Source organism: Rhodococcus sp. Q (assembly GCF_005503035.1).
GTDB lineage: Bacteria > Actinomycetota > Actinomycetes > Mycobacteriales > Mycobacteriaceae > Rhodococcus_G.
Genome location: NZ_SCOY01000008.1, coordinates 57,113 through 113,427 on the forward strand (window position 1 = coordinate 57,113; position 56,315 = coordinate 113,427).

The following is a 56,315-nucleotide window of genomic DNA, read 5'->3' on the forward strand; positions in this document are numbered from 1 at the left end:
AAACGGTCCGGCACGTCCGTGCTGTGGTCGACGAGAACGGCATCACCGCCGTTGGCGCGCACGCTCGCCGCCAGCGCGACGGAGTTCGACTCGAAGATCTGGCCCGGCGCCAGTGCGGTTCCCGCCGGCATCAGTTCGGCGCCCGTCGCGATCACCGCGAATCGGGGTCGGCGCAGCACCGGCACCTCGGCCAGGCCGACCGCCGCGAGCATCGCGAGATGCCTGGCCGTCAGTTCGGCGCCCGCTGCAAGCAGGAGGGTGCCCGAGGTGACGTCGCTGCCGCGGTCGCGGACGAACTCGCCCGGCCTGCGCGCCACCCGGATGTGCACCCGGTCGTTCCCGGCGTCGGTGTCCTCGACCGGGACCACGCAGTCCGCGCCGAGGGGCACGGGCGCGCCCGTCATGATCTTGATCGCCGTGCCCGCCTCGAGCCGGTCCGGTCCGGCGTCTCCTGCCGCGACGATCGCCGTGACGGGCAGCGACACCGGGACCTCGCGCAGCGAGGCGGAGGCGACCGCGTAGCCGTCCATCTGTGAGTTCCGGAAGACGGGGAGGTCGATCGGTGCGTGGACGTCGGCGGCGAGAACCCGTCCGAGCGCGTCGGGCACCAGAACCCCTTCACCCACCGGTGCCAGCGCGCGGGCGAGCAACTGCCGGACGATCTCGGCGTGCTCGTCGACGGATCTGCTGGTCATGGCCCTCCCGGTGGCGTGGTGACCCATCCTAGGCGGCCGACGGCCAGGGCCCGACACCGCGACCCGCGCGGTGGATAACCTCCGCGTTACACGGACTCGGCATACTGGTCACATGTGGGAGGTGGTGATCCGATGACGGCGACGGTTCGACCGGTGTCGATCGGCCTGCCCACCGTTCGCAGCCACGTCGACACCTCGGATCGTCCCGACACCCCGGACCTGGTGGACCGGTTCGGTCGCGTGGCCCGCGACCTGCGCGTCTCCATCACCGAGAAGTGCTCGCTTCGCTGCACCTACTGCATGCCCGCCGAGGGATTGCCCGTGATTCCGCAGTCCCGGCTGCTGACCACGGACGAGATCGTCCGACTGGTCACGATCGCGGTGCGCGACCTGGGGGTCCGCGAGGTGCGGTTCACCGGGGGCGAGCCGCTGATGCGCCGCGACCTCGAAGACATCATCGGCGGCTGCGCCCGGGCGGTCCCGGGGACGCCGCTGTCGATGACGACCAACGCCGTCGGCCTCGAACATCGTGCACAGCGCCTCGTCGACGCCGGTCTCACCCGCGTCAACATCTCCCTCGACACCGTCGACCGGAACCACTTCGCGGAACTGACGCTGCGGGACCGGTTGCCCTCGGTGCTCGCCGGGATCCGGGCCGCCGCCCGCGCCGGACTGACGCCACTCAAGGTCAACGCGGTCCTGATGCCCGAAACCCTCACCGGTGCAGCCGATCTGCTGCAGTGGTGCCTCGACGAGGGTGCGCGCCTGCGGTTCATCGAGGAGATGCCGCTCGACGCCGACCAAGCGTGGGACCGGTCCACGATGGTGGACGCACAGCGCCTGCTCGACGTCCTCGGTGAGCGCTTCGCGCTCACCGAAGCGGGTCGGGAGGATCCGTCCGCGCCCGCCGAGGAGTGGCTCGTCGACGGCGGCCCGGCGACCGTCGGGATCATCGCCTCCGTGACCCGCAACTTCTGCGACGACTGCGACCGGACTCGGCTCACCGCCGAGGGAACGGTCCGGTCGTGCCTGTTCAGCGACAGCGAGATCGACCTTCGGGGAGCGCTGCGGGCGGGCGCCCCCGACGAGGACATCGCGGCCCTGTGGCGCGGTGCGATGTGGACCAAGTGGGCCGGACACGGAATCGACGCGGACGGGTTCGCCCCGCCGCAACGCAGCATGGGAGCGATCGGTGGTTGAGGTACGGGACGCGACGACGGTGGTGACGGTGCGCTACTTCGCGGCCGCCGCGGACGCCGCGGGGTGCGGCGAGGAGCAGTGGACGATCGCCGTCGGCGCCAGTCTGGGGCAGCTCCGTGCGGCGCTGGTGGAACGGCACGGACAGGCGATGGAGCGGGTGCTCGATGTCGCGGCCTTCCTCCAGGGCGACGAACTGACCCGGAACCTCGATGAGGTGGCCCTGCCTCAGGTGGACGTGCTGCCGCCGTTCGCGGGCGGGTGATCAGTTCCGGTTCTCGGTCAGCCACTCCGCGAAAGTGACTGTGACGAATCGGTTTTCGGGCGTCAGATTACGTCCCTCGCGCAGGAACCGGCCGGGTTCGCCGGGGACGGGCAGTCCGACCACCACGGCCCTCGAGCCGGTGACGCGCTTCCAGGTGTACGCGAGGTCGCGCATCGACAGCAGTTCCGGCCCACCGATCTCGATCCGGTCGGCGGGGGACTCCGCCAGCGCCGTGTCCGCCAGCGCCCGGCCCACGTCGACCGGCGCGATCGACTGGAACCGGGCGCCGCGCACAGCGGGCAGAATCCCGATGCGGGCCGCGCCCGCGAACACGGACCGCACGAGGGAATGGAACTGGGTGCAGCGCACGATCGCGGTGTCGACACCGGACGTCGTGAAGATCCGTTCCTGCTCGACCAGGGCCCCGTAGTAGGCGAACTTCACCCGGTCGACGCCGACGATGGACAGCAACACCAGGCGTCGCACCCTGGCGTCGCGGGCGGCGGCGGTCAGGGTGCGGGCACCGTCGGTGAACACCGGGCGGGTGGCCTTGGTCTGGCCGTTGGCGGCGCTGACGACCACGTCCACCCCCGCGAGCGCCTCCGCGAGGCCGGCGCCGGTCAGCAGGTCGCCGGGGTAGTGCACCGCACCCGATGGCAGCGTGGCCGGGGCGTGCCTGCTCAGGACGCGTACCGCCGCGCCGCGGGAAGCCAGTTCAGCGGCCGCGGCCGACCCTGCCGTGCCGGTGCCGCCGACGACGAGAACGGTGGTCATGGGTCACCGCCACCAGTCGTCCAACGGGGTCACCGGCACCGCGCGCTTGTGCCGCGTGGCCAGGAAGGTCGCTTCGAGCTTCTCGGCGACGGCGGCGGTGACCTCGCGGCCCTCGAGGTAGTCGTCGATCTCGGTGTAGCGCAGGCCGAGAGCCTCCTCGTCGGGGAGCGCGGGGCGGCCGTCCTCGAGGTCGGCGGTCGGCACCTTGCGCCAGGTGCTCTCCGGCGCGCCGAGGTGCTGCAGGAGGGCGGCACCCTGCCGCTTCGACAGCCCGGTGAGCGGCGTGACGTCGACGCCGCCGTCGCCGAACTTCGTGAAGAACCCGGTGATCGCCTCGGCGGCGTGGTCGGTGCCGACGACGAGGAGTCCGAGCTGGCCGGCGATCGCGTACTGGACCACCATGCGTTCGCGTGCCTTCACGTTGCCGCGGACGAAGTCTCGCAGCTCGCCGTCGTGGCCCAGGATCTCGGCGAGCCCGGCAGCACTCTCGGCGGCGGCGGCGTCGGCGCTCGGCTTGACGTTGACGGTGACCGAGCGGTCCGGCGCGATGAACTTCAGCGACACCTGCGCGTCGTGTTCGTCGGCCTGCACCCCGTATGGCAACCGGACCGCGACGAACTCGACCTCGTGGCCGTCGCCGCGCAATTCCTCGGCGGCGAGCTGGCACAGCCGTCCCGCCAGGGTGCTGTCCTGTCCGCCGCTGATCCCGAGGACGAAACCCTTCGCCGGGGTGGAACGCAGGTACGCCTTGAGGAAGTCGACGCGCGCACGCACCTCGTCCGCCGGGTCGATGGTCGGCTTGGCGCCGAGTTCCTCGAGGATTCGTGCACGCAGTGTGGACATGCGCGTGACTCTAGCGAGATGCCCGTCGACGTGCGAAGGCTAGAGTCGGCCCGTGACTTCTGTGCCCGTACTCGTCGTCTCCGCCACCGCCGTCGAAGCCGCCCACGTTCCGGCCCGGTTCGGTGTGCTCCACACCGGCATCGGCAAGGTCGACGCCGCGATCGCCGTCACCGAGGCGCTCGCCGGGTATCCGGTCGGGGCGCGGCCCGTCGTCGTCAACGTCGGCACCGCGGGCGCGCTGCACGATCACCATTCCGGACTGTACGTGCCGTCGCGGGTCGTCAACCACGACCTCAGTGCCGAGGTACTGCGATCCCTGGGTTATCCAGCAGTGGAAGAGATCGCGCTACCCGACGGGGACGGATCGGTGCTCGCGACCGGCGACGTGTTCGTGACCGACCCGGCGCAGCGCGACGAACTGGCCCGCCGCGCCGACCTGGTCGACATGGAGGGCTTCGCCGTCGCGGCCGCCTGCGCTCGGATGGGTGCCGTGTGTCGGCTGGTCAAGCACGTCAGCGACAACGCGGACGAGTCCGCGATGGACTGGCCGGCGCAGGTCGACGCCAGCGCCCGCCAACTCGCGGCGTGGCTCGACGCGAACTACTGAGGTCCGGGCCTACTGCGCATGCAGTCCCAGGCCGCTCCCGTTGGTGTTCATCAGCTGGAGCCGGTCGGATTCGACTGTCGCGGTCGCGGTTCCGGTGAGGGTGGCCAGGACCGCCTGCTCCACCTCGACGGCATCCGGGGGGCATGCGCGCCTCGTCGTCGCGAGCGGGCCGAAGGTGATCGTCTCGCCGGACACCTCGGCCTTGCCCGTGAAGGAGTTGCATCCGGTCGAGCCGGAGAGAGTGCCGTCGTCGGCGATCTGGAGTGTCGCCGCGGCGTTGTCGATCGCGAGTGAGGACGTGACGGCGTCCGGCGTGATCGTCGTGTCGACCACCCACGTGGTGCCGGTCAGTGGCCGATCCGGTTGCGCGATCTTGCGGTCGAGGAGTGTCACGGTCGTCTCGTCCGTCCGCAGGGTCAGGGTGTTGCCGTCCAGCGACCAGGAGGGCTGTGCGGCGAAGAAGGACGCGAGCCACTGATCCGAATCCGCGTTGTCGCCCATGCACGCCATCATCGTGGTGGCGAGGGGGCCGGTGACGATGACGCCGTTCGAGAAGTCGGCGGTCCCCACTGCGCGGTTGCAGCCGGCGGTGGCCGCGATGCGATCGGGCTCTGAGAACTCGACGGTCAGTGGACCGCCGCCGGGGATCGGGGTGCCCTCGACGGTGGTGGAGACGAAGGTCCGGCCGAGCAGGTCCGACTGGGGCGATTCGGGTGTGGCCGATTCGGAATTCGAGCAGCCGGCGAGGGCAGCGACCGCCAGGATCGCGAGGGCGGCGGAGCGGAGGATGCGCATGACCGCAGATCGTAGTGATCGTCGGGGCCCGCGCGGTTCACCTCGACGTGATTCGCCGTACGAGTTCTTCCCAGTTGTCGGCGATCCGGCGGATCGGCATGTGGAGGTCGCGCACCTGGTGCAGCACGAGTGACGCCTCGAGGGGGGCGAGGAGACTCTGTGCGAGGAGGGGGAGATCGCCCGACGTTCCGGCCTCGCGCAGCAGGGTGAGGACGTGCACGAGGCTGACCTGACGGGCAGGTCCGCCGAATCGCAGTTCGGGCGACGTCTCCACGGCACGCAGGACGTCACCCTGCACCTCGACCATCTCCAGCCGTGCGCGGCCGTAGGCGACGAGTCGGTCGATCGGATCGGCGCCGGGTCCGAGCGGAGGCGGCCCGTGCAGAAAGGCCTGCTGGAGTTCCTGCTCGGTGTGGTCGAGCAGCGCGTGCATCAGCCCGGATCGGCTGCCGAAACGTCGGAAGACTGTGCCCTTGCCCACACCTGCGCGCGCCGCGACGGCGTCCATCGTCACCGCGTCGACCCCTCGTTCGGAGACGAGGAGTGCCGCTGCATCCAGCAACAACGCCCGGTTGCGGGCGGCGTCGCAGCGCTCGGCTCCGAGGTCGTCGGCCATCGGGACGGGGGTGGGGTGCACAGGGCGATGGTACCCGTCGCGGAACAAAGTGGACTGCGGTCCGGTTAGGGTCTGTGTAGTTCGACAACGGCACGTACTCCCGAAGGATCATCCAATGTCTCAGACCCGTGTTCTCGTTCTCGTTGGCAGCCTGCGTGCCGCCTCCGTCAACCGTCAGCTCGCCGAGACGGCCGTTCACGGCGCCCCCGAGGGCGCCGAGGTCGTGATCTACGAAGGCCTCGGTGACGTCCCCTTCTACAACGAAGACACCGACAACGGCGATGTCGCCCCTGCCGTCGCCGCGCTGCGCGCCGCCGCAGGTGAGGCCGACGCGCTGCTGCTCGTCACCCCCGAGTACAACGGCACCATTCCCGCCGTCCTCAAGAACGCCATCGACTGGATCTCGCGTCCTTACGGCGCCGGTGCGATCAAGTCCAAGCCGGTCGCCGTCGTCAGCGCGTCCCCGTCCGGCAACGCCGCCAAGTGGGCCCACGAGGACACCCGCAAGGCCGTGCGGATCGCGGGCGGCGAGGTCCTCGAGGACGTCTCCATCTCCATCGGCGGCACCATCGACAAGTTCGGTGACAAGCACCCGAAGGAGAACGCCGAGGTCGCGGCCCAGGTCGGTGCCGTCGTCGCCGGTCTCGTCGCCGCGGTCGGCGAGCTCGTCAACGCCTGATCCTCAGGCGTGCCCGGGCCCGGGTGGTGCACTGTGCACCACCCGGGCCTGCGTGTCAGTTGGACAGTCCCGTGACGAACGACGTGATGTTCTCGCGGACCCGCTCCACCCTCTCCTCGATGCTCAGGGTCTCGCGGTAGCGATTGCCCGCGGTGGGGCGCCGCTTGTTGCGTGCGTACAGAGAGCACGCCAGGTCCGTGCACATGTAGATGCCGATCGTGTTGCCGCGCCGACCGGACTCGCCCGCCTTCTGCGCGGTCATCAGGGAGACCCCGCCACCGGTGTGGGTGGTCTTGCAGATCGCGCACATCTGGGCCTTGCCGGTTCCGCCGATCTCGTAGCGGAACGCGACGCCTGCGAGCTCGTCACCGAGCGGCACGACGATGTAGCAGCGTCCACGCAGTGTCGGGTCGCCCCAGCCGAGGAAGTCGAGATCTTCCCAGGGGCGATCGCCCAGATCCCGCGGAATCGACAGTCGCTTGGCGTCGCCCTTCGAACAGTTGACGAACGACGCCCGGATGTCGGCCTCGGTGACGGGCACCATCACTGCAGTGGCTCCTTCGGCTGGGAAACGGCTACCACGTCCGACGGTACGGCGATCGTGGTCGGCCGGGCAACGGGTTTACCGTGGCGTCGTCGCTCAGGGGACCCGGCGGTGAAGTCGACGTCGGGCTTGTCGGTCGGCGCGAGTTCTGCGCCACGTCACCCTCGCTGGGCGAGGTGGTCCGCCGCGCGCCGAGCCCAGGATGGGTCCATGACTGACGTCGCGCACGCACCCGGAAACCCGACGGCGGCGCGGCTTGCCGCCCTCGCTGTGCCTGCGATCGCCGTCGGAGTCGGCTGCGCCGTGACCCTGATCGCGCTGAGTACGGTCGCCTCCCGTCTCCAGGACCTGCTGTGGACGGTGCTCCCGGAGTCGCTCGGCGTCGCCACGGAGTCGCGGTGGTGGACGTTCGGGATGCTCACCGCCGTCGGTGTGGCGGTCGGACTGGTCGTATGGAAGGTGCCGGGGCACGCCGGCCCGGATCCCGCGACGACCGGACTGGTCGGGGCGCCGCTTCCGCTGGCGGTTCTGCCGAGCCTGGCGGTTGCCATCGTCCTCGGGTTGGCAGGGGGTGTGAGCCTCGGCCCCGAGAACCCGATCATCGCGATCAACACCGCGCTGACCGTGTGGGTGGTTGCACGGGTGTGGCGGACCGTTCCCATCGAGGTGGCAGTCGCGTTGGCCGCGGCCGCGACCATCGGGGCGATGTTCGGGACGCCGGTCGCGGCGGCGCTGCTGTTCACCGAGATGGCGGCATCGACCACCGGTGGCCGGGTGTGGGACAAACTCTTCGCCCCACTCGTGGCGGCCGCCGCCGGCGCACTGACCATGGACGCGTTCGGCCAGCCGGTCTTCGCCGTGAACGTTCCGCCGTACGCGGAACCTGCCCTCGTCGACCTGGCGAGCGGGACGGTGATCGCGCTGGCCACAGCGTTGTTGTGCCTGGCCGCCGTCTACGCGTTTCCGATCGCACACGACCTCTTCCACCGGCTGCCGAATCCCTTGATCGCCATCACGGTCGGCGGCGCCCTGCTCGGTGTGCTCGGCGCGATCGGAGGAACGGTCACCCTGTTCAAGGGGCTCGACGAGATGAAGCAACTGACGGATGACGCAGCCGGGATGTCGACCGGGCACCTGCTACTCGTGACTGTCGTCAAGACCGCGGCACTGCTGATCGCGGCGAGTTGCGGCTTCCGCGGCGGCCGGATCTTCCCCGCCGTCTTCATCGGGGTCGGCGCGGGTCTCGTCGCCCACAGCGCGGTCAGCTCGATTCCGCTCGCCGTGGCGGTGTCCGCCGGTGTGCTCGGCTCGGTGCTCGTCGTTGCGCGGGACGGATGGCTGGCGCTGTTCATGGCCACGGCGACAGTCGGCGACATCCGGATCCTCCCGGTGCTGTGCATCGTGGTGCTGCCGTTGTGGCTGCTCGTCGCCAACCGTCGCGAGATGTTGATCGCCGTCCCCGCGGGCGATCAGCCGAGGAACGACACCACGTAGAAGGACTCACGCACCGCCATCGTGGTCGGCGAGCCAGGCACGAGCGCGGGCCATGGCGGTGTCGAGCGCACCGAACACCTCGTCGGTCGACTCGACGACGTTCTCGCGGCCGATCACCTCGGCCAGTCCGCTGTGCTCGAAGATGCGGGCCAACGCAGGGGTGACTCCCGCGATCACGAGGAGACTTCCGTTGTCGGCGAGCGCGGTCGCGTGCCGCGTCAGATCCCGGATCACCGTTGCCGACGGGACATCCGGCATCGTCCGGACGCTGAGGATCACGACAGCGCCGCGCGTGTCCCGGATCGACGGCCAGGCCTCGTCGATCCGGGGTACCTCGGCGAACAGTCCCACTCCGGCGTAGTGCAGGACCGTGATCTGATCGCTCGGGCACTCGGCGGGAACGTCGACGACTCGCCAGCGGGCGTCGTCGGCCGGTGTGAGGGCGACGAGCTTCGCGTAGCGCGCCGCCTGCGCGCAGTACAGCACCAACGACAGCACCGCGCCGAGGAGGATCGCGTTCTGCAGGGGCAGTTGGGTCGTCGCGAAGAAGGTGATCAGCATGGCGACGGCCGACCACGGTGCCGTCCGGAAGACCAGGCGGATGTCCGCCCAGCGGCCCGCGACGAGCTCGACGCCGATGACGAGGACCAGGCCGCCGATCACCGCCATGGGGATGATCTCGGCGACCGATCCGGCGACGAGGACAAGTGCGATCAGCCAGAGCCCGGCGAAGATTCCGGACCAGCGGGTTCGTGCACCCGCCGACACCGCGACGCCGGTTCGGGAGAGCGAGCCGCCGGTCGGGAGGGCGCCGAAGAATCCGCCTGCGATGTTCGCCGCGCCCTGGGCGACGAAGTCGCCGGACGCGTTCGGGCGGCTGCCGTCGGGATTGGGGACCGCGCTCGAGATTCCGGCGGCCTGGGCGAGCGCGACCAGCGAGACGGCGAATGCTCCGACGAGCAGTTCCGGGAGCGCCGACAGCTCGGGCAGGGTCGGTGTCGGGAGGGAATTCGGGATCACCGCGATGCCGCCGACGGTGTCGACGTCCAGGCCGATGACGGCCACGACCGTTGTCACGACGACGAGGGCGATCAGCGTGGCCAGCGACGCAACGGGTTTCACCAGCCGGAACACGGCCCACACCGCGATCGTCGCGGCGGTCACCGCCACGGTCGTGCCCTCCCAGGACCCGACGTGCGCGATCGCGTCGACGATCTTCGCGATCGTGTTGTGCCGATCCGTCTCGTAGCCGGTCGCGTCGCCGAGCACCCCGGCGACGATCTGCACGGCGATGCCCGTGGTGAAGCCGGTCATCACCGCGCTCGAGACGAAGCTCATGATCGAACCCGCCCGGAGCAGGCCGAGCAGCGCCATCACGAGACCGACGAGGATCACCAGCGCCGCAACGTTCGCCGGGTCGGTCGGGTCCAGCCCGGCGGACGTGAGCACGCTCTGCGAGGAGAGCGCGATCGCGCTCGTCAGGGTCGTCACCATCAGAACGGTGCGGCTGAAGAACGATCCGACCAGGGTGGGAATCATGCCGGAGTAGAGGCCGGCGACAGGATTGAATCCGCCGATACTGGCGTACGCCATGCCTTCCGGGATCGAGAACAAACCGGTGACAAGCCCGGCCATGACGTCGCGCGGCGTCGGTTTACCGAGTCCCTCACCGGCCGAACGCGGGGTTCGGCGTCGCGTGAATCTCTTCGTCACTCCCCGGGGGCCGTGAGCCATGGGGCCAGCCTTCCGATCCTGCCCGCCGGACGCCTCATCCGCCGCGGGTGGAATCGAGTAGGGAAGGAGACCGCCCTCAGTCGAGGGTGACGTTCATCAGCTCGGTGCGCGCGACGACGCGGTCGCGTTCGTCGGCGAGTGCGAGTCGTCGCGGGTCGCCGAGGTAGCCGTCCAGGGCGTCCTGCGAGTCGAACCTGAACAACTGGATCTCCAGGGGTTGTTCCCCGGATCCGTCGGTGCGGGCGCGTTGGAGCACCCGCCCGCCGTGCTCGGCGACCAGCGCGAGCACCCGATCCTCGTACGCGATCAGGCCCTCTTCCTGGCCAGGACGCGCCCACAGAAGACAGCACAACGACATCGCCATGTCGACGACGTTAGCCGAGACACTTGCATGGGACCACGAGTCCCAGTAAATTCGGCCGCAGTGGACGCCGACGTTCCGGCCCGAGGGGTCGGTCGAGTCGGCCGGCGATCGGGAGAATTCGATGACGATGCAGTACAGCGGGATTCACGACACGAACTACGTCGAGGCACTGGGAATTCTCTCCGAGGGATCGGTCCGACGGAGCTTCGATCCGTACCTCGACATTCCCTGGGATGCGCCGGAGTTCGCGATCGACCCGAACGATCCGCGGTGGGTGCTCTCGCCGACCATCGACCCGCTCGGCGCGACCCGGTGGTATCGCGACCTGCCCCTGGCCCGCCAGATCGAGATCGGTAAGTGGCGTCAGGCCAACTCCATCAAGGTCGGCGCGGCGTTCGAGAGCATCCTGATCCGCGGAATGATGCAGTACATCATGAAGCTGCCCAACGGTTCTGCCGAGTTTCGGTACTGCCTCCACGAGATGACGGAGGAGTGCAACCACATCCAGATGTTCCAGGAGCTCGTGAATCGGATCGGCGTCGACGTCCCGGGGATGCGCCCCTTCTTCCGCGTCGCGTCCCCGTTCATCGGGGTGCTCGGCGGGTTCGTCCCGGTGGGCCTGTTCATCGGCATTCTCGGTGGCGAGGAGCCGATCGACCACTACCAGAAGGCGCTGATCCGCGAGGGCGTGTCCATGCCGCCCGCCGTGCTGCGGACGATGCAGATCCACGTCGCGGAGGAGGCACGGCACATCTCGTTCGCCAACGAGTTCCTCAAGGCGCATCTCGCGCATGGGGGACCGGTCCTGCGGGCCGCCGCCGGGGTGACGTTCCCGCTCGCGATGCGGTGGCTTGCCGGTGAAATCATGACGCCGCCAAAGTCTTTCGCCACGACGTTCGACGTTCCCCCGGAGGTGATGCGGGAAGCGTTCTGGCGCAGTGAGCATTCGCGGGCGATCCTCGCCGGCTACTTCGGAGACATGCGCGCCCTCGCCGAGGAACTGGGGCTGATGAACCGGGTGACGAAGCGACTGTGGAAGGCGATGTCCATCGACGGGCGGCCCAGCCGCTACCGCAGCGAACCCGACCGGGCGGCGGCCGCCTAGTCTTCCCTGGTCGACAACTGCGCGATCAGCTCCGTCAGCTCCGTGCGCGGATCGACGGTGAGTCCGACGGACCTGATCGCGCCGTCGAGGGCGTACCGGGTCAGCGTCGCCAGTTCGTCGACGATCTGCTCCCTGCTGCGGACCGGGGTCGGGTTGTGCACCCAGTGCCGCAGCGTCCCCTCGACCATCGTCACCAGTGCGAACGGCAGCGTGTCGAAGATCCCGTCCCCGATGTCGATGTCTACCTGGCCCGCGATCGAGGTGAGCACCTCCTGGGCGCGCTGCGACATCCGGAGTTTGAGGGCGGTGACCGCGTCGACATCCGGCGGGCCCTCGTGGGTCGGCCCGGTGCGGGCGAACTCGTCGAGTCGCGGGTGGTCGACCATCCAGTCGGCCACGGCGCGGATGGTGCGCACGATGATCTCCTCGAACGACCCGTGCGAGATGTCGAGGCGGTCCTCCAGTGTTCGGGAGAACTCGTCGATCAGGTGCGATCTGATGCGCCGGTCCAGGTCCTCGCGTCCCTCGAACTGGCGGTAGACGACCGATTTCGCGAGCCCGGCGCGGGCCGAGATCTGTCGAACGGGGACGTCCGTGCCTGCCGGTGCCTCCTCGAGAAGTTCCACCGCCGCCAGCAGGATGCGGGACCGGCGCTCGGAATTGTGCTGTTCCCACCGGGCTTCGTGTCCGCTCGCCTGCGAGTCCGCACGCAGGCCCGGGTCGGTGGTCGCCATGTGCGGAAGTCTATCGAGAGGACCCGTCCGCCCTCGCCGCCGATACGACGGTCGCTTCGAGTGCGTCGCACCGGGACACCCGCGGTATGAGGCCGGCGCGGGCGCAGGCGTCCGCGGTGAGCGGGGCCTGCCGCCGACTGGTCTCGACGAGCAGGTGCCCGCCGGGTGCGAGCCAGTCGGGGGCCGCGGCGGCGACGCGTCGATGGACGTCCACGCCGTCGGCTCCTCCGTCGAGTGCACAGCGGGGTTCGTGCAGACGCGCTTCGGGCGGCATGGTTTCGATGGCGTCCGACGGTACGTAGGGGGCGTTCACGACGAGCAGGTCGACGCGACCGAGCAGGGTGCGCGGCAGGGCGTCGTACAGATCGCCGAGGTGAACCGCGCCGGTGGCGACGTTGCGGCGTGCGCAGTCCACCGCGATCGGGTCCACATCCGCCGCGTGCAGATCGATCGACGGAAACGGCATGGCGGCGGCGATGGCGGCGCCCACCGCACCGGATCCGCAACACAGGTCGACGACGATCGCGTCCGGGCGTGGAATCACTGCGAGCGCGCGGTTGACGAGGAACTCGGTGCGCCTGCGCGGCACGAAGACGCCCGGCATGAGGACGATCCGGAGCCCGCGGAACTCGACCCATCCGAGGATCTGTTCGAGAGGACGCCCGGACACCCGGTCCCGGATCATCGCGGCGAGTTCGTCGTCGTGCTCCGCCGCGTCGAGGAGGAGTCGCGCCTCGTCCTCGGCGAACACACATCCGGCGCCGCGCAGCGTCGCGGCGACATCGGTCGGGGTGAACTCCTGGATGGGCGTGGGCGAAACCTCACTGATCGGGTACGTGTGGATCGTGCCGTACCCATGGTGGACCAGCGCGGCGCCGCGCGCACCCGGTTTCTGCGTCGTGTCAGGGGTGTCGGCGTGAGACTCCGAGGAGCAGGGCGACGAGGTCGAGAGCGGTGTCGATCTGGGCGGTCTCGCCGCCGAGGAGTGGCGCGTAGAGGTGAACGTCGCAGATTCGCACGATCGCCTGCCCGAGGACGGTCGGTGACAGCGCCAGGGTGAGTGTGCCCGCTGCTTCCTCCCGTTCGAGCATCTCGGCCATGATGCGGGCGGACACCGTCTCGATGGATCCCGGCATCAGGGCGAGTCGGGCGAAGAGCAGCGGTTCACGTTTCGTCAGTGCCCGGAGCGGTGGGGAGGCGTCGACCGTCCGCATCACGCGCTCGACGAAGTCGAGGACGAAGTCCGCGCCGCTGCCCGGGGCCCGGTCGATCGCCCATCGGTAGGTGCGTTCGGTGGCTTCGGCGAGGACGATCGCGAGCAGTTCCTCGCGGTTACCCACCCACCGGTACAGGGTGGCGCGTCCGACGCTGAGTTCCTGTGCGAGCGAGGACATGTCGAGTGGCAGCCCCTCCAGATAGATCCGGGTGGCGGCATCGATCGCGCGGCGACGGTCGGCGTCGGGTGGCATAGGTCATCTCCTCACGTGCCGGAACATCATGCAATTCGATCTGACGGTTGACGCGTGTGGGTACGTGAGACAGACTAGCGCACTGTCTCACCATTGAGTGATGCCAGTCACATCGAGGAGCTCTCCATGGCCCAAGTTCAGACCATTCGCGGCCCCGTCGACGCCGCCACCCTCGGCCCCACCCTCATGCACGAGCACGTCTTCGTACTCGGCGAGGAGATGCGGCAGAACTACGGCGACTACCCCAACCACTGGGACGAGGACGCGCGCGTCGCCGACGCCGTCGCGAAACTCACCGAGTGCAAGGGCCGGGGCATCGACACCATCGTCGACCCCACCGTCATCGGCCTCGGTCGCTACATTCCCCGAATTCAGCGCATCAACGAGCAGGTCGACATCAACATCGTCGTCGCGACCGGGATCTACACGTACAACGACGTGCCGTTCCAGTTCCACTACACCGGCCCGGGCCTGCTGTTCGACGTCGCCGAGCCGATGGTCGAGATGTTCGTCAAGGACATCAGGGACGGCATCGCCGACACCGGTGTGAAGGCGGCATTCCTCAAGTGCGCCATCGAGGAGCAGGGCCTGACGCCGGGTGTCGAGCGTGTCATGCGCGCGGTCGGACAGGCGCATGTCGAGACCGGCGCCCCGATCACCGTGCACACCAACCCACACACCGAATCCGGACTCGTCGCGCAGAAGGTGCTCGCGTCCGAGGGCGTCGACCTGACGAAGGTCGTGATCGGTCACTCCGGTGACTCCACCGACCTCGACTACCTGTGCCGCATCGCGGACGCGGGCTCGTACCTCGGTATGGACCGGTTCGGTCTCGACGTTCTGCTGCCGTTCGAGAACCGTGTCGACACGGTCGCCGAGCTGGTCCGGCGCGGGTACGCGGAGCGGATGGTGCTCGCCCACGACGCCGCGTGCTTCATCGACTGGTTCGAGGAAGGCGCCAAGGCCGCGGCCGTGCCGAACTGGAACTTCACCCACATCAGCGACGACGTGATTCCAGCGCTCGTCGAGCGCGGCGTCACCGAGCAGCAGGTCGCGACGATGATGGTCGACAACCCTCGCCGCTACTTCGAGGTCACGCCATGACCACCTACGACGACCGAATCTGGTTGCAGCACTATCCGAACGGCATTCGGGAGGACGCGCACATCGAGTTCGACACCGCGCTCGCGATGTTCCGGGCGTCGCTCGACCGGGCGCCGGACCGCCCCGCGATCCACTACTTCGACGCCACCGTCACCTACCGCGCCCTCGACGAGATGTCGGACGCGCTCGCAGTGGCACTGGGGGAGCGGGGGATCGGGAAGGGCGACCGCGTCGCACTCGTCCTGCAGAACGTGCCGCAGTTCCACGTCGCGGTGCTCGCGGCGTGGAAGCTCGGCGCCGTGGTGGTGCCGGTCAACCCGATGTACCGGGACCGCGAACTCCACGCGGTTCTCGCCGACAGCGGTGCCGCCGTGGTGATATGTCTGGAATCGGTTCACGCCGAGGTGGTCTCGGCGTCGTCCGGGACGGCGGTCACATCGGTGATCACCACATCCGAACTCGACTTCCGGACGCGCGAGGAGCCGCGCATCTTCGGTGACAACCCACAATGCGGAGCCGCCGCCGGAGACGACCTGCTCGAGCTGATCGACCGGTACCGGGGGCGAACGCCCGCCGACGTCCCACTCGGACCCGACGATCTGGCGTACCTGCCGTACACCTCGGGCACGACCGGTCCACCGAAGGGAGCGATGAACACCCACGCCAACGTGGTGTTCACCGCCCAGATCTACCGCGACTGGACACGACTCGGTCCGGAGTCGGTGGTGTACGCGGTGGCCCCGCTGTTCCACATCACCGGACTGATCGCGAACATCGCGGCACCCCTGCTCAGCGGTTCCGTCGTCATCCTGACGTGCCGGTTCCATCCCCTCGTTGCCGCGGAAGCGATCGCCGAGCACCGCGCCACCGCCACGATCGGTGCGATCACCGTGTTCATCGCATGGACGAACAACGACGACGTCACCGCCGAGCAGCTGTCGAGCCTGCGCTCGGTGTACTCGGGCGGTGCCCCCGTCCCGCATGCGGCGCTCGAGGCGTTCCGGGAGAAGTTCGGGCACTACATCCACAACGGCTACGGGCTCACCGAGACCACCAGTCCTGCCGTCGTCGTGCCGCACGGTGTGGAGGCGCCGGTGGACCCCGGGTCCGGGGCGGTCGCAGTGGGGGTGCCGGTGTCGGGCACGGTGGTGTCCGTGGTCGACGAGTCCGACGCCGCTGTACCCGTCGGCGAGGTCGGCGAGATCGTGATCACCGGGCCGCAGGTCGCCGGCGGCTACTGGAACAGGCCGGACGAGACCGGGCACGCGATGCCGTCGGGTCGATTCCACACGGGCGACGTCGGATTCATGGACGCCGGTGGCTGGTTCTACGTCGTCGACCGGAAGAAGGACCAGATCAACGCCTCCGGGTTCAAGGTGTGGCCGCGCGAGGTCGAGGACGTGCTCTACGAGCATCCCGCGGTCCGCGAGGCAGCGGTGGTGGGTGTCGACGACCCGTACCGCGGTGAGACCGTCAAGGCCGTGGTCTCGTTCAAGCCGGGTCGGACTGCGGATGTCGTTGCGCTGCAGGAGTTCTGTCGTGGACGGCTGGCGGCCTACAAGTGTCCGCGCGTCGTCGAGGTGCGCGACGACCTGCCGAAGACGGTGAGCGGCAAGATTCTTCGCCGTGCGCTGCGTGAAATCTGACGGCCGCGCAGCGGATCTACCCCTGATGAGTGATTGACATCACACGTCTGCTCGGCCATAGTGGGCAAGCGCTCGCTTACCTGAAGTTGACGTCAAGTCTGAACGATCGTCCAGTGAACCGAGATCTAGGAGAGATGGATGACCACATCCGCAGTCGACCCCGGGCGCACAGCCGCCGGTGCCGTCGAGTCGAAGAAGGGCGCTCGCGCCCATCGCAAACTGCAGTTCGCCGGACTCGTCGGCAGCTCGATCGAGTGGTACGACTTCTTCCTCTACGGAACCGCGGCCGCGCTGGTGTTCCCGCACGTGTTCTTCCCGGACTCGTCGCCGCTCATGGCGACGTTGCTCTCGTTCAGCACGTTCTGGGCCGGCTTCGTCGCGCGCCCGCTCGGCGGACTGATCGCCGGTCACTACGGTGACAAGTTCGGTCGCAAGCCCGCCGTCGTCACCTGCCTGCTCCTGATGGGTCTGGCCACGTTCCTGATCGGGTGCCTACCCGGAGCCAATGCGATCGGGGTCGCGGCCCCGATTCTGCTGGTGGTGCTTCGCTTCGTTCAGGGCCTGGCGTGCGGCGGCCAATGGGGAGGCATCGTCCTCCTGCTCACCGAATCGGCGAGCCCCAAGAAGCGCGGCTTCTCGGGCACCTTCGGGCAGATGGGCGTCTCCTTCGGCGTCGTGCTCGGCAACATCGCATTCCTCAGTGCCACCGCGGCGATCTCGAACGACGCGTTCCTGTCGTGGGGGTGGCGCATCCCGTTCCTCGCGAGCGCGGTGCTCTTCCCCGTTGTCCTCTACATCCAGACCAAGGTCGAGGACAGCCCGGAGTTCAAGGAGCTCGAGGAGAAGGCGTCCGCGGGCAAGGAGGTCGTGGCCCAGGCGCCGCTGAAGCAGGCACTCAAGGCGCACTGGCGCACCATCCTGCTCGGCTGCGGACTGCTCGCGGCGACGAACTCGCTCTTCTACATCTCGATCGCGGGTGTGCTCACCTACGCCACCGCCGAACTCGACATGAACCGCAACGACCTGCTCACCATCTCGATGCTCAGCTGCATCATCTCGGTGCCGGTGGTGGCGCTGTCGGGGTGGGCCTCCGACCGTATCGGCCGCCGTCCCCTGATCATCGCAGGCGGCATCGCGATCGTCCTGTGGGCGTTCCCGTACTTCATGCTCGTCAACACGGCGAACCTGGCGCTGTTCTTCATCGCGGTCACCGTCGGCAGCATCTTCCAGTCGATGACCTACGGTCCGATCGCGGCGTACATGGGGGAGTTGTTCGCCCCGAACGTGCGGTACTCCGGTGCTTCACTGGCATACCAGCTGGCCGCCATCACCGTCAGCGGCGGCACCCCGTTCATCATGACCGCGCTGATCGCCCGGACCGGAACCACCACGCTCGTCGCGGTGTTCGTCGCGCTGATGGGTCTGGTGACCGTCCTGTCCGCATGGCGGCTGCGCGAGACGAACACGGCCGAGGTGCGGCGTGATCCCGCCGCGATCCCGGGTGCGCAGTTCTACTGACCCCTCCCCACATCCGCTTCGATGCCCGCCGCGCGCCCGTGCGGCGGGCATCGTCGTCCGGGTACCCGGACGACGCGTGTCGGCGGGCGGGTGGATCGGCCTGACCGGCGTCGTTGCTATAACTGTGGTCATGTCACGTTCCACAGAGGAAGGCCCGGAGGACGCACCGCCGTCGATGGCGAACTCGGCGTTGCTCCGTGAGCTTCCCGCCACTGAACGTGGGCTGCGCACCCGCTCGGCACTGATCGCGGCCGCTCGCACGGTGTTCGAGCGGGAGGGATACCTCGACGCGCGGCTGATCGACATCACGAAGGAAGCCAGCTGCTCGGCGGGCACGTTCTACACGTACTTCTCCAGCAAGGAGGAGATCTTCGCCGCGGTTCTCGAGCTCGCGCAGGAAGACATGATGCATCCCGGGATGCCGCACGTCGAGGACGAGGACGACCCGGCGGCGATCGTCGAGGCCAGCAACCGGGCGTACTTCGAGGCGTACCGCCGTAACGCCAAGCTGATGGGTCTGCTCGAGCAGGTGGCCAACGTGGACCCGGAGTTCCGCACCCTGCGGCAGAAGCGGGGCGAGGCGTTCATCCGGCGCAACGCTCGCAGCATCGCGTCCCTGCAGGCGCGTGGTCTCGCCGACACCGACATCGATCCGTTGCTCGCATCGCGCGCGCTGTCGGGAATGATCAGCCGGCTCGCGTTCACCTACTTCGTGATCGGTGAGGGCGAGGGTGATCTCGACGAGTTGGTCCGCACCGCCACCCGGCTGTGGGTGAACGCGCTCCTCATCGCGAGGCGCTGACGCGCTTGTGCGCGGGTTCGGTAGCCGGAGCCACCGAACCCGCGCACAGCGGCGCGGCCGCCTACACCTCGAGGACGAGCTTCCCGGTGTTGGCGCCGTCGAAGAGCATGTTCAGGGTGCGACCGAACGCTTCGATGCCACCGGACTCCACCTGTTCGCGGGCGATCAGGTCGCCGCGGCGGATCCAGTTCGACAGCGCGGCCTGCGCCTCGGGGAACCGGTCGGCGTAGTCGAAGACGATGAGGCCCGCCATCGACGCCCGGTTCACCAGCAGCGACAGGTAGCGGGACGGGCCGGGCTGCGGGTCCGTCGCGTTGTAGCCGGAGATCGCACCGCAGATGACGACCCGCGCGTGGGTTCGCAACTGGGCCAACGCCGAGTTGAGGATCTCGCCGCCGACGTTGTCGAAGAAGACGTCGATCCCCGTCGGTGCGGCGGCGTGCAGCGCCCGACCGATCGACCCCGCGCGGTAGTCGATCGCCGCGTCGAAGCCGAGGTCGTCGGTGAGCCACGCGCACTTCTCCGGCCCACCCGCGATCCCGATGACCCGGCATCCCATGAGCTTCGCGATCTGCCCCGCGACGCTTCCGACGGCACCCGCGGCGCCCGAGATCAGCACGGTGTCGCCGGGTTTCATCCGTCCCACGTCGATCAGCCCGAAATAGGCCGTCATCCCGGGGAATCCGAGCGCACCGAGCCAGGTCGGACCGGGCGCGAGATCGAGGTCGACGACGGTCACGTCGCTGCCGTCCGAGACGGCGTACTCGCAGGCGCCGAACAGTCCGGCGACGGCGGTGCCGACGGGAAACCGGTCGTTGCGGGACGCGTGGACCCGCCCGACGGCGTGCGCGCGCATGACGGCGCCGATGGCGACCGGGGGAACGTACGAGCGGACGTCGTCGAGCCAGCCGCGCATGGCCGGATCGACGGACACGTACTCCACCTTCACCACGAACTCGCCGTCGCCGGGTTCGGGGACGGGTTCGGTGGTGATCGACCACGTGCTGTCGTCGATGCGGCCGACGGGACGAGTGGCGAGGCGGACCTGACGGTTGCTCATGCGCTCGCCGCCCGAAGAGTGGTGTCGCTGTGCCTGCGAAGCTCCGCACGGTCGATGTCGCGCTTGAGGATCTTGCCGGTCGACCCCTTGGGGAGCTGGTCGACGAAGCGGACGATGCGCGGAGTCTTGTACGCGGACAGCTTCTCCCGACTCCACGCGATCACCTCCTCCGCGGTGAGTTCCGAACCCGGACGCCGGGCGATCACGGCCGCGACCTCCTCGCCGTAGTGGTCGTCGGGGACCCCGACGACGGCCGCCTCGACGATGTCGGGGTGCTGGTAGAGCACTTCCTCGACCTCGCCCGGGTAGACGTTGTAGCCGCCGCGGATGATGAGGTCCTTGAGCCGGTCCACGATGCGCAGATCGCCGTCGCCGTCGAACTCGCCGAGATCGCCGGTGCGGAACCAGCCGTCGTCGGTGAGGACGGCGGCAGTGGCGTCGGGACGGTTCCAGTAGCCCGCCATCACCGTGTCGCCCTTGATGAACACCTCACCCACGGTTCCGGCCGGGCACGGGTTGCCGTCGTCGTCGCGGACCTCGACCCGGGTGCGCGGTACGGCGCCACCGGTGTAGCCGATCTTGCCGCCGCGTTCGACGTCGTTGAAGGTGCCGAGCGCGGTGGTCTCGGTGAGACCGTAGCCCTCGAGAATGGTGCAGCCGAACCGGGATTCGAATGCTCGGGCGATCTCGCCGGGCAGGGAAGCACCGCCGGACACGGCGACGCGCAGGTGCGCGAAGTCGCTTGCCGTGGCACGGTCGGTGTCGTCGGCTCGGCCCTCGGCGGCGGCGTGGAGCATGGCGTTCCACATCGTCGGCACGCCGCACATGACCGTGAGTTCGTCGCGGCGCATCATCTCGATCATCGCGTCGGGCGTGAAGCGGCCGAGCAGGGACAGTGATCCGCCTCCGGTGAACGCGGCCATCATGACGGATGCCTGACCGAAGACGTGGAAGAGGGGAAGCCCGGTTCCGGTTCGGTCGTTCGGAGTGCCGCCGCTGAGGGCGGAGCCGATCTCGCCCGCCGCCAACAGGTTTCCGACGGTGAGCTGCGCACCCTTGGGCTTTCCCGTGGTTCCGGAGGTGTAGAGGATGGCAGCGGTGTCGTCGGAGGTCCGGTCGGCGACGTCGGCGATCGGGCCGGCATCGACGTCGGCGCCCGCGTCGAGGTCCCACTGCGGGACACCGATACCTGCTGCCGCCTCGCGGACGGCGGGGCCGAGGCCGTGCCATCCGATCGCGAGGGAGGCGCCGGAATCGGTGAGGTAGTACTCGACCTCGGAGGCCGTCGACATGGTGTTGACCGGGACGACCACCGCACCGACGGCCGCGATTGCCATGTACGCCACCGCGAATTCGGGAACGGAGGGGGCGACGAGGAGGACGCGGTCGCCGGCGCCGACACCTGCGTCGCGCAGTGCGCCCGCGTAGCGAAGGCACTTCTCCCGCAAGGTGGAATAGGTCCAGGTGCCGTCGGCGGTGCGCAGGGCGATCGCCGTGTCGGATGCGGCGGCATGACGGGTGATCGGGTCGAGCAGATTGGGCATCGGCGTGCACCTTCCGGATCGGGTGGTGATGTGATCGCGTGCGAGTGTGGCGTGGGTCTCACCCGACCATAGATTTGAACTCGGCGTCAATATCGAGTGGAGAAACCGCAGGTGAAACGTCGAACTTGACGCCAGATTCATGTATAAACGGGAGGATGAAGACCATCGTGTCCGCCGAGAACCGCAATGCGACCCCGTCCGTGGCCGCCGCGCCGGCGCGCGAGATGCCCGCCACGGCGCGCGGGGTGCGCACCCGGGCGGCCCTCGTCGCCGCCGCGCGGGTCGTGTTCGAGCGGGACGGCTATCTCGACGCCCGGCTCACCGACATCACGAAGGAGGCCGGCTGTGCCACCGGCACCTTCTACACCTATTTCACCAACAAGGAAGAGGTGTTCGCCGCGGTGCTCGAAGGGGCCCGCGACGACATGATGCATCCCGGGATGGATCGGGTGGACGACGCCGACGATCCGTACGCGGTCCTCGAGGCGAGCAACCGGGCGTATCTGACCGCGTATCAACGCAATGCGAAGCTCATGGGCCTGATGGAGCAGGTCGCGCACGTGGATCCGGAGTTTCGCCGCTTCCGAACCGAACGTGCCGAGGCGTTCATCGCGCGCAACGCGCGTGGCATCGCCGAGCTGCAGAAGCGGTCCGTCGCGGACCCCGACATCGATCCGGTAACGGCGTCGCGTGCTCTCTCCGGGATGGTGAGCCGCATGGCCTACGGGGCCTTCGTCTCGGGTGAAGCGGCCGACGACGGTCGTGAGTACGACCTGGAGGAGCTGGTGTACACGCTCACCCGGTTGTGGGCGAACGCGTTGAAGTTCCCCGGCCGCCCCTGAATCGGGTTCGGCCGGGGAACTGTTCGGTGTCAGGCTGCGGCGACCACGCGGGCGACAGACTCGGCGACCATCACCGGCTTGTCCGAGCCTTCGCGTTCGACGACCTGACTGGTCGTGATCTGAATGCCTCCGCCGACCTCCTCTGCCGCGACGACGGTGACGCGCATGCGGATTCGCGAGCCGACGGGAACCGGTGCGGGGAAGCGGACCTTGTTGTATCCGTAGTTCAGGCCGTGGGCGAATCCGTCGAGCGCCAGCAGTTGGCTCGACAGGTACGGACCGAGGGACAGGCTGAACAGCCCGTGCGCGATGGTCCCGCCGAGGGGGCTGGCGGCTGCCTTCTCCACGTCGATGTGGATCCACTGGTGGTCACCGGTCGCGTCCGCGAACGCGTTGACGCGCTCCTGGGTGATCTCGAACCACTCGGTGGGGCCGAGTTCCCTGCCCACGAGGTCGGCGAGGTCGGTGGCCGTACCGGGGCGGACGGGAAGGGTGGTCGTATCCATGATTCTCCCTGGTGTCTGCAGGTCAAGGTGATGGCGTCCCGCGCTGGCGGCACCTCGAAGGTTGAATATGACGCCGGATTCAACTATACATGGATGCGAGAGCTGGATCACAAGGTCCGAGTCGGTGCATCGCGCATCATCGACACGAAAGCGGGGTTCGTCAGTGAAGGTTGCAGGCAAGGTTGCCGTCGTCACCGGTGGAGGGGGAGGGATCGGCGGAGCGATCGCCCGGTCGCTCGCCGACGCGGGCGCCCGAGTCGTCGTCGCCGACCTCAGCGGCTCGACGGCACAGGCCGTTGCCGACAAGATCAACGCCGACCATCCGGGAACCGCGGTCGCAGCGGGCGGCGACGTCGCGGATACCGAGGTCATCCGTGGCCTGATCGCGCTGGCGGAGAGCGAGTTCGGTCCCGTCGACATGTACTTCGCGAATGCCGGTATCACCGGAGCGCCCGGGCTCGAGGCCGACGACGCCGCGTGGGACCTCTCGTTGGACGTCAACCTGCGTGCCCACATCCGTGCCGCGCAGTTGCTGGTTCCGGGTTGGGTCGAGCGCGGTGACGGTTACTTCGTCAGCACGGCGTCCGCGGCCGGCCTGCTCACCCAGATCGGCGGCGCCACCTACGCCGTCACCAAGCACGCCGCCGTCGGCTTCGCCGAATGGCTCAGCGTCACCTACGGCGACCAGGGCGTGAAGGTCAGCTGCCTGTGCCCGCAGGGCGTCAACACCAAGCTCCTGTTCCCCGACGACGGCGCACCGGACGGGCTCTCCGAGACGGCGGCGAAGGCCGTCACCGCGGCAGGTGACGTTCTCGAACCCTCGCAGGTCGCAGCCGACGTCCTCGCCGCCATCGACGCCGAGCGGTTCCTGATCCTCCCGCATCCCAAGGTGCTCGACATGTACCGGCACAAGGGTGCCGACTACGACCGCTGGCTGCGCGGCATGCGCCGCTACCAGGCGTCCCTCCAGCAGAGCTGACGCCCGTACTCGGCCACTCGATCATTCGAATTCCCTTCCACCCCAGGAGTGCTCATGTCCCTGTTCGACACCTCGGAACGCGCCCAGCAGTTGCAGAAGGAACTGCTCGACTTCATGGACTCGCACGTCTACCCGGCCGAGGCCGTGTACGAGGAGCAGATGCGCGAGTCCGGCAACCCGCACTTCCAGCCGCCCGTCCTCGAGGAGCTCAAGGCCGAAGCCAAGAAGCGTGGGCTGTGGAACCTCTTCCACCCGCACCCCGGCACCGGCGCCGGCCTGACGAACCTCGAGTACGCTCCGCTCGCGGAGATCATGGGCCGCAGCCACATCGCGTCCGAGGCATGCAACTGCAACGCCCCCGACACCGGCAACATGGAAGTCCTCCAACTCTTCGGCACCGAGGAGCACAAGGAGAAGTACCTGAAGCCGCTGCTCGACGGCACGATGGCCTCCGCGTTCGCGATGACGGAGCCGGCGGTCGCGAGCTCCGACGCCACCAACGTCGAACTGTCGATGGTCCGCGACGGCGACGACTACGTCTTGAACGGCCGCAAGTGGTTCGCGTCCAACGCTCTTCACCAGAACTGCAAGGTGATGATCGTGATGGGCAAGACCGATCCGGACGCGGCGCCGCACCGTCAGCAGTCGATGATGGTCGTGCCGATCGACGCTCCCGGTGTCACCGTCATGCGCGGACTGCCGGTGTTCGGCTACCAGGACCGGGAAGGTCACGCGGAGATCGACTTCCGTGACGTGCGCGTGCCCGCGACGGACGTCCTCAAGGGGGAGGGGGAAGGCTTCGCGATCAGCCAGGCCCGCCTCGGCCCGGGCCGGATCCACCACTGCATGCGCGCGATCGGCATGGCCGAGCGCGCCCTCGAGCTGCTGTGCAAGCGGGCCCAGTCGCGGGTGACGTTCGGCAAGCCGGTCGCCGACAACGCCAACATCCAGGACTGGATCGCCGAGGCGCGCATCGACATCGAGATGATCCGGTTGCTCACCCTCAAGGCCGCCTACCTGATGGACACGGTCGGCAACAAGGAAGCGCAGACCGAGATCGCCGCCATCAAGGTCGCCGCCCCCACCATCGCACTGAAGATCGTCGACCGCGCCATCCAGGTGCACGGCGGCGCAGGCGTCACCGACGACTTCCCGCTCGCGATGGCGTACGCGCACCTGCGCACGCTGCGGCTCGCCGACGGACCGGACGAGGTGCACAAGCGCGCCATCGCCCGCCGCGAACTGCGTCAGTACCGCGACCTGCGTCCGGAAGGCAACTGACACCATGAGCACGGACCTGACGGGCCGCACCGCGATCGTCACCGGTGCGTCCCGGGGCATCGGCCTGGCCACCGCGCAGGCCCTCGCCGATGCGGGCGCCAACGTGGTGCTCACCTCCCGCAAGCAGGAGGCCGCAGACGAGGCGGCGGCGCAGATCCGCGGCAACGCGATCGGTGTCGGCGCCCATGCCGTCGAGGAAGATCAGGCACGCCGCTGTGTCGAGGTGACGCTCGAGACGTTCGGCAGCCTGGACATTCTCGTCAACAACGCGGGCACCAACCCCGCGTTCGGTCCAATGCTGAACCAGGACCACGGGCGTTTCGCGAAGACGATGGACGTCAACCTGTGGGCGCCGCTGCTGTGGACGCGGCTCGCCACCGAAGCGTGGATGGGCGAGCACGGCGGCAGCGTCGTCAACACGGCGTCCATCGGCGGGCTCGCGCACGAGGCCGGGATCGGGCTCTACAACGTGTCCAAGGCGGCGTTGATCTACCTGACGAAGCAGCTCTCGTTGGAACTGGCCCCGAGGATCCGGGTCAACGCGGTGGCCCCCGGTGTCGTGCGGACGAAGCTCGCCGAGGCGCTGTGGAAGGAACACGAGGACCTCGTGGCGGGGTCGACCCCGCTGGCGCGCATCGGTGAACCCGACGATGTCGCGTCCGCGATCGCGTTCCTGGCGTCGGATGCGGCGTCGTGGATCACCGGCGAGACGATGGTCATCGACGGCGGAATGCGCCTCGGCGACGCTCGGGCCTACCGCAACTCGGCGGCCGCCGGTGCCTGACAGCGTGCAGTACGAGGTGGTCGGGATCGATCCGGACGCCGTCACCCGCTGGTTCGGAGACCTCGGCATCGAGGTCTCCGGCGGGCTGACCTTCGATCGGATCGGACTCGGCCAGTCGAATCTCACCTTCCTGGTGCGCGATGCCGAGGGCAGGCGATGGGTGTTGCGTCGTCCGCCGCTCGGCCACCTGCTGGCCTCGGCGCACGACGTCGCGCGCGAGGCGCGGATCATGTCCGCCCTCGCCGACACCGATGTCCCCGCGCCGCGGATCTTCGGGGTCGCACAGGATCCCGCGATCTCCGACGTTCCGCTGGTGCTGATGGAGTTCATCGACGGCCAGGTCGTCGACACGATGGACATCGCGGAATCACTCTCGCCGGAACGCCGCCGGCAGATCGCGGTGTCGCTGCCGCGGACCCTCGCGAGGATCCACGCGGTCGACCTGGACCGGGTCGGCCTGTCCGACCTGGCGAGTCACAAGCCGTACGCGGCCCGTCAGCTCAAGCGGTGGGCAGGTCAATGGGAGCAGTCGAAGACCCGGGAACTTCCCGAACTCGACGACCTGACACGGCGTTTGGTGGCTGCGGTGCCGGAGCAGACCGAACTCTCGCTCGTCCACGGCGACTTCCACCTGCGCAACGTGATCGTCTCCCGCGATGACGGTGCCGTGATCGGCGCACTGGACTGGGAACTGTCCACGCTCGGAGATCCGTTGGCGGACATGGGATCGATGCTCGCCTACTGGCCCGAACCGGGGGAGGGCACCGGCGGCGATTTCCCGGCATCGACCCTCGACGGATTCCCGAACCGGGCCGAGATCGCGCAGATCTACCTCGACGAGACCGGACGCGACCCGCAGGCGCTCAAGTTCTGGCACGTCCTCGGGCTGTGGAAGGTCTCGATCATCGCCGAAGGCGTGATGCGCCGCGCGATGGACACCCCCGCCAACAAGGCCGCCGCGGGAACGCCGACCGTCGAACGAATCGATGCGCTCGTGCACAAGGCCCGCGAGATCGCGGACGCCGCAGGCATCTGAGCCCGCAGCGTCCACCGGTAACCAACAAGCCAGCAACCAGTGAGGAAGGCAAGACGTATGACACAGGAGCGTAGGACCGCGATCGTCACCGGTGGCGCACGGGGCATCGGTGCCGCCGTCGCCAAGAAACTCGCATCCGACGGGTACGCCGTCGCCGTCGTCGACCTCGACGAGTCCGCGTGCGTTGCCACCGTCGACGCCATCGAGGCCGCGGGCGGCTCCGCCCTCGCCGTCGGCGCGAACGTCGCGGACGAGGACTCGGTCGCCGCCGCGGTCGAGCGGGTCGCCACCGAACTCGGCGCACCCACCGTCCTGATCAACAATGCGGGCATCACCCGCGACAACCTGCTGTTCAAGATGAGCGTCGAGGACTGGGACTCGGTGATGAACGTGCACCTGCGTGGCTCGTTCCTGATGACTCGCGCCGTCCAGAAGCACATGGTGGACGCCAAGTTCGGTCGCGTCGTCAATCTGTCGAGCGTGTCCGCTCTCGGCAACCGCGGCCAGGCCAACTACTCGGCCGCCAAGGCGGGCATGCAGGGCTTCACGAAGACCCTCGCGATCGAGCTCGGCCGATACGGCGTCACCGCCAACGCGATCGCCCCCGGCTTCATCGAGACCGAGATGACCGCCGCCACCGCCGCGCGGATGGGCGTCGACTTCGAGGACATGAAGAAGGCCGCCGCCGCGGAGATCCCGGTCGCGCGCGTCGGACAACCCGAGGACATCGCGAACACCGCCTCGTTCCTCGCGAGCGAGGGCGCCGGCTTCGTCTCCGGTCAGGTCATCTACGTCGCCGGCGGTCCGAAGGACTGACCGCAGGCAGCGACGGAAGGAGCTTTGGTGGACGCAGCGCTCGTGCAGCAGGCGGTGCTGGCCATGCCGATGGCCCGCACCATCGGTCTGAAGTTCGTCAGCCTCGGTGACGGCAGGTCCGAGGTCGAGATTCCGGTGCTCGACGAGTTCACGTTCGTCCCGGGCAGGCTGCAGGCGACCGCCGTGTTCGCGATCGCGGACTTCGCGGCCGTCTCGGCGGCGGGCACCCTGCTGCCCGACGGGGCGGCGAACGCCACTGTCGACGCGACGATCAAGCTGTTCGCGCCGGCCGCGGGTGTGGCTCTGCGCGCTCGTGGCCGGGTGGTCGACGATGCTCGTCTGCTCACGGTGTGCGCGGCGGACGTGTATGCGGTCGACGAAGCCGGCAACGAGACCCACTGTGCCAGTCTGCTCGGGACGGCACGAAACCTGTTGCCCCGCTGACACGATCAATCCACGGAACCAATCACTGAGGAGAAGAACATGAAGGCATGGCGCGTCAACGAACTCGGCGAGGGCCGCGACGTCCTGAAGCTCGAGGACGTGGCCGACCCGGTCGCGGGCGACGGGCAGGTTCTGGTGCGGACGCTGGCGACACCGGCGAATTTCCCGGACGTCCTGCTCTGCCGCGGTGAGTACCAGATCAAGCCTCCGCTTCCGTTCACCCCGGGCGTCGAGCTGTGCGGCGAGGTCGTCGCCGTCGGCGCGGGCGTCACCCGGGCCGCGGTCGGTGACCGGGTCGTCGGTACCCCCGTCCTGCCCGGCGGAGCGTTCGCCGAGTACGCGGTCCTCGACCAGGCGAACGTGTTCCCCGCCCCGCAGGCACTCGACGACGCCGAGGCCGCCGCGCTGAGCATCGGGTACCAGACGGCATGGTTCGCGCTGCACCGTCGCACGCAGATCGTCGAGGGCGACTACCTGCTCGTGCATGCCGCTGCCGGCGGAGTGGGCAGTGCGGCCGTGCAGCTCGGCAAGGCCGCGGGCGCCACCGTCATCGGCGTCGTCGGTGGACCGGAGAAGGCCGCGTACGCCAAGGAACTCGGTGCCGACCTGGTGATCGACCGGCGTTCCGAGGACTTCGTCCAGGCCGTCAAGGAGTTCACCGGCGGACACGGCGCCGACATCGTCTTCGATCCGGTCGGCGGCGACGCCTACGCCGGGTCTACGAAGTGCATCGCATTCGAGGGGCGGATCGTCGTCATCGGCTTCGCGGGCGGCACCATCCCGCAACCCGCCCTGAATCATGCACTGATCAAGAACTATTCGATCGTCGGCCTGCACTGGGGTCTGTACCAGGCGAAGAACCCGGCGGTCATCGACGCCTGCCATGCCGAACTGACACGGCTCGCCGACGAGGGCCTGCTGCGTCCGCTGATCGGTGAGCGTCTCGCACTCGCCGACGTCGCAGACGGGGTCGGTCGCCTCGGTGACGGAACCACCGTCGGCCGCCTCGTCTTCCAGCCCTGAACCCCACGAACGGAGTTCCCATGAGGGAAGCAGTCATCGTCTCGACCGCCCGCACGCCGATCGGCAAGGCGTATCGCGGTGCGTTCAACGACACCCAGGGCCAGGAGCTGGCGGGGCATGCGATCAAGCACGCCGTGGAGCGTGCCGGCCTCGACGGCGGTGAGGTCGAGGACGTCGTGCTCGGCGCGGCGCTGCAGCAGGGCTCGACCGGCGGCAACGTCGCACGCCAGGCACTGCTGCGCGGCGGCCTGCCGGACACCGTCTCCGGGATGAGCCTGGACCGGCAGTGTGCGTCCGGTCTGATGGCGATCGCGACCGCCGCGAAGCAGATCGTGCACGACGGCATGCAGATCACCGTCGGTGGTGGCGTGGAGTCGATCTCGCTGGTGCAGAACGATCACATGAACAACCACCGCGCGGCCGATCCGTGGCTGGTGGCGAACGTGCCGTCGATCTACATGCCGATGCTCCACACCGCCGAGATCGTCGCCGAACGCTACGGCGTGAGCCGGGAACGGCAGGACGAGATGGCGTTCCTGTCGCAGCAGCGCACCGCCGCCGCGCAGGAGGCCGGCCGGTTCGACGCGGAGATCGTGCCGCTCACGTCGATCATGAAGGTCGTCGACAAGGCGACGGGGGAGGTGTCGGAGCAGGAGGTCACGCTCACCGAGGACGAGGGAAACCGCCCGTCCACCACCCTGGAATCGCTTGCAGCGCTGAAGACCGTGTTGCCGGACGGCAGCGTCACCGCGCACTCGACGATCACCGCGGGCAACGCGTCGCAGCTCTCCGACGGCGCGTCGGCGTCCGTGCTGATGGAGGCGGGGGAGGCGTCGCGCCGCGGGCTTTCTCCGCTCGGCACCTACCGCGGCATCGCCGTTGCCGGGTGCGGTCCGGACGAGATGGGTATCGGTCCGGTGTTCGCGATCCCGAAGCTGCTCAAGGAACACGGACTGACCGTCGACGACATCGGTCTGTGGGAGCTCAACGAGGCGTTCGCGTCGCAGGCCGTGTACTGCCGTGACGAACTCGGCATCGACCCGGAGCGGTACAACGTCGACGGTGGCGGTATCTCCGTCGGTCACCCGTACGGCATGACCGGTGCCCGGCTCGTCGGCCACTCGCTGATCGAGGGCAGGCGTCGAGGCGTTCGGTACGTCGTCGTCACCATGTGCATCGGTGGCGGGATGGGCGCGGCCGGACTGTTCGAGGTCGCGCTGTGACCGGGCTGTTCGATGTCACGGGCAAGAACGTCGTCGTCACCGGCGGCACCCGGGGCATCGGGTTGATGATCGCGAAGGGGTTCGCGGAAGCCGGTGCGCGGGTGATCATCTCGTCGCGCAAGCCCGACGCCTGCGCGTCCGCCGCGGCGGAGCTGTCCGCGTTCGGCGACGTGGTGGCGCACCCGGCGGATCTCTCGACCGAGGACGGTGTCGCGGACCTCGCGGCCTTCGTCGCGCGGTCGTTCGACCGAGTCGACGTCCTCGTCAACAACGCGGGCGCCACCTGGGGTGCGCCCGTCGACGAGTTCCCGGCATCGGGTTTCGACAAGATCATGAACGTCAACGTGAAGTCGGTGTTCCTGCTGACCCAGCAACTGCTTCCGCAGCTGCGTGCGGCGGCGAGCATCGACTCGCCCGCCCGGGTGATCAACGTCGGGTCGATCGACGGCATCGTGGTGTCGGGGAGCGAGAACTTCTCGTACGGCGCGTCGAAGGCGGCCGTGCACATGCTCACCCGCAAGCTCGCCGCGACCCTCGCATCCGAGCACATCACCGTCAATGCCGTTGCACCGGGACCGTTCCCGACGAAGATGATGGCGTTCGTGCTCGACAACCCGGACGCGCGCGCGGCGGTCGAGGGCAACGTCCCGCTGGGCCGCATCGGCAGCCCCGACGACATCGCCGGCACCGCCATCTTCCTGTCGTCGCGTGCGGGCGCCTACCTCACCGGCACCGTGATCCCGGTCGACGGGGGTATCAGCGGCACCCGCTGACGGGTGTGCGAACGTGGTCGTACAGCAGTGGGTCGCGGGAGTGGGTCGGTGAGCCGAACTCACTCCCGCGACGGCATCGGCGGGGGCTCCACCTGCCGACGCGCAGTGAAAGGCAGGAAGCCGTGGCACATTTCGACGAGATCCTCGACCTCGAGGAGCGGGCGCCGGACACGTTCCGCTCCCGCCCGATTCCGAGCGAGCTTCCCAAGACGTTCGGTGGCCAGGTCGCGGGTCAGGCGTTGATGGCTGCGGCGCGCACCGTCGACGCGGCGTTTCGGGTGCATTCCGTGCACGCCTACTTCCTGCGTCCCGGTCGTGTCCTCGATCCCACCGACTTCACCGTCGACCGGATCCGGGACGGCGGCAGTTTCGGAACCCGCCGGGTCACCGGAACCCAAGGTGGTGAAGCCATTTTCACGATGATGGCGTCCTTCCACCGCGGCGACGACGGATTCTCCCACCAGGCCGTCATGCCCGACGTGCCCGGACCGGAGGAACTGGCGGGAGGCGCTGATCCCGTCGGACTCGCGGAGTGGGCGGGCTGGGACCGCCGCTGGGTTCCCCGGGACGCCGCGGACGGCGATCCGACGCGGCAGCGACTGTGGATCAGACACCGGGAACGGCTGTCCGACGCCCCCGTCGTGCACGCCTGTGCCCTGACCTATCTCACCGACATGGACCTCCTCGACAGCGCGCTGCTCCCGCATCCCCACCGGAACCTGCAGGGGGCGTCCCTCGACCACACGCTCTGGTTCGTCCGCGACTTCCGCGCCGACGAGTGGCTCCTCCACGACCAGGAGTCGCCGTCCTCGGAATCCGGCAGGGCGCTGGTGACGGGGCGACTGTTCGACACCGAGGGCAGGCTCGTGGCGATCGCGGCGCAGGAGGGTCTGCTTCGGTTCGCTCGAACGGAGTCCGGTCGATGACCGCAGTTGCACCCGCACCTGCGGACACGGGCACGCCCACCGCGGTGTCACGGCTGATGCTGCCCGTGTTGAGCCTGACCGTGATGACCGTCGCGATGATGCAGACGATGGTCGTGCCGGTCATCGGCCGGATCGGGGATCAACTCGACGTCGGCACCACCGCCGTCGGCTGGGTGCTGACCGCGAACCTGCTCGCCGCCGCGGTGTCGACACCGATCCTCGGCAGACTCGCCGACCTGCGCGGCAAACGCCCGGTTCTGATCGGAATTCTCGTCGTCGTGCTGTGCGGCTCGCTGCTCGCCGCGCTCACCCACGCACTGCCGTTGCTGATCCTGGGCCGGGTGCTGCAGGGCGCGTCGTTCGCGCTGTTCCCGATCGGTATCGCGATTCTGCGCGACGAGTTGCCCACCGAGCGCCTGGTGGGCGCGATGGGTCTGCTCTCGGGCATGCTCGGCGTCGGCGGTGGAGTCGGCATGGTGGTGACCGGACTGCTGGTGCACGACGACACCGACTACCGCCGGGTGTTCTGGTTCACGGCGATCGTCGGGCTCGTCGTCCTGGTCGCGGCGATGGCGTCGATTCCCGCCCGGCCGAGTGTCGCGTCCGGCCCACTGGACTGGATCGGCGCCGCGCTGCTGGCGGTCGGGTTGGTGCTGCTGCTGTTGGCGCTGTCGGAGGGCGCGCGCTGGGGTTGGGTCTCGCTGCCGACGATCGGGTGCGCTGTCGGCGGGATCGCGGTGCTCGGAGGGTGGTTCGCGTTCGAGCGTCGCGCCGCGCATCCGCTGGTGCCGCCGCAGATGCTGACCCGTCGGCCGGTCCTCGTCGCGAACCTCACCGCGCTGCTGGTCGGTGCCGCCCTGTTCGTCGGATTCCTGGCCTGCGCGTACCTCGTGCAGGCGCCGCGCGCGGTCGCGGGCTACGGGTTCGACGCGACGGTCCTCGAGACGGGCGCGGTGTACCTGCTGCCCGGTGCGGTGGTCGGCGTGGTCGCGTCGGTGTGCAGCGGACGGTTGCTGAACCGGTTCGGCGCCCGGGGCGTGCTGATCGGCGCCTGCCTGCTGGGTATCGCCGGGTTCGTGCTCGCCGCCCTGTCTCATGACGCCGTCGCACCGGTGATCGTCGCGATGACGGCCGTGCAGGTGTTCATCAGCCTGGCGTATGCGGCACTGCCCGCGATGATCGTGGTGGAGGTCGACCAGTCCGAGACCGGCATCGCGAACAGTGTCAACTCGATCGCCCGCACCATCGGCAGTTCGTTGTCGAGTGCGTTGATATCCACCCTGCTGACGATTCTCACGGTGACGGGGACCGCCGTTCCGCGGGAAGCCGCCTTCGTCATCGCCTTCGCGGTCGGAGCAGGCGTGGCGGGACTTGCGTTGCTGCTCACGGCGCTGGTGAGGGAGCCCACTGCCTCGACGATTTAGTTGTTGGGCGCAACCAAATAGGTGTATGGTTTCCCGCAGCAACTAGTTGGAGGTGTGATGGTCAGCGCGGAATCGGCGTCGAACCTTATCGAGTCGCTGCGCGGGCTGGTTCGTCATACCCGTGCGAAGGCCGCACGCAGCGCACACATCGGCATGCTGCCGCCGCCACTCGGCGCCCTGCTCACACACGTCGCGTGCTCGCAGGGGCACCGCCCGAGCGCGGTCGCGGAGGACCTGCGAGTCACACAGTCCGCGCTGAGCAGGCAGATCGCACACGCCGAGTCGCTGGGCTACGTCGTCCGGACGCCCGACCCGCTCGACGGGCGCGCCAGCCTGCTGTCGCTCTCGGAAGCGGGAGCCGAGGCGCTCCGCGTGCATCGCGAAGTCCAACTGGAGTGGTTCCTCTCGGTGATGACCGAGTGGACCGACGAGGAAGTGGATGCGTTGACCGCCACCGTCGGCAGGCTGCGCGATGCCGTCGCCGACGAGCCACGGTCCGTGGCTTCCTCGCGCTGAACACCGGCGCGGACCTCCGCGCCCCCTCCCTGTGCACGGTCGACTCCCGACGTCGGCCGTGTTCGTACTTCCACCGTTCGTTTCGACAGGAGTGACCATGAGTTCGTCCGCTGCCCCGGACAGTCCACCAGACGTGGACGCGTCGTCCGGCGTGATGACGCACAAGCAACGCATCGAGGCGCTCGTCGGCATTCTCCTCGGCATGTTCGTCGCGTTCCTGTCGTCGACGATCGTCTCGAACGCGCTGCCGACGATCATCACCGAACTGCACGGCACCCAGGACCAGTACACCTGGATCGTCACCGCGACCCTGCTCGCGTCCACCGCGACGACCCCGATCTGGGGCAAGTTCGCCGACCTGGCCAGCAAGAAGCTGCTCGTGCAGCTGTCGCTGGTGCTCTTCACCCTGGGGTCGGTCCTCGCCGGATTCTCGACCAGCGTCCCGTGGCTGATCGGTTTCCGCGTGGTCCAGGGCCTCGGCCTCGGTGGCCTGCAGGCGCTCGGCATCATCGTGATCGCCGCTATGTTCAGCCCCCGCGAGCGCGGCCGCTACCAGGGGCCGATGGCTGCCGTGATGGCTGTCGCGACCGTGGCCGGCCCGCTGCTCGGCGGCGTGATCGTCGACACGAGCTGGCTCGGATGGCGCTGGTGCTTCTTCGTCGGCGCACCCCTCGCCGTGATCGCGCTCGTCGTCATCGGACGCACCCTCAACCTGCCCGTCGTCAAGCGGGACGACGTGAAGATCGACTACGTGGGTGCGACCCTGATCGCCGCCGGCGTGAGCGTTCTCCTGATCTGGGTCACCCTGGCAGGCAAGAACTTCGCGTGGTCTTCGGCGACCTCCTACGAGCTCGTCGCCGTGGGTGTGGTGCTGCTTGGGCTGGCCGTCTACACGGAGACGAAGGCGAAGGACCCGGTTGTCCCGCTGCGCTTGTTCCGGGACCGCACCATGACGCTTGCCACCCTCGCCAGCGTCGGCGTCGGTGTCGCGATGTTCGGTGGTGCCGTCTTCCTGGGTCAGTACTTCCAGATCGCCCGCGGCTACTCGCCGACAGTCGCCGGACTGCTCACCCTCCCCATGGTGATCGGGTCGATGCTCTCCGCCACCGTCTCCGGGTCACTGATCACCAAGTACGGCAAGTGGAAGCGCTACCTGGTGGCCGGAGGCATCGGCATGGCGGCGGGCTTCCTGCTGCTCGGCACCACGGACCACGCGACCAACATGGGCCTGATCGCCCTCTACCTGTTCATCCTGGGTGCCGGCATGGGTATGACCATGCAGAACCTGGTGTTGCCCGTGCAGAACAACGTCGCCCCGACCGATCTCGGCTCGGCCAGCGCGACCGTCGCCTTCTTCCGGTCGCTCGGCGGTGCGGCGGGTGTCTCCGTGCTCGGTGCGGTGCTCTCCACTCACGTCGCGGACCTGACCACGAAGGGACTCACCGACGCAGGCGTGGACCTGAGCAAGGCCGGCGGTTCCGGAGCGGGGCTGTCGAACCTCAACGAACTGCCCGAGCAGATCGGCGACATCGTGCGAGGTGCCTACGGTGACGCGACCGCGCGGGTCTTCATGATCGCGGGCATCCTCGCTCTGCTGAGCCTCGTCGCGATCGCCTTCCTCAAGGAGGTCGCGCTGAAGACGGACAGCGCGATGGAGCAACTCGCCGCGGCAGAGCGGGCGGCGCAGGCCGCGGCCGACACCCTCTCGATCGGCGGCGCGGACAGCGAGATGATCTCCGAGGTCGACGAACTGGAAGACAAGGCGGAGCGCGCGAGTCGCAGCAAGCTCTGACCGGCCGATCCGTGTGGGGCCCTCCCGGCTTCCGGGAGGGCCCCACCTTCGTACTGGCTACATTGGATGGATGACCACGACACTCGGCCGTACCCGGCGCCGAACCCTCGCCTGGGTCGCCGCGATCACGGCAGTGCTGGCCGTTGCCCTGGCCGGAGTCCTCTGGCTGGTGCCGAGCCGCTACCTGCCGTGGGACACGACGCCGTTTCCCGACATCGACCGGACAGCGCTGTCAGCCGAACAGGTGGCGGTGGTGGACCTGCTCGAAGCCGAACACGACGCGCAGCGACCCGGCACCTTCTATTCCGAAGGCGTCGAGCAGGCGTGGTGCGCGAACTTCGTCAGCTGGATCATGAGGGAAGCGGACATGCCGCTGTCGAACCCGAACTCGGGGCACTGGCGCATCCCCGGTGTCTACACGTTGCAGGAGTACTACGAGTCGGTGGGACGATTCGAGGCGGCCGGCACCGGCTACCGGCCGGTCGTAGGCGACGTCGTGCTCTACGACAACACCAGCTGGGTCGGCCAGCACACGAACGTCGTCGTCGCGGTCGACGGCGACACCGCGACCACCGTCGGCGGCAACGAGATGGGCCGGATTCGCGTCCACACCGTCGACTGGGCGACGGATTCCGCGGTCGTCGGGTTCGGGCGGCTGCCCGCGGCGTGAGCCGGGGATGATCAGCGCCCTCCGTGGGTATACGTCGAACAGCTCACGCCGCCCTGCCGCGGCGTCGAGCCCCGACAACCCGGAGGCGGACATGACCGAGAATCCCGTTCAGCGCGCGGTCGACAGTGCCACCGACAGCACCACATTCGAACGAGCGGCGCGTGCCGGACACGTGATGAGCGGGTTCGTGCACCTGCTCATCGGATACATCGTCGTCAGGCTCGCGTTCGGTGGCGGCGGCACGGCCGACCAGTCGGGGGCGCTCGGCACGCTCGCCTCGACCACGGGCGGCGCGATCGTCCTGTGGATCGCCGTCGTGGCCTTTGTCGCGCTGGGGCTGTGGCGCCTCGCGGAAACCGTGATCGGTCCGCACGCCACCGAGGCCACATCACAGGAAGAGGTGTCACTGGTCGACCGGGCCAAGGCATTCGGACTGTCGGTCGTCTACTTCGCGTTCGCGTACTCCGCGTACCAGTTCGCCCGGGGGAGCGGCAAGTCCAGTGGGGAACAGAACGCGGGCCTGAGCGCCCGGCTGATGGAGTCGGGTGGTGGCAAGGCGGTTCTCGTCGCAGTCGGGCTCGTTACCGTCGCGATCGGCGGCTATCACGTGTACAAGGGCGCCTCGAAGAACTTCCTCGACGACCTGAGGACATCGGGTGGGAAGGCCGTCACGCTGCTCGGTGTCGTCGGCTACGTCGCGAAAGGACTCGCGATCGTGGGCGCCGGGATCCTCGTTATCGTCGCGACCCTGCAGTCGGACCCATCGAAGGCCACCGGCCTCGACGGTGCGGTCAAGACCTTGGGTGAGGCACCTTTCGGGCAGATCGCCCTGGTGCTGGCCGGTGCGGGGATCGCGACGTACGGGCTGTACAGCTTCGTCATGGCCCGGTACGCCCGGATGTGACGACGCGTCCCGTTCTACAGGCCCGCCGCCGACAGGGCGTCGTCGATCGCGTCGCGGACCTCGTCGAGCGTCCGGCCCGCAGCCAGCTCCCGTGCCGTCAGCTCCTCGATCCGGTCCTCGACCTCGGCATACCGCGCGAGCCAGCGCTCCTTGTCGGCCTGCCAGTAGCCCATCACGTGGTAGCGATCGGGCGACCAGCCGAGGTCGCGGCGCAGGTGGGCGCGCATGGCACGCATCGCGCCTGCCTCACCACCGGCCCAGACGTACTCGGCGTCGGCGAGGCGCGGTACCGCGGCAAGGGTGTGGGGGAGAAGGCTCGGGGACAGGCCGTTGCCGGTACCGGTCAGCCAGGTCACCGTCAGCTCGGCAGTCGTGGCCCACTCCTGCCGGTCGGCGTCGTGGGGGATCTCGGCGACGACGTGGACGGTCGCGCGGTGGTCGAGCGACTCGACGATCCGTCCGGCAGCGGGCAGTGCTGTGAGGTCCGCGAGCAGGACGAGGCGACGTGCGGGCGCGGGCGGATTCCACCAACCCTTGGGTGACGACAACACCACGGGTGTGCCAGGTGCTGCGGACCGCGCCCACTGCGCCGCGGCGCCGCCGGCGTGCACCGCGAAGTCGATGTCGACGACACGTGTGACAGGGTCCCAGGACCGGACGGTGTAGCTGCGGCGGTGGCCGCGCTCCGCGGCGTCGGGGAATGCGACCAGAACCCGCTCGTCGGGATCGCCGCTGGTGTCCCAGTCGACTAGTGCGGGTCCACCGATGCGGACGCGCCGCAGGCTCGGTGAGAGGGTCGTCACGTCTGTGACGTGGGCACGGAATCGAGGGTCGTCGGGGGTCGCCACGGGCCCACCCTAGGCCGACCAGGCACATCCCAGCGATTTCCTCGGCATACCCGCTGGAATGTGACCCGCGACACGCCGAGAGTGGTGCGCCGATGACCTGCGCGAAGGCTTACGACCTGGGAATTCCATGAATGTCGTTCACAACATCTCGCGTGTTGCGGGTTTGTCGGCCACTAGGTGTAGTGTCGGAGGCACCGAGAAGGCAGTGCCCGGAACGGTCGAGAACGTGGGCCGAGGGGCTGCTTCAGTAGGTGAGATTGGCGTCACGTACGGCGTCGCGATCCGGCTGTTGCCGGCCGTGTTCACCGCGTTCGGAAGGACCGAGTAAACACCGTTCACTGGATTTCGAAAGCACAGCTTCGATTCGTAAGCCAAGGGGAAGAGGACTTACATGAGCATCACCGTCTACACCAAGCCGGCGTGCGTTCAGTGCAATGCGACCTACCGTGCGCTCGACAAGGCCGGTATCGAATACAACGTCATCGACATCAGCGAGGACGCTGAGGCCCGCGACTTCGTGATGGCCCTCGGGTACCTGCAGGCGCCCGTCGTGGTCGCAGGCGACGATCACTGGTCGGGTTTCCGTCCCGATCGGATCAAGTCCCTCGCCACCGCGGCGGCCTGAAGATCTCACGGAGATGATCGGCAGTGACTTCGCTGGTCTACTTCTCTAGCGCATCGGAGAACACCCACCGCTTCGTGCAGAAGCTGGGAATCCCGGCTGAGCGCATACCGCTGCACGACCGCGAGGGCACGTTCGAAGTCGACGAGCCGTACGTCCTGATCCTGCCCACCTATGGCGGCGGGACGACGGTGACCGGACGCGACACGAGCTACGTGCCCAAGCAGGTCATCCGATTCCTCAACAACCAGCACAATCGCTCCCTCATCCGAGGGGTGATCGCTGCTGGCAACACCAACTTCGGCGAGTCGTATTGCTATGCCGGAAACGTGATTTCGCAGAAGTGTCGGGTCCCGTACCTGTACCGCTTCGAACTAATGGGAACAGCCGAGGACGTCGACGCAGTGCGCCAAGGCCTCGCAGACTTCATGGAGAGTGAACAGTGGCACCGACCATCACAGACACAGCCCCGGCTGGGAGTGTAGAGCGCGCTACGGCACGACCCGACTCGTCGGCGGGGGAGCTCGACTACCACGCGCTGAACGCGATGCTGAACCTGTACGGCCCGAACGGGGAGATCCAGTTCGACAAGGACCGTGAGGCGGCGCACCAGTACTTTTTGCAGCACGTCAACCAGAACACGGTCTTCTTCCACAACGTGGACGAGAAGCTGGACTACCTGATCAAGGAAAACTATTACGAGCGTGAGGTTCTCGATCAGTACACGCGCAACTTCGTCAAGGATCTGATCGACCGCGCGTACGCGCACAAGTTCCGATTCCCGACGTTCCTCGGCGCGTTCAAGTACTACACCTCGTACACGCTCAAGACGTTCGACGGCAAGCGCTACCTGGAGCGCTTCGAGGACCGTGTCTGCATGGTCGCGCTGACCCTCGCCGCGGGCGACGAACACCTCGCGGAGCAGCTCGTCGACGAGATCATCTCCGGCCGCTTCCAGCCGGCGACCCCGACGTTCCTCAACTCCGGCAAGAAGCAGCGCGGCGAGCCCGTCTCCTGCTTCCTGCTGCGCATCGAGGACAACATGGAGTCCATCGGCCGCGCCATCAACTCGGCACTGCAGCTGTCCAAGCGCGGTGGCGGAGTTGCGTTGCTGCTCAGCAACGTTCGCGAACACGGCGCGCCGATCAAGAAGATCGAGAACCAGTCGTCGGGCGTCATCCCGATCATGAAGCTGCTCGAGGACTCCTTCTCCTACGCGAACCAGCTCGGCGCGCGTCAGGGTGCGGGCGCGGTGTACCTGCACGCCCACCACCCGGACATCTACCGCTTCCTCGACACCAAGCGGGAGAACGCGGACGAGAAGATCCGCATCAAGACGCTGTCCCTCGGCGTCGTCATCCCGGACATCACGTTCGAGCTGGCGAAGAAGAACGAGGACATGTACCTCTTCTCGCCGTACGACGTCGAGCGCATCTACGGCAAGCCGTTCGCCGACATCAACGTCACCGAGAAGTACTACGAGATGGTCGACGACAAGCGCATCCGCAAGTCGAAGATCAAGGCGCGCGAGTTCTTCCAGACCGTCGCCGAGCTGCAGTTCGAGTCCGGCTACCCGTACATCATGTACGAGGACACCGTGAACCGGGCCAACCCGATCGCGGGCAAGGTCACCCACTCGAACCTGTGCTCGGAGATCCTGCAGGTCTCCACGCCGTCCGAGTACAACGACGACCTGACCTACAGCACCGTGGGCAAGGACATCTCCTGCAACCTCGGGTCGCTGAACATCGCGAAGACGATGGACTCGCCGGATTTCGCGCAGACCATCGAGACGTCGATCCGTGCGCTGACCGCGGTCGCGGATCAGACGTCCATCGACTCCGTCCCGTCGATCCGCAAGGCCAACGACGAGGGTCACGCCATCGGCCTCGGGCAGATGAACCTGCACGGCTACCTCGCCCGCGAACGCGTCCACTACGGCTCGGCCGAGGGTATCGACTTCACGAACATCTACTTCTACACGGTCGTGTACCACGCGATCCGCGCGTCCAACGCGATCGCCAAGGAACGCGGCACGTACTTCGCGGGCTTCCCGGAGTCGAAGTACGCGACGGGTGAGTACTTCGACAAGTACACGAACCAGGTGTGGGAGCCGGCGACCGAGCGGGTGCGGCAGCTGTTCGCCGACGCCAACGTCCACATCCCCACCCAGGACGACTGGCGTGAACTGAAGGCGTCCGTGCAGCAGTACGGCATCTACAACCAGAACCTGCAGGCCGTCCCGCCGACCGGGTCGATCTCCTACATCAACAACTCCACCAGCTCCATCCACCCGGTGGCGTCGAAGATCGAGATCCGCAAGGAAGGCAAGATCGGTCGCGTCTACTACCCGGCGCCCTACCTGACGAACGACAACCTGGAGTACTACCAGGACGCGTACGAGATCGGGTACGAGAAGATCATCGACACCTACGCCGCTGCCACCCAGCACGTGGACCAGGGTCTGTCGCTGACGCTGTTCTTCAAGGACACCGCCACCACCCGCGACATCAACAAGGCGCAGATCTACGCGTGGCGCAAGGGAATCAAGACGCTCTACTACATCCGACTTCGGCAGATGGCCCTCGAAGGCACCGAGGTGGAGGGTTGCGTCTCGTGCATGCTGTGAGTCTTGGTAATGATTTTTCGAACGGAGTGAGGGCATCGTGAGCCAGAAGATCAAGCTGATCGACCGGGTGTCGGCGATCAACTGGAACCGCGTCCCCGACGAGAAGGACGCGGAGGTGTGGGACCGCCTCACCGGCAACTTCTGGCTGCCGGAGAAGGTGCCGGTCTCCAACGACATCCCGTCCTGGAACACGCTGACCGCGGGCGAGAAGCAGCTCACCATGCGGGTGTTCACGGGTCTGACGCTGCTCGACACCATCCAGGGCACCGTCGGCGCCGTCTCGCTGATTCCGGACGCGCTGACCCCGCACGAGGAGGCGGTGTACACCAACATCGCGTTCATGGAGTCGGTGCACGCGAAGTCGTACTCCAGCATCTTCTCCACGCTCTGCTCCACGCGTGAGATCGACGACGCGTTCCGCTGGTCGGAGGAGAACCCGAACCTGCAGCGCAAGGCCGAGATCGTCCTCGAGTACTACAACGGTGACAGCCCGCTCAAGCGGAAGGTCGCCTCGACGCTGCTCGAGTCGTTCCTGTTCTACTCCGGCTTCTACCTGCCGATGTACTGGTCGTCGCGGGCCAAGCTCACCAACACCGCCGACCTGATCCGCCTGATCATCCGCGACGAGGCCGTCCACGGCTACTACATCGGATACAAGTACCAGCGCGGACTCGAGCAGCTGACGCAGGAGGAGCGCGAGGACCTCAAGAACTACACGTTCGAGCTGCTGTTCGAGCTGTACGACAACGAGGTCGAGTACACGCAGGATCTCTACGACGAGGTCGGGCTCACCGAGGACGTCAAGAAGTTCCTGCGCTACAACGCCAACAAGGCGCTGATGAACCTCGGCTACGAGGGCCTGTTCCCGAAGGACGAGACGGACGTCAACCCGGCGATCCTGTCGGCGCTGTCCCCGAACGCGGACGAGAACCACGACTTCTTCTCCGGCTCCGGCTCCAGCTACGTCATCGGCAAGGCCGTCAACACCGAAGACGAGGACTGGGACTTCTAGCGCGCACGGCCCCGCTTCACCCCGCATCGACCGAATGTGGCGGTCAGCCATTCCGAATGGCTGACCGCCACATTCGGTCTTGGGCGGCGGCGCTCTTCTCACACGTTTCGAACGGGGTTACCGTCGACGTGGCGGGTTCACAATCGCGAGGAGGCGGCGATGAGCGGTCGAGTGGTGCACTTCGAGGTCCCGTTCGACGACGGGGACCGGGCGCGGGGGTTCTACCGTGACGTGTTCGGTTGGGACTACCACGATATGCCCGAGTACAACTACACCGGTGTGTCGACCGGTCCGACGGCGGACACCGGGATGCCCGCCGAACCTGGGTACATCGGCGGCGGCATGTTCGAACGCGAACCGTCGTTCCCGCGGGGACCGGTGATCACGATCGACGTCGCGAGCATCGACGACACGCTCGCCAAGATCACCACCCTCGGCGGTGAACCGGTGGGGGAGAAGACGGAGGTCGGCGAGATGGGATACGCCGCCTACTTCAAGGACACCGAGGGCAACGTCATGGGCCTGTGGGAGACCCGGACGTCCTGACCGCTCAGCGCTCGAACCAGGTCTCCCGACTGCCCCGTAGCGCCTTCTCGATCCGCCCGACGGAACTGTCGTTGAGCGGGGAGGGCAGCGCGTCGGGGGAGAACCACGCGACCTCGAGGTTCTCGTCGTCCGAGGGGTGCGGTTCCCCGCCCACGTGGCGCGCCAGGAAACACAGGTCCAGATACTGGGCCTGGTCGCCGTTGGCGTGCGTCAACGGCGCGGTCACGTCCACGCTGGACAGCCGGACGAGTTCGACCTCGACGCCTGTCTCCTCGCGGATCTCCCGGACGATCGCGGCCGCGGGCTGCTCGCCGGGTTCGAGGATGCCCGAAACGATCGCCCAGTTTCCGTTGTCGGCCCTGCGTCCCAACAGGATTCGTTCGTCCTCGTCGACGACGACGGCGCTCACGCCGGACAGCCACAGTGGGGCGTGTCCGACGTGAGCGCGCAGGTCGAGGATGAACTCGGGGACCGGCATCAGTACCGGAAGGTGACGGGTGCGGCCTGCTGCCCGGAGTAGGGGAGCAGGATGCTCGGCGCGAGCGGCGCCACGAACCGTGCCGGGATGCCTGCGAACTCGCCGCCCCCTGCCCGCGCCGGGGTGTCGAGTTGCGCGAACCGGATGCGGTGCATCGAGTCGTCGCCGACCATGTTGCCGTCGGACGTCTCCGCGGTGAGGAAGGTGCCCTGGTCGGTGAATTCGATCCACGGGTCGGTGAGGGCGATCTCCGCGAGGTGGAACCGGGTGAACGAGACGACGGTGCCGCGGTAGCGGACGGTGCCGAGACCGGTCGCGGGATCGACGTCGGCGCCGTCGAGCTCGAAGGTGAGACGGCCGTCGCCGAGGACGGATGCGCCGTCACTGCCGGTGATCGATCCCTGCAGAGTGGTCCTCACGAGATCTGCGTATCCAGGCGCAACGCCCCACACGAGATCCTGCTGCGGCGGAACCGGCGCGTTGGGTCCCGGTGCGGGATCGAAGTTCACGGGCACCGACAGTTCCTCGGCGGCGTTGACGGCGTCGGCGGCCGCATACGTGTAGACGCCGTACACGGCATCGGGAGCGGTCTTCGCCGGCTTGGTGACGGTGAGCGTCGCGGTGAACGAGCCGTCGTCGGCCAGCGGCACCCACTGCTGGCGAATGGTCCGGCGGAAGTCGAACGGGACGTCGGGCACCCGGTTCAACGCGTCCTCGGACATCACCCACGCCGTTGCGGAACGCTGCTGGCCGACGCGGGCGTCGGCGGGAGCGTCCTCGGACGGACGCCAGTCGGGCGCGAACGCACCGAAGGTGACGAACGTGCCGTGCGGGACGCCCGGGGGAACGGGGACGGGCAGACCCGACGTGTTGGCATCGGGGTCGAATCCGGTGCCGCGCACCACGATCCGGTCGCCCTGGTGGACGGCGGTGTCACCCAGCGGGGTGACGCCGTCCGCTGCGAGCACCTCGATGTGCGCGGTGCCGGTCGGTGCCGCGACCGCGCCCGGCGCGGCGAGCACCGAACCGGCGAGCACGACGCCCAGTCCGGCGAGAAGAACCCGCGTCCTAGTTGACGTAGCCATTGAGTGACGCCTCCAGGTCGTCGAGAATGCCGTTCGCGGCGATCACGCCGATGCCGGTCATCCAGATTTCGTCGTCGACGGCGAACACACGCTTGTCCGTCACCGCGCCGAGCCGCTGCCACAGGTCGCTGTTCATGATGTCGACGCCCTGGCCGCGGGCCTCGTCGCCGTAGAAGCTGACGTAGATGATGTCGCCTTCGGCCTTCGGCAGTTCCTCTTCGCTGAGCTCGGCGAACCGGCGATCCTGTGCGCCCTCGAGCCGCTGGAACGGGGGCCGCTGCACGCCGGCGTCGGCGAGGACCTGACCGGAGAAGCTGTCCGGGCCGTAGATCCGGATGACGCCCGGCATGAACCGGACGACCGACGCCTGGGTCTCGGAGGAGTTCAGAGACTTGCCGGTCTCGGTGGCGGTGGTCTCGTACTCGTCGAGCACCTGCTGGGCACTGGCTCCGCGGCCGAGGGCCGTGCCGTCGAGGACCAGGTTGTCCTTCCACGTCAGGCCCACCTTCTCGGTGAACGTGGTCGGCGCGATGGCCGAGAGCCGCTCGTAGTCGTCCGGGGTGCGGAACTTCGAGCCGAGGATCAGATCCGGCTGCAGCGCCGCGATCTTCTCGAAGTTGGGCTCCTGGACGGTGCCGACCGGTTCGACCGCTGCGATGGTCGCGCCGAGGTATTCGGGCTGCGCGCCGACCGCGCCGGTGACGGCTGCACCGACGAGGCGGTCCTGCAGTCCGAGCGCACACACGGTGTCGAGCTTGTCGGTGTCGAGGACCACGATTCGCTGCGGGTCTGCCGGGACCTCGGACTCGCCCGCGGCGTGCGCGACCTTGCGAACCGAGCCGGTGACGCCTGCGGGGTCGACGGGGGCGGTCGGGCCGCAGACGTTCTCGGTGTCGCGGGCGTTGCCGAGGACGCCCGCACCGGCGACGTTGGTGGTGCTGCGGACGATGGTGCTCGCCGCGTCTTCGGTTCCGGATCCGCCGCACGCGGTGAGGACGAGCGCGGAGGCCGCGAGCACGGCGGCAGGTGTCAGGCGGCGGATGAGTGTGGGCTTGCGCATGTGGCGGGGCTTTCCTCTCGCGGGGGGATGCTCCGAAGACTATCGACGGTGACGGTCCGGTCACCGTGGGGGAGAGCCAGTAGGACGTAGGTAAGCCAAACCTTAACACTGGGTGGGGAGGTCTTGGATCGACCGCGTGCGCGGTCGCAGACCGCGCCGATGCGCGCACCCGGCGGTGACGCGGCCCGTGTGACGGTGACGCGCGGTCGTGATCGTCGTGGGCCGTCCTGTCGCCCCAGGTCAGGGACGAGTTCGGTTTTCGGATCGACACGAAGTACGACAAGAGGTAGGACCCGGTCCCCGGATCGTCGGGCGACGGTCTACGATTCTCACAGCGCAAGCCATGAGGATGGTCGTCTCGCAGCCCGAGGCGAGTGTCCTGAGCGAGCCTGCGGAGCGACCAAGGGCACATTCAGGAGGATCAGTGACTGCCGTAGCGCCCCAGCCAGTCCCCGAGCTAACGGCCAAACGGCCGTTTCCGGCGAGGCTTGGACCTAAGGGTTCCTACATCTACAAGATGATCACCACGACCGATCCCAAGGTCCTCGGGATCATGTACATGGTGACGTCGTTCGCGTTCTTCCTGATCGGCGGCCTGATGGCCCTGCTGATGCGTTCGGAACTCGCGATTCCCGGCATGCAGTTCCTGTCGAACGAGCAGTTCAACCAGCTGTTCACCATGCACGGCACGATCATGCTGCTGATGTACGCGACGCCGATCGTCTTCGGTTTCGCGAACTACATCCTGCCGCTGCAGATCGGTGCGCCCGACGTCGCGTTCCCGCGCCTGAACGCCTTCAGCTACTGGCTGTACCTGTTCGGCTCGACCGTCGCGACCGCCGGCTTCATCACCCCCGGTGGTGCCGCAGACTTCGGTTGGACCGCGTACAGCCCCCTCACCGACGCCCTGCACTCGCCCGGCGTCGGCGCGGACCTGTGGATCCTGGGCCTCGGCGTCAGCGGCCTCGGCACCATCCTCGGTGGCGTCAACATGATCACCACCGTCGTGTGCCTCCGCGCTCCCGGCATGACCATGTTCCGCATGCCGATCTTCACCTGGAACATCCTGGTGACCAGCGTGCTGATCCTGCTCGCCTTCCCGCTGCTGACCGCGGCGCTGCTCGGCCTGTTCGTCGACCGTCACTTCGGCGCGCACATCTTCGACCCGGCCAACGGCGGCGTCCTGCTGTGGCAGCACCTGTTCTGGTTCTTCGGCCACCCCGAGGTGTACATCATCGCCCTGCCGTTCTTCGGCATCGTGTCGGAGATCTTCCCGGTCTTCTCGCGTAAGCCGATCTTCGGTTACAGCGGCCTGGTCTACGCCACGCTCGGCATCGCCGCCCTGTCCATCGCCGTGTGGGCGCACCACATGTACGCCACCGGCGCGATCCTGCTGCCGTTCTTCTCCTTCATGACGTTCCTCATCGCGGTTCCGACCGGTGTGAAGTTCTTCAACTGGATCGGCACCATGTGGAAGGGCCAGTTGACGTTCGAGTCACCGATGCTGTTCTCGGTCGGCTTCATCGTGACGTTCCTCTTCGGTGGCCTGTCCGGCGTCCTGCTCGCCAGCCCGCCGCTCGACTTCCACGTCACCGACTCGTACTTCGTCGTCGCGCACTTCCACTACGTGCTCTTCGGCACCATCGTGTTCGCCACCTACGCGGGCATCTACTTCTGGTTCCCGAAGATGACCGGACGCATGATGGACGAGCGTCTCGCGAAGTGGCACTTCTGGACGACCTTCATCGGCTTCCACACCACGTTCCTCGTGCAGCACTGGCTCGGCAACGAGGGCATGCCCCGTCGCTACGCCGACTACCTGCCCTCCGACGGGTTCACGACGCTGAACACGATCTCCACGATCGGTGCTTTCGTCCTCGGTGCCTCGACGCTGCCGTTCATCTGGAACGTCTTCAAGAGCTACCGCTACGGCGAGGTCGTCACGGTCGACGACCCGTGGGGTTACGGCAACTCGCTCGAGTGGGCGACCACCTGCCCGCCGCCGCGTCACAACTTCACCGAGCTGCCCCGGATCCGTTCGGAGCGCCCGGCGTTCGAGCTGCACTACCCGCACATGGTCGAGCGGATGCGCGCAGAGGCACACGTCGGCCCCGGGCACGGCAGCAAGACCGCCGTCCTCGAGGACGCACACTGAGCCTTCGCGTCGCCGACCAGCGATAGCGCAGATGGCAACTGAAAGGCCCCGCCCGACATTCGGGCGGGGCCTTTCGCCTTGCAGAACCCTGCTTGGCACAATGGAGCACGAAACCCGTGGCAGCGGCCGCGGGATGGAGGGAGATTCTCGGTGGGTTCGGATGCACAGTCGGCGACGACGGTTCTCGTGACCGTGACGGGCCGGGACCGCCCGGGCGTCACCTCGGTCCTGCTCGCCGCGCTCGCACGGCACCACGTGAGCCTGCTCGACGTCGAGCAGGTCGTCATCCGCGGCAGGCTCACGCTCGGAGTGCTCGTCGAGTGCCCGTCGGATCCGGAAGCGCTGCAGGAGGCGCTCGAGGGCGCGATGGCCACGGTCGGAATGAGCGTGGACGTCGAGATCGGTGGAGGTGCGGCGGCGCGGCCCGTCGCGCCCACGCACGCCGTCGTGGTGCTCGGCAGCCCCGTCACCGCCCGCTCGTTCAGCCACATCGCGAGTGAGCTGGCGAAGCAGGGCGCGAACATCGACTCGATCCGCGGCGTCGCGGACTACCCCGTCACCGGCCTCGAACTGATGGTCACCGCGTCCGACACCAGCGAGGCCGCGAACGGCCGTCTGCGCACCGCGTTGTCCGAACTGGCGATGGCCGAATCGGTCGACATCGCCGTCGAGCGCGCCGGCCTTTCCCGGCGGGCCAAGCGGCTCGTCGTCTTCGACGTCGACTCGACGCTCGTTCAGGGCGAGGTCATCGAGATGCTCGCCGCACACGCGGGCGTCGAGGACAAGGTCCGTGAGGTCACCGAGTCCGCGATGCGCGGCGAGATCGACTTCACCGAGTCGCTGCACCAGCGGGTCGCGACCCTGGCCGGGCTCGACGCGTCCGTGATCGACGAGGTCGCGGCGCAGATCGAACTCACCCCGGGTGCCCGCACCACCATCCGCACCCTCCGTCGTCTCGGCTACCACTGCGGCGTCGTGTCGGGCGGTTTCCGGCAGGTCATCGAGGGCCTCGCGCACGAACTCGAACTCGACTTCGTCCAGGCCAACACGCTGGAGATCGTCGACGGCAAGCTCACCGGCCGCGTTGTCGGGGAGGTCGTCGACCGCGCGGCCAAGGCCGTCGCACTGCGCCGCTTCGCCGACCAGGTCGGAGTGCCGATGGAGCAGACGGTCGCCGTCGGCGACGGCGCCAACGACATCGACATGCTCAACGCCGCGGGTCTCGGGGTCGCGTTCAACGCGAAGCCTGCGCTGCGCGAGGTCGCCGACGCTGCGCTCTCGCATCCGTTCCTCGACGCGGTGCTGTTCGTTCTCGGAGTGACACGGCACGAGGTCGAGGCCGCGGACGCCGTCGACGGGCTGGTGCGTCGGGTTCCGCTCTGATGCTGATGCTGCCCGACGCCGGGTTCGCTGCCAGGCACGCCGTCCTCGCGGCCGGGTACGGTCACCGGCCCGACCCGGAGGATCCCGCGCAGGTGCTGGCGATGCCGCTGGTCCTGCACATCCCGAAGGCCGATCCGCCCGCGCGTACCGCGGTGCTGGAGGCGGCCGCCGCGGCGACGGTGGCGCTGTGCCTGGACGCCCGCGTCGGCAATGGCGAGGACGGCGAACCCGGGCCGTGGCAGCGTGACTACCTGGCATGGACGGGCGCCCGCATTCGCAAGGTCGCGCGGCGGGCGCGGGGCGCGCAGTGGCTGGCCGTGCAGGACGTCGACGGCGTCACCGTCGAGGTCGACGGCGCGCAGGCTCGGGCGTTCGTCCCGGGGCCGGTCGGCGACCTCGATCCTCGGGTGCGCAAACTGCAGATCGGTGGCACCGATCTCGACCACGACGATCCCGACGACGCCGACCCGTCGTTGCCGGTGCTGTGGCTGAACGCTCCGCTCGGGATGACGGTGGGGAAGGCGGCCGCCCAGGTCGGGCACGCGGCGATGATGCTCGCGGGCGCGATGACGGTCACGCAGGCGGCGGAGTGGGCCGCGCAGGGGTTCCGCTGTGCGGTGCGTGACGCCGATCCTCAGCGCTGGGCCGAGGTGACCGCACTGGTCGCCGCGGGGGAGGCGGTGGCCGTCCGTGACGCCGGGTTCACCGAGGTCGCCCCCGGGTCGATGACGGTCGTCGCGACGGCGACGCCACCGGACCCGGTGCCGGATGAACCAGCTGGTGGACGGATCTCCGGTCGACGTTGGGCATTTCGTCGGCCGGGTGGTCGGCGTCGCTCGTAGCGCTGGTCGTCTCGGGTAGGCCGGCGCTGCTCGCGGACTCGTTGATCGTCGGAAGGTGGTGCAGGCGTGAGTCTTTCGTCAAGGTTGCAGGACAAGGGCGGGCCGTTGCTCGCGGAGCAGCTCGCGCATCCGACGGTCGTCGGTATCGGCCGAGGCGACATCGACCCCGCCGAGTTCCGACGCTGGCTCGAACAGGACTACCTGTACCTGCTCGACTACACGCGGGTGTTCGCACGACTCGCGTGGCAGGCGCCCGACGGGCACCTCGGAGAACTCGTGGACCTGGCGCACTCGACGCTGCACGAGGAACTGAACCTGCACCGGGAACTCTCGGAACCGTTCGGCGCCGACTTCGACGCCGCGACCCCGAGTCCGCAGTGCGTGGCGTACACGGGCTTCCTGCTCGACGCCGCCGCCGACTACGGGCGCGGGCTTGCCGCGTTGCTGCCCTGCATGTGGGGCTACTCCCAGTTGGGAGTCGCGCTCGCGCAGAACCCGCCCGCCGACCCGCGCTTTCGGCGCTGGGTCGACACCTACGCGGATCCCGGCTTCGCGGCGCTCGCACAGCGATGCGCGCAGATGCTGGACGAGGCGGCGCCGGACGAGGCCGTCGCGGACGAGGCATTCATGACGGCGATGCGGCACGAGCTCGCATTCTGGGACGCCCGGTGAGTACGGCGCAGACGCTTTTCGACGGTGAGACCGAGCGCTGGGCGACGGTGACGCGGCGCGTCGTGTTCGGGCGCGTCGTCGGCTTCGAGGAACGGTTCCGGGACGCGCTGGTACGAGTCTCCGACACGCGTGCGCATCCCGGTGTACGGGGACGGCGTGTGTGAGAGAAGATGGCAGCCGTGTCCGAACCTGATCCCGATCTGCTCATCGATTTCGACGACGTTCTGATCCGCCGCGGTGGCGTGACCCTGGTGGGTCCGGTGACCTGGAAGGTGGAGCTCGACGAGAGGTGGGTCGTCCTCGGCCCGAACGGTGCCGGCAAGACGTCGCTCCTTCGTATCGCGGCGGGGGAGGTGTTCCCGACGTCCGGTCACGCGAACCTGCTCGGGGAGACCCTCGGCCGGGTCGACGTCAACGAGTTGAAGCCGCGCATCGGGCTGTCGTCCTCGGCGCTCGCGAATCGCGTCCCCTCGGACGAGTTCGTGAAGGACCTCGTCGTCTCCGCCGGGTACGCGGTCCTCGGCCGGTGGCGTGAGCGCTACGAGGACATGGACACCGAACGCGCAGTGGAGATCCTGGAGAGCATCGGCGCGGAGCACCTCGCCGACCGCACCTACGGCACGCTGTCCGAGGGCGAGCGCAAGCGGGTGCTCATCGCTCGCGCGCTGATGACCGACCCGGAGTTGCTGCTCCTCGACGAGCCCGCGGCCGGACTCGACCTCGGCGGTCGCGAGGAGCTCGTGGCGCGGCTCGCGGATCTGGCGGCCGACCCCGACGCGCCGGCGACGGTCCTCATCACCCACCACGTCGAGGAGATTCCGCCCGGCTTCACCCACGCGCTGCTCCTCAAGGAGGGTGAGGTCGTCGCGCAGGGACTCGTCGACGATGTCATCACCGCGGAGAACCTGACGACGGCGTTCAGCCAGTCGATCTCGCTCGACCGCGTCGACGGCCGCTTCTTCGCCCGTCGCACCCGCCTGCCCGGCCAGCACCGCCGCTGACGCCACCCCACCAGGGGCGGTGGGGAGTGGTGGCGGGGCGGCGACGGACGCGGCGTAAGTTGCGTGACATGGATCTCAGCCAGCTGCCCACCGACGTCCCGGTCAAGGACGCGTCCACCGTCATCCTGTTGCGCGACGGCGTCTCCGGTCCGGAGGTGTTCCTGCTGCGCCGCGTCGTGAGCATGGAGTTCGCCGGCGGCATGACGGTGTTCCCCGGCGGCGGCGTCGATCCCCAGGACGCATCCGCCGATGTCGCGTGGGCGGGGCCGCCGGTCTCGTGGTGGGCCGAGCGCTTCGGCGTGGACGAGTCGCGCGCGAAGGCACTCGTGTGTGCGGCGGTGCGCGAGACGTTCGAGGAATGCGGGGTGCTGCTCGCGGGCCCCACCGCGGACACCGTCGTCGCCGACACCTCCGGCTATGCGCAGGCCCGCAAGCAACTCGAGTCGCGCGAGCTGTCCTTCAGCGAGTTCATCGCGAACGAGGGATTGGTGCTGCGCGCGGATCTGCTTCGCCCGTGGGCGAATTGGATCACCCCGGTCGGAGAGACCAGGCGCTACGACACCCGCTTCTTCGTCGCCGCCGCACCGGAAGGGCAGACGGCCGACGGAGAGACGTCCGAGGCGGCGTCGGTGGCCTGGCAGACGCCCGAGGAGGCGCTCACGGACTGGCGTGCCGGGAAGACGATCCTGCTTCCGCCGACGTGGACGCAGTTGACCTCGCTCGCGCAGTTCGGTTCGGTCGCGGAGGTGCTCGCCGCAGAGCCGGAGATCCCCGTGATCCTGCCGACGCTGTACCAGGAGGACGGGCAGCTGAGGGTGCGGTTCCCGGGGCAGGATCCCTACTACGAGGCCGTGATCCATCCGTGGAGCAAGCGGTAGCGACGCGGGATCCGGGTTGGGACGAGCGGAGCGCCGGATCTGGGATCAGGGATTACCGGTAGCCTTCCGGTCATGGCTGAGTTCGTAACCCTCGAAGTGTCCGACGGCATCGGCACCATCCGTCTTGCCCGTCCCCCGATGAACGCCCTGAACCGTCAGCTCCAGGAGGAGCTGCGTGCGGCGGCCCGTGAGGCCACCGTCAACGACGAGGTCGCGGCCGTCATCGTGTACGGCGGCGAGAAGGTGTTCGCGGCCGGTGCGGACATCAAGGAGATGGCGGACATGACGTTCGCCGAGATGTCGCCCATCGCGGGCGAGCTGCAGTCCGCGTTGGGTGCGATCGCCGACATCCCGAAGCCGACGGTCGCGGCGATCACGGGCTACGCCCTGGGCGGCGGTCTGGAGATCGCGCTCGGTGCCGACCGCCGCATCGCGGGGGACAACGCGAAGCTCGGTGTTCCCGAGGTGCTGCTGGGCGTCATTCCCGGCGGCGGCGGCACGCAGCGGCTGGCGCGTCTGATCGGCCCCGCGAAGGCGAAGGACATGGTGTTCACCGGTCGCTTCGTCGGCGCCGAGGAGGCCCTGGCGATCGGTCTGATCGACGAGATGGTCGCGCCCGACGAGGTGTACAACGCTGCCCGCGCGTGGGCGTCGAAGTTCGTCGGCGGCGCTGCGCGTGCGTTGGCCGCGGCGAAGGCGTCGATCGACCAGGGTCTCGACACGGATCTGAACACCGGCCTGAAGATCGAGGCGGCCCAGTTCGCGGCCCTGTTCGCCACCGAGGACCGCACGATCGGCATGGCGTCGTTCGTCGAGAACGGGCCGGGCAAGGCCAAGTTCGTCGGCAAGTGACCTCGGGTGCCCCGGGTGACGCGTGGTCGCGTCACCCGGGGCATTTTTTTATCGAAAACTAGAACTTGTTCCTTGCTTACCGCAGGGTAGGCTCTCCTCCATGACTGCAAGCCCGAACAACGGCGTCGATCCCGCGCCGAACCCGCACGCCACGGCCGAAGAGGTCGAAGCAGCGCTCAAGGACACCAAGCTCGCCCAGGTCCTCTACCACGACTGGGAAGCCGAGACGTACGACGAGAAGTGGTCCATCTCGTACGACGAGCGGTGCATCGAGTACGCGCGCGGTCGGTTCGACGCGGTCGCCGGGGATCTGCCGCTGCCGTACGGGCGGGCGCTCGAACTGGGCTGCGGTACCGGGTTCTTCCTGCTCAACCTGATGCAGGGCGGGGTCGCGAAGACCGGTTCGGTGACCGACCTGTCGCCGGGCATGGTCAAGGTCGCGCTGCGCAACGCCGAGAACCTCGGACTGGAGGTCGACGGCCGGGTCGCGGACGCCGAGCGGATCCCGTACGACGACAACACCTTCGACCTCGTCGTCGGCCATGCGGTGCTGCACCACATCCCGGACGTCGAGCAGTCCCTGCGCGAGGTGCTCCGCGTGCTCAAGCCGGGCGGCCGTTTCGTGTTCGCGGGCGAGCCGTCCACGGTCGGCAACTTCTACGCCCGCTGGCTGGGGCGCATCACCTGGGAGGCCACCACCACAGTCACGAAGCTGCCGTTCCTGGCCGACTGGCGTCGCCCGCAGGCCGAGCTCGACGAGTCCTCCCGTGCCGCGGCGCTCGAGGCGGTCGTCGACATCCACACGTTCGACCCGACCGACCTGGAGAACATGGCGAAGTCGGCCGGTGGCACCGAGGTTCGCGCGATCACCGAGGAGTTCGCCGCGGCGCTGCTCGGCTGGCCGGTCCGGACCTTCGAGGCGGCAGTGCCGCCGGAGAAGCTCGGCTGGGGCTGGGCCCGGTTCGCGTTCGGTGGGTTCAAGACGCTGAGCTGGGTGGACGAGAAGGTCCTCAAGCATGTGGTCCCGCGCAACTTCTTCTACAACGTGATGATCACCGGTGTGAAGCCGGAAGGGAAGTAACGATTCCGGGTGGGCTATGACTTCACCGTCGAGGACGTCCGGTACCTGAGCGCCGCCGCGGACGACCTCGCCGAGGTGGATCGTCTGGAGTTGTCCCCGCGTGCGCACCTGGCCGACATCGGCCGGGTGCGTACCCGTTTCGGCGACCGGTCGGCTGCGCTCGTCGAGACGGTGCTGCTGCGACGCCGCGCCGAGGGCAAGCTCGACGGACTGGGCTGGCTGCTCACCGACGACGCACTCCAGCAGGCCACCCCGACCGTCGTGGCGCGTCACCGCGCCGCTCGGCTGTCGGGTCGGGACGTGCACGACGTCACCTGCTCGGTCGGGGCGGAACTGTCCGCGCTCGTCGGCGCCGCGGGACGCGTTCTGGGCAGCGACATCGACCCGGTTCGGACGGCGATGGCGTCGCGAAACGTCCCCGGCGCCACCGTGATCCGCGCCGACGCCCTCGCGCCGTGCAGCCGCGACACCGTCGTGCTCGCCGACCCGGCCCGCCGCTCGGGTGGCAAGCGCAGGCACGACCCCGCCGCGCTGATTCCGCCGTTGCCGGACCTGCTGGACGTGTATGCGGGCCGGGACATCGCGGTCAAGTGCGCCCCGGGACTGGACTACGACAAGCTCGGATGGGACGGCGAGGTGGAGATCGTCTCGCTGTCGGGTGGGGTGCGTGAGGCCTGCCTGTGGTCGCCCGGTCTCGCGGGTGAGGGCGTCGGGCGTCGGGCGACGGTCCTCGCCGCAGACGGAACCGGCTGGGAGATCACCGACGCCGAGTCCGACGACATTCCGGAGCAGGATCCGGGGGAGTGGATCGTCGACCCGGACGGCGCCGTCGTCCGCGCGGGGCTGGTGCGGCACTACGCGGCCCGGCACGGGCTGTGGCAACTCGACCCACGGATCGCCTACCTGACCGGCAACTCGGTGCCCGAGGGCGTGCGCGGATTCCGGATCCTGGTGCAGCTCAAGTACTCCGAGAAGGCACTCAAGCAGGAGTTGGCCCGGCTCGACTGCGGCGTCGCGGAGATCCTGGTGCGCGGTCTCGACGTCGACCCGGCGGTGCTGCGCCCGAAACTCAAGTTGAAGGGTGACCGCTCGCTGAGCGTGGTCCTGACCCGGATCGGTCGGACGCCGGTGGCGTTCGTCTGTGAGGCCGGCGCCCGCGCCTGAGTACGAAAAGTTGACAGTCGCTGTCACAAAGGCAGATACTCTCATCATGCGGGGTTGGTGTACCCCGGCGACATGATGAAGGGCGGTTCGGATGTCACTGCGGGAACGTCAGCGCGCACAGGTTCGGGCGGAGATCCAGCGAGCGGCGTTCGGACTGTTCGCCCGTGACGGTTTCGACGACGTCACCACGGACCAGATCGCCGCGGCCGCCGGGGTCTCGCCCAGTACCTACTTCCGGCACGTGCGCAGCAAGGACGATCTGCTGCTCGACCCGGTCCGGGAGGGTGGTGCCGGAATCGTTGCGCTCCTCGAGGAGCGTCCGGACACCGAGTCCGCGGATGTGTCACTGGCACAGGCGATCCTGACCCGGTCGACCATGTTCGCAACGCCGGAGATCGAGCAGTGGCGTGCGGCCTTCCGTACCGCCCCCCACCTGCTGGACCGGGTCGCGCTGATCACCACCGAGCACAGGTCCAGGC

Annotated in this window: 60 protein-coding genes (2 of these 60 running past the window's edge); 42 read left to right on the forward strand and 18 right to left on the reverse strand. The window is 68.3% G+C overall.

Translation table 11 applies throughout. The annotated features are described in order from the left end of the window. Positions 1–695, reverse strand: partial view of a molybdopterin molybdotransferase MoeA gene (locus FFS72_RS10905; protein WP_137873963.1) — the 5' portion only. It extends 490 nt beyond the left edge of the window; only the first 695 of its 1,185 coding nucleotides appear in the window; its start codon is at positions 693–695; its stop codon lies beyond the left edge, outside the window. 132 nt (positions 696–827) lie between these two features. Between FFS72_RS10905 and moaA the strand changes: the two genes are divergently transcribed. Then, the gene (gene moaA / locus FFS72_RS10910) at positions 828–1,895 is read left to right on the forward strand and encodes a GTP 3',8-cyclase MoaA (RefSeq protein WP_137873964.1); all 1,068 of its coding nucleotides are present in this window, start codon (positions 828–830) and stop codon (positions 1,893–1,895) included. Then, positions 1,888–2,157 carry a ubiquitin family protein gene (locus tag FFS72_RS10915; protein WP_137873965.1) on the forward strand — a complete coding sequence of 90 codons (270 nt, stop codon included), beginning with the start codon at positions 1,888–1,890 and terminating at the stop codon, positions 2,155–2,157. The genes moaA and FFS72_RS10915 overlap by 8 nt, the downstream gene beginning before the upstream one ends. Here the strand turns inward: FFS72_RS10915 and FFS72_RS10920 are convergent, their stop codons facing one another. Together FFS72_RS10920 and nadE are read right to left on the reverse strand one after the other, a co-directional pair. Further along, complete coding sequence (locus FFS72_RS10920; protein ID WP_137873966.1) at positions 2,158–2,931, reverse strand: SDR family oxidoreductase; 774 nt, start codon at positions 2,929–2,931, stop codon at positions 2,158–2,160. A 3-nt stretch (positions 2,932–2,934) separates the two neighbouring features. After that, complete coding sequence (gene nadE / locus FFS72_RS10925; protein WP_137873967.1) at positions 2,935–3,774, reverse strand: NAD(+) synthase; 840 nt, start codon at positions 3,772–3,774, stop codon at positions 2,935–2,937. A gap of 52 nt (positions 3,775–3,826) precedes the next feature. On the opposite strand from nadE, the gene FFS72_RS10930 reads away from it, so the two are divergent. Then, positions 3,827–4,381 (forward strand): nucleosidase, encoded by a 555-nt coding sequence (locus tag FFS72_RS10930; protein ID WP_137873968.1) that lies wholly within the window; start codon positions 3,827–3,829, stop codon positions 4,379–4,381. Between the two features lie 9 nt (positions 4,382–4,390). On the opposite strand, the gene FFS72_RS10935 is transcribed toward FFS72_RS10930, so the two are convergent. Together FFS72_RS10935 and FFS72_RS10940 are read right to left on the reverse strand one after the other, a co-directional pair. Beyond that, a complete protein-coding gene (locus FFS72_RS10935; RefSeq protein WP_137873969.1) occupies positions 4,391–5,176 on the reverse strand; it encodes an META domain-containing protein in 786 nt (261 codons plus the stop codon). Between the two features lie 37 nt (positions 5,177–5,213). Further along, positions 5,214–5,792 (reverse strand): TetR/AcrR family transcriptional regulator, encoded by a 579-nt coding sequence (locus FFS72_RS10940; protein ID WP_137874071.1) that lies wholly within the window; start codon positions 5,790–5,792, stop codon positions 5,214–5,216. A gap of 115 nt (positions 5,793–5,907) precedes the next feature. Here FFS72_RS10940 and FFS72_RS10945 point away from each other — a divergent pair, with 115 nt between their 5' ends. Next, positions 5,908–6,471, forward strand: a complete 564-nt coding sequence (locus FFS72_RS10945) for an NADPH-dependent FMN reductase (RefSeq protein ID WP_137873970.1) — start codon at positions 5,908–5,910, stop codon at positions 6,469–6,471. A gap of 55 nt (positions 6,472–6,526) precedes the next feature. On the opposite strand, the gene FFS72_RS10950 is transcribed toward FFS72_RS10945, so the two are convergent. Next, positions 6,527–7,015, reverse strand: coding sequence for an FBP domain-containing protein (locus FFS72_RS10950; protein ID WP_137874072.1), 489 nt, complete (start codon positions 7,013–7,015; stop codon positions 6,527–6,529). A gap of 210 nt (positions 7,016–7,225) precedes the next feature. On the opposite strand from FFS72_RS10950, the gene FFS72_RS10955 reads away from it, so the two are divergent. Further along, on the forward strand, positions 7,226–8,509 hold the full coding sequence (locus tag FFS72_RS10955; protein ID WP_137873971.1) for an ion channel protein: 1,284 nt from the start codon (positions 7,226–7,228) through the stop codon (positions 8,507–8,509). A gap of 6 nt (positions 8,510–8,515) precedes the next feature. On the opposite strand, the gene FFS72_RS10960 is transcribed toward FFS72_RS10955, so the two are convergent. Beyond that, positions 8,516–10,243: a SulP family inorganic anion transporter gene (locus FFS72_RS10960; RefSeq protein ID WP_249353238.1), complete on the reverse strand. Its 1,728-nt coding sequence runs from the start codon at positions 10,241–10,243 to the stop codon at positions 8,516–8,518. A gap of 76 nt (positions 10,244–10,319) precedes the next feature. Continuing rightward, entirely contained in the window at positions 10,320–10,607 is a 288-nt protein-coding gene (locus FFS72_RS10965) for a putative antibiotic biosynthesis monooxygenase (protein WP_137873972.1), read from the reverse strand. Positions 10,608–10,728: 121 nt separating this feature from the next. Here FFS72_RS10965 and FFS72_RS10970 point away from each other — a divergent pair, with 121 nt between their 5' ends. After that, a complete protein-coding gene (locus tag FFS72_RS10970) occupies positions 10,729–11,712 on the forward strand; it encodes an AurF N-oxygenase family protein (RefSeq protein ID WP_137873973.1) in 984 nt (327 codons plus the stop codon). On the opposite strand, the gene FFS72_RS10975 is transcribed toward FFS72_RS10970, so the two are convergent. From FFS72_RS10975 to FFS72_RS10985, 3 genes are all read right to left on the reverse strand, one after another. Further along, on the reverse strand, positions 11,709–12,446 hold the full coding sequence (locus FFS72_RS10975; protein WP_137873974.1) for a TetR/AcrR family transcriptional regulator: 738 nt from the start codon (positions 12,444–12,446) through the stop codon (positions 11,709–11,711). The genes FFS72_RS10970 and FFS72_RS10975 overlap by 4 nt on opposite strands. A gap of 10 nt (positions 12,447–12,456) precedes the next feature. Further along, complete coding sequence (locus FFS72_RS10980; RefSeq protein ID WP_137873975.1) at positions 12,457–13,251, reverse strand: putative protein N(5)-glutamine methyltransferase; 795 nt, start codon at positions 13,249–13,251, stop codon at positions 12,457–12,459. Between the two features lie 97 nt (positions 13,252–13,348). Then, entirely contained in the window at positions 13,349–13,915 is a 567-nt protein-coding gene (locus FFS72_RS10985; protein ID WP_137873976.1) for a TetR/AcrR family transcriptional regulator, read from the reverse strand. Between the two features lie 126 nt (positions 13,916–14,041). On the opposite strand from FFS72_RS10985, the gene FFS72_RS10990 reads away from it, so the two are divergent. The 4 genes from FFS72_RS10990 (at position 14,042) to FFS72_RS11005 (ending at position 18,985) form a co-directional block, all read left to right on the forward strand. Continuing rightward, positions 14,042–15,019: a phosphotriesterase family protein gene (locus FFS72_RS10990; protein ID WP_137873977.1), complete on the forward strand. Its 978-nt coding sequence runs from the start codon at positions 14,042–14,044 to the stop codon at positions 15,017–15,019. Then, a complete protein-coding gene (locus FFS72_RS10995; protein WP_137873978.1) occupies positions 15,016–16,665 on the forward strand; it encodes a class I adenylate-forming enzyme family protein in 1,650 nt (549 codons plus the stop codon). Before FFS72_RS10990 ends, FFS72_RS10995 begins: the two co-directional genes overlap by 4 nt. Positions 16,666–16,803: 138 nt before the next feature. Further along, positions 16,804–18,183, forward strand: a complete 1,380-nt coding sequence (locus tag FFS72_RS11000) for an MFS transporter (protein ID WP_137873979.1) — start codon at positions 16,804–16,806, stop codon at positions 18,181–18,183. Between the two features lie 130 nt (positions 18,184–18,313). Continuing rightward, positions 18,314–18,985 (forward strand): TetR/AcrR family transcriptional regulator, encoded by a 672-nt coding sequence (locus FFS72_RS11005; protein ID WP_249353240.1) that lies wholly within the window; start codon positions 18,314–18,316, stop codon positions 18,983–18,985. A gap of 61 nt (positions 18,986–19,046) precedes the next feature. On the opposite strand, the gene FFS72_RS11010 is transcribed toward FFS72_RS11005, so the two are convergent. After that, positions 19,047–20,045 (reverse strand): NADP-dependent oxidoreductase, encoded by a 999-nt coding sequence (locus tag FFS72_RS11010; protein WP_137873980.1) that lies wholly within the window; start codon positions 20,043–20,045, stop codon positions 19,047–19,049. After that, a complete protein-coding gene (locus FFS72_RS11015) occupies positions 20,042–21,589 on the reverse strand; it encodes an AMP-binding protein (RefSeq protein WP_137873981.1) in 1,548 nt (515 codons plus the stop codon). The genes FFS72_RS11010 and FFS72_RS11015 overlap by 4 nt, the downstream gene beginning before the upstream one ends. Before the next feature lie 155 nt (positions 21,590–21,744). Between FFS72_RS11015 and FFS72_RS11020 the strand changes: the two genes are divergently transcribed. Then, positions 21,745–22,431, forward strand: coding sequence for a TetR/AcrR family transcriptional regulator (locus tag FFS72_RS11020; RefSeq protein ID WP_137873982.1), 687 nt, complete (start codon positions 21,745–21,747; stop codon positions 22,429–22,431). Between the two features lie 29 nt (positions 22,432–22,460). On the opposite strand, the gene FFS72_RS11025 is transcribed toward FFS72_RS11020, so the two are convergent. Then, entirely contained in the window at positions 22,461–22,937 is a 477-nt protein-coding gene (locus tag FFS72_RS11025; RefSeq protein WP_171018632.1) for a MaoC family dehydratase, read from the reverse strand. Positions 22,938–23,100: 163 nt separating this feature from the next. On the opposite strand from FFS72_RS11025, the gene FFS72_RS11030 reads away from it, so the two are divergent. From FFS72_RS11030 to FFS72_RS11100, 15 genes are all read left to right on the forward strand, one after another. Continuing rightward, positions 23,101–23,916 (forward strand): SDR family oxidoreductase, encoded by an 816-nt coding sequence (locus tag FFS72_RS11030; RefSeq protein ID WP_137873983.1) that lies wholly within the window; start codon positions 23,101–23,103, stop codon positions 23,914–23,916. Between the two features lie 54 nt (positions 23,917–23,970). After that, a complete protein-coding gene (locus FFS72_RS11035; protein WP_050065233.1) occupies positions 23,971–25,197 on the forward strand; it encodes an acyl-CoA dehydrogenase family protein in 1,227 nt (408 codons plus the stop codon). A 4-nt stretch (positions 25,198–25,201) separates the two neighbouring features. Next, the gene (locus tag FFS72_RS11040) at positions 25,202–25,981 is read left to right on the forward strand and encodes an SDR family oxidoreductase (protein ID WP_137873984.1); all 780 of its coding nucleotides are present in this window, start codon (positions 25,202–25,204) and stop codon (positions 25,979–25,981) included. Then, positions 25,974–27,017 carry a phosphotransferase family protein gene (locus tag FFS72_RS11045; RefSeq protein WP_249353241.1) on the forward strand — a complete coding sequence of 348 codons (1,044 nt, stop codon included), beginning with the start codon at positions 25,974–25,976 and terminating at the stop codon, positions 27,015–27,017. Before FFS72_RS11040 ends, FFS72_RS11045 begins: the two co-directional genes overlap by 8 nt. 57 nt (positions 27,018–27,074) lie before the next feature. Beyond that, the gene (fabG, locus tag FFS72_RS11050; RefSeq protein WP_137873986.1) at positions 27,075–27,833 is read left to right on the forward strand and encodes a 3-oxoacyl-ACP reductase FabG; all 759 of its coding nucleotides are present in this window, start codon (positions 27,075–27,077) and stop codon (positions 27,831–27,833) included. A gap of 27 nt (positions 27,834–27,860) precedes the next feature. Continuing rightward, the gene (locus FFS72_RS11055) at positions 27,861–28,277 is read left to right on the forward strand and encodes a PaaI family thioesterase (protein ID WP_212744349.1); all 417 of its coding nucleotides are present in this window, start codon (positions 27,861–27,863) and stop codon (positions 28,275–28,277) included. Between the two features lie 39 nt (positions 28,278–28,316). Beyond that, entirely contained in the window at positions 28,317–29,300 is a 984-nt protein-coding gene (locus tag FFS72_RS11060) for an NADPH:quinone oxidoreductase family protein (protein WP_137873988.1), read from the forward strand. A 20-nt stretch (positions 29,301–29,320) separates the two neighbouring features. Next, positions 29,321–30,523 (forward strand): acetyl-CoA C-acyltransferase, encoded by a 1,203-nt coding sequence (locus tag FFS72_RS11065; RefSeq protein ID WP_137873989.1) that lies wholly within the window; start codon positions 29,321–29,323, stop codon positions 30,521–30,523. Further along, positions 30,520–31,296, forward strand: a complete 777-nt coding sequence (locus tag FFS72_RS11070; protein WP_137873990.1) for a glucose 1-dehydrogenase — start codon at positions 30,520–30,522, stop codon at positions 31,294–31,296. Before FFS72_RS11065 ends, FFS72_RS11070 begins: the two co-directional genes overlap by 4 nt. Before the next feature lie 122 nt (positions 31,297–31,418). Next, entirely contained in the window at positions 31,419–32,222 is an 804-nt protein-coding gene (locus tag FFS72_RS11075) for an acyl-CoA thioesterase (protein ID WP_137873991.1), read from the forward strand. Further along, positions 32,219–33,646 (forward strand): MFS transporter, encoded by a 1,428-nt coding sequence (locus FFS72_RS11080; RefSeq protein ID WP_137873992.1) that lies wholly within the window; start codon positions 32,219–32,221, stop codon positions 33,644–33,646. Before FFS72_RS11075 ends, FFS72_RS11080 begins: the two co-directional genes overlap by 4 nt. A 57-nt stretch (positions 33,647–33,703) precedes the next feature. Continuing rightward, positions 33,704–34,162 (forward strand): MarR family winged helix-turn-helix transcriptional regulator, encoded by a 459-nt coding sequence (locus FFS72_RS11085; RefSeq protein ID WP_137873993.1) that lies wholly within the window; start codon positions 33,704–33,706, stop codon positions 34,160–34,162. Between the two features lie 154 nt (positions 34,163–34,316). After that, positions 34,317–35,954, forward strand: coding sequence for an MFS transporter (locus tag FFS72_RS11090; RefSeq protein ID WP_137874075.1), 1,638 nt, complete (start codon positions 34,317–34,319; stop codon positions 35,952–35,954). A 70-nt stretch (positions 35,955–36,024) separates the two neighbouring features. After that, a complete protein-coding gene (locus FFS72_RS11095) occupies positions 36,025–36,624 on the forward strand; it encodes a CHAP domain-containing protein (RefSeq protein ID WP_137873994.1) in 600 nt (199 codons plus the stop codon). A 91-nt stretch (positions 36,625–36,715) separates the two neighbouring features. Next, a complete protein-coding gene (locus tag FFS72_RS11100; RefSeq protein ID WP_137873995.1) occupies positions 36,716–37,528 on the forward strand; it encodes a DUF1206 domain-containing protein in 813 nt (270 codons plus the stop codon). 14 nt (positions 37,529–37,542) lie between these two features. Here the strand turns inward: FFS72_RS11100 and FFS72_RS11105 are convergent, their stop codons facing one another. Beyond that, positions 37,543–38,376: a siderophore-interacting protein gene (locus FFS72_RS11105; protein ID WP_249353242.1), complete on the reverse strand. Its 834-nt coding sequence runs from the start codon at positions 38,374–38,376 to the stop codon at positions 37,543–37,545. 391 nt (positions 38,377–38,767) lie between these two features. On the opposite strand from FFS72_RS11105, the gene nrdH reads away from it, so the two are divergent. From nrdH to FFS72_RS11130, 5 genes are all read left to right on the forward strand, one after another. Continuing rightward, complete coding sequence (gene nrdH, locus FFS72_RS11110) at positions 38,768–39,001, forward strand: glutaredoxin-like protein NrdH (RefSeq protein WP_050064837.1); 234 nt, start codon at positions 38,768–38,770, stop codon at positions 38,999–39,001. 23 nt (positions 39,002–39,024) lie between these two features. Continuing rightward, on the forward strand, positions 39,025–39,483 hold the full coding sequence (gene nrdI, locus FFS72_RS11115) for a class Ib ribonucleoside-diphosphate reductase assembly flavoprotein NrdI (RefSeq protein WP_137873996.1): 459 nt from the start codon (positions 39,025–39,027) through the stop codon (positions 39,481–39,483). Further along, complete coding sequence (nrdE, locus tag FFS72_RS11120) at positions 39,441–41,627, forward strand: class 1b ribonucleoside-diphosphate reductase subunit alpha (RefSeq protein ID WP_050064839.1); 2,187 nt, start codon at positions 39,441–39,443, stop codon at positions 41,625–41,627. The genes nrdI and nrdE overlap by 43 nt, the downstream gene beginning before the upstream one ends. A gap of 49 nt (positions 41,628–41,676) precedes the next feature. Further along, entirely contained in the window at positions 41,677–42,639 is a 963-nt protein-coding gene (nrdF, locus tag FFS72_RS11125; RefSeq protein ID WP_050065234.1) for a class 1b ribonucleoside-diphosphate reductase subunit beta, read from the forward strand. A gap of 159 nt (positions 42,640–42,798) precedes the next feature. After that, positions 42,799–43,185, forward strand: a complete 387-nt coding sequence (locus tag FFS72_RS11130; RefSeq protein WP_137873998.1) for a VOC family protein — start codon at positions 42,799–42,801, stop codon at positions 43,183–43,185. A gap of 4 nt (positions 43,186–43,189) precedes the next feature. On the opposite strand, the gene FFS72_RS11135 is transcribed toward FFS72_RS11130, so the two are convergent. Genes FFS72_RS11135 through FFS72_RS11145 form a run of 3 tightly spaced genes read right to left on the reverse strand, consistent with a single transcriptional unit; the run spans position 43,190 to position 45,808 of the window. Then, the gene (locus FFS72_RS11135) at positions 43,190–43,663 is read right to left on the reverse strand and encodes an NUDIX hydrolase (protein ID WP_137873999.1); all 474 of its coding nucleotides are present in this window, start codon (positions 43,661–43,663) and stop codon (positions 43,190–43,192) included. After that, the gene (locus tag FFS72_RS11140; protein WP_137874000.1) at positions 43,663–44,748 is read right to left on the reverse strand and encodes an HtaA domain-containing protein; all 1,086 of its coding nucleotides are present in this window, start codon (positions 44,746–44,748) and stop codon (positions 43,663–43,665) included. The genes FFS72_RS11135 and FFS72_RS11140 overlap by 1 nt, the downstream gene beginning before the upstream one ends. Continuing rightward, positions 44,732–45,808 (reverse strand): ABC transporter substrate-binding protein, encoded by a 1,077-nt coding sequence (locus tag FFS72_RS11145; protein ID WP_137874001.1) that lies wholly within the window; start codon positions 45,806–45,808, stop codon positions 44,732–44,734. The genes FFS72_RS11140 and FFS72_RS11145 overlap by 17 nt, the downstream gene beginning before the upstream one ends. Before the next feature lie 424 nt (positions 45,809–46,232). On the opposite strand from FFS72_RS11145, the gene ctaD reads away from it, so the two are divergent. From ctaD to FFS72_RS11195, 11 genes are all read left to right on the forward strand, one after another. Next, positions 46,233–47,963 (forward strand): aa3-type cytochrome oxidase subunit I, encoded by a 1,731-nt coding sequence (gene ctaD, locus FFS72_RS11150; protein ID WP_137874002.1) that lies wholly within the window; start codon positions 46,233–46,235, stop codon positions 47,961–47,963. 150 nt (positions 47,964–48,113) lie between these two features. Continuing rightward, positions 48,114–49,346, forward strand: a complete 1,233-nt coding sequence (gene serB / locus FFS72_RS11155; RefSeq protein WP_137874003.1) for a phosphoserine phosphatase SerB — start codon at positions 48,114–48,116, stop codon at positions 49,344–49,346. 5 nt (positions 49,347–49,351) lie between these two features. Beyond that, positions 49,352–50,188 carry a peptidyl-tRNA hydrolase gene (locus tag FFS72_RS11160; RefSeq protein ID WP_137874077.1) on the forward strand — a complete coding sequence of 279 codons (837 nt, stop codon included), beginning with the start codon at positions 49,352–49,354 and terminating at the stop codon, positions 50,186–50,188. 66 nt (positions 50,189–50,254) lie between these two features. Next, positions 50,255–50,860: a TenA family protein gene (locus FFS72_RS11165; protein ID WP_137874004.1), complete on the forward strand. Its 606-nt coding sequence runs from the start codon at positions 50,255–50,257 to the stop codon at positions 50,858–50,860. Further along, the gene (locus tag FFS72_RS26420; RefSeq protein ID WP_171018633.1) at positions 50,857–51,024 is read left to right on the forward strand and encodes a hypothetical protein; all 168 of its coding nucleotides are present in this window, start codon (positions 50,857–50,859) and stop codon (positions 51,022–51,024) included. Before FFS72_RS11165 ends, FFS72_RS26420 begins: the two co-directional genes overlap by 4 nt. A 6-nt stretch (positions 51,025–51,030) precedes the next feature. Next, positions 51,031–51,861 carry an ABC transporter ATP-binding protein gene (locus tag FFS72_RS11170; protein WP_137874005.1) on the forward strand — a complete coding sequence of 277 codons (831 nt, stop codon included), beginning with the start codon at positions 51,031–51,033 and terminating at the stop codon, positions 51,859–51,861. A 68-nt stretch (positions 51,862–51,929) separates the two neighbouring features. Then, positions 51,930–52,739, forward strand: a complete 810-nt coding sequence (locus FFS72_RS11175) for an NUDIX hydrolase (RefSeq protein WP_137874006.1) — start codon at positions 51,930–51,932, stop codon at positions 52,737–52,739. Between the two features lie 72 nt (positions 52,740–52,811). Further along, entirely contained in the window at positions 52,812–53,591 is a 780-nt protein-coding gene (locus FFS72_RS11180; protein ID WP_137874007.1) for an enoyl-CoA hydratase/isomerase family protein, read from the forward strand. 100 nt (positions 53,592–53,691) lie between these two features. Further along, on the forward strand, positions 53,692–54,672 hold the full coding sequence (locus FFS72_RS11185; protein WP_137874008.1) for a class I SAM-dependent methyltransferase: 981 nt from the start codon (positions 53,692–53,694) through the stop codon (positions 54,670–54,672). A gap of 9 nt (positions 54,673–54,681) precedes the next feature. Continuing rightward, entirely contained in the window at positions 54,682–55,836 is a 1,155-nt protein-coding gene (locus tag FFS72_RS11190) for a THUMP-like domain-containing protein (protein WP_137874009.1), read from the forward strand. 91 nt (positions 55,837–55,927) lie between these two features. Then, positions 55,928–56,315 carry the 5' portion of a TetR/AcrR family transcriptional regulator gene (locus tag FFS72_RS11195; protein WP_137874010.1) on the forward strand. The gene runs 206 nt beyond the window's last position, so 388 of the gene's 594 nt are visible here — the first part of the coding sequence; the start codon lies at positions 55,928–55,930; the stop codon falls past the right edge of the window.

Coding starts and splice junctions, on each gene's coding strand:
- FFS72_RS11180 (WP_137874007.1), top strand. CDS start 52,812: ATGGCTGAGTTCGTAACCCTCGAAGTGTCCGACGGCATCGGCACCATC.
- FFS72_RS11035 (WP_050065233.1), top strand. CDS start 23,971: ATGTCCCTGTTCGACACCTCGGAACGCGCCCAGCAGTTGCAGAAGGAA.
- FFS72_RS10975 (WP_137873974.1), bottom strand. CDS start 12,446: ATGGCGACCACCGACCCGGGCCTGCGTGCGGACTCGCAGGCGAGCGGA.
- FFS72_RS10985 (WP_137873976.1), bottom strand. CDS start 13,915: ATGCCACCCGACGCCGACCGTCGCCGCGCGATCGATGCCGCCACCCGG.
- FFS72_RS10950 (WP_137874072.1), bottom strand. CDS start 7,015: ATGGTGCCCGTCACCGAGGCCGACATCCGGGCGTCGTTCGTCAACTGT.
- FFS72_RS11025 (WP_171018632.1), bottom strand. CDS start 22,937: ATGGATACGACCACCCTTCCCGTCCGCCCCGGTACGGCCACCGACCTC.
- FFS72_RS11010 (WP_137873980.1), bottom strand. CDS start 20,045: ATGAGCAACCGTCAGGTCCGCCTCGCCACTCGTCCCGTCGGCCGCATC.
- FFS72_RS11060 (WP_137873988.1), top strand. CDS start 28,317: ATGAAGGCATGGCGCGTCAACGAACTCGGCGAGGGCCGCGACGTCCTG.
- FFS72_RS11065 (WP_137873989.1), top strand. CDS start 29,321: ATGAGGGAAGCAGTCATCGTCTCGACCGCCCGCACGCCGATCGGCAAG.
- FFS72_RS11145 (WP_137874001.1), bottom strand. CDS start 45,808: ATGCGCAAGCCCACACTCATCCGCCGCCTGACACCTGCCGCCGTGCTC.
- FFS72_RS11100 (WP_137873995.1), top strand. CDS start 36,716: ATGACCGAGAATCCCGTTCAGCGCGCGGTCGACAGTGCCACCGACAGC.
- FFS72_RS11095 (WP_137873994.1), top strand. CDS start 36,025: ATGACCACGACACTCGGCCGTACCCGGCGCCGAACCCTCGCCTGGGTC.
- nrdH (WP_050064837.1), top strand. CDS start 38,768: ATGAGCATCACCGTCTACACCAAGCCGGCGTGCGTTCAGTGCAATGCG.
- FFS72_RS11040 (WP_137873984.1), top strand. CDS start 25,202: ATGAGCACGGACCTGACGGGCCGCACCGCGATCGTCACCGGTGCGTCC.
- FFS72_RS10945 (WP_137873970.1), top strand. CDS start 5,908: ATGTCTCAGACCCGTGTTCTCGTTCTCGTTGGCAGCCTGCGTGCCGCC.
- FFS72_RS11005 (WP_249353240.1), top strand. CDS start 18,314: ATGTCACGTTCCACAGAGGAAGGCCCGGAGGACGCACCGCCGTCGATG.
- FFS72_RS11085 (WP_137873993.1), top strand. CDS start 33,704: ATGGTCAGCGCGGAATCGGCGTCGAACCTTATCGAGTCGCTGCGCGGG.
- FFS72_RS11170 (WP_137874005.1), top strand. CDS start 51,031: ATGGCAGCCGTGTCCGAACCTGATCCCGATCTGCTCATCGATTTCGAC.
- FFS72_RS10970 (WP_137873973.1), top strand. CDS start 10,729: ATGACGATGCAGTACAGCGGGATTCACGACACGAACTACGTCGAGGCA.
- FFS72_RS10965 (WP_137873972.1), bottom strand. CDS start 10,607: ATGGCGATGTCGTTGTGCTGTCTTCTGTGGGCGCGTCCTGGCCAGGAA.
- FFS72_RS11000 (WP_137873979.1), top strand. CDS start 16,804: ATGACCACATCCGCAGTCGACCCCGGGCGCACAGCCGCCGGTGCCGTC.
- FFS72_RS11020 (WP_137873982.1), top strand. CDS start 21,745: ATGAAGACCATCGTGTCCGCCGAGAACCGCAATGCGACCCCGTCCGTG.
- FFS72_RS10960 (WP_249353238.1), bottom strand. CDS start 10,243: ATGGCTCACGGCCCCCGGGGAGTGACGAAGAGATTCACGCGACGCCGA.
- FFS72_RS11015 (WP_137873981.1), bottom strand. CDS start 21,589: ATGCCCAATCTGCTCGACCCGATCACCCGTCATGCCGCCGCATCCGAC.
- FFS72_RS11080 (WP_137873992.1), top strand. CDS start 32,219: ATGACCGCAGTTGCACCCGCACCTGCGGACACGGGCACGCCCACCGCG.
- FFS72_RS11135 (WP_137873999.1), bottom strand. CDS start 43,663: ATGCCGGTCCCCGAGTTCATCCTCGACCTGCGCGCTCACGTCGGACAC.
- FFS72_RS11090 (WP_137874075.1), top strand. CDS start 34,317: ATGACGCACAAGCAACGCATCGAGGCGCTCGTCGGCATTCTCCTCGGC.
- FFS72_RS10995 (WP_137873978.1), top strand. CDS start 15,016: ATGACCACCTACGACGACCGAATCTGGTTGCAGCACTATCCGAACGGC.
- FFS72_RS11140 (WP_137874000.1), bottom strand. CDS start 44,748: ATGGCTACGTCAACTAGGACGCGGGTTCTTCTCGCCGGACTGGGCGTC.
- FFS72_RS10990 (WP_137873977.1), top strand. CDS start 14,042: ATGGCCCAAGTTCAGACCATTCGCGGCCCCGTCGACGCCGCCACCCTC.
- FFS72_RS10940 (WP_137874071.1), bottom strand. CDS start 5,792: ATGGCCGACGACCTCGGAGCCGAGCGCTGCGACGCCGCCCGCAACCGG.
- FFS72_RS10920 (WP_137873966.1), bottom strand. CDS start 2,931: ATGACCACCGTTCTCGTCGTCGGCGGCACCGGCACGGCAGGGTCGGCC.
- FFS72_RS11130 (WP_137873998.1), top strand. CDS start 42,799: ATGAGCGGTCGAGTGGTGCACTTCGAGGTCCCGTTCGACGACGGGGAC.
- fabG (WP_137873986.1), top strand. CDS start 27,075: ATGACACAGGAGCGTAGGACCGCGATCGTCACCGGTGGCGCACGGGGC.
- FFS72_RS11175 (WP_137874006.1), top strand. CDS start 51,930: ATGGATCTCAGCCAGCTGCCCACCGACGTCCCGGTCAAGGACGCGTCC.
- FFS72_RS10955 (WP_137873971.1), top strand. CDS start 7,226: ATGACTGACGTCGCGCACGCACCCGGAAACCCGACGGCGGCGCGGCTT.
- FFS72_RS11160 (WP_137874077.1), top strand. CDS start 49,352: ATGCTGCCCGACGCCGGGTTCGCTGCCAGGCACGCCGTCCTCGCGGCC.
- FFS72_RS11185 (WP_137874008.1), top strand. CDS start 53,692: ATGACTGCAAGCCCGAACAACGGCGTCGATCCCGCGCCGAACCCGCAC.
- nadE (WP_137873967.1), bottom strand. CDS start 3,774: ATGTCCACACTGCGTGCACGAATCCTCGAGGAACTCGGCGCCAAGCCG.
- moaA (WP_137873964.1), top strand. CDS start 828: ATGACGGCGACGGTTCGACCGGTGTCGATCGGCCTGCCCACCGTTCGC.
- FFS72_RS10935 (WP_137873969.1), bottom strand. CDS start 5,176: ATGCGCATCCTCCGCTCCGCCGCCCTCGCGATCCTGGCGGTCGCTGCC.